Genomic DNA, 53,347 nt, shown 5'->3' with positions numbered 1-53,347 from the left:
CGCCCGAGGCATCGCTGCCGGTCAGGTGCGGATCAATCGGCGAGAACATCGCCAGCGGCCCGGCCACGATCTCGTGCGCGGCCAGCGCCATCACCGTGCCGGCGGACTGGCAGTGATACGGCACGACCAGGCGCACGCGGTCGGCGAAGCGGTGCAGCAGCAGGCCGATGCGCCGCGCAACGGCGACCTCGCCGCCACGGCAGTAGGCGATCACGTCGAGGCGCTGCACGCGGCCGAGACGGCGCAGCGCCTCGTGCAGTACCGGCAGCAGCTCGATGTCGAGATGGGTGGCGCCGAAGACCAGTGCGCGCGCGCCTTCCGTGTCTTCGAACCGCGCCAGTTGCGGGAATGCCGTCATGGTGTCAGCCCTTGCGTCGCGCGCCGTCAATCAGGCAGTCGGCCACCGCGTCCAGCATGCGCAGCTCCGGCACCAGTTGTTCGACGAACAGGAATTGCCCGGCGGGATTGTTCTCCAGGAACACATAGTCGCCAGCGGGCGTGCAGATCAGGTCGATGGCGCCGAAGCGCAGGCCGTAGGCGTGGACGAACGCGTGGCACATGCGCTCGACTTCGGCCGGCAGGCGTTCGGCGCGGTAGTCGATTTCGGCGGAGAAATCGCGATAGTCGATGCGCGTGCGCTCGTCGCCCTGGGATTCGATCCGCGCCGCGAACACGCGGTCGTCGATCACCGTGACCCGCAGCTCATGGCGTTTCGCGATGTACTGCTGGAAGAACCCGGGGATCTCGCGCACCGAATCGAGCATGTCGTCGTGCGCATCGGTGATGAGGGTGGTGGCGAGACTGGGGACGATGCGATCGGCGGGATCGACTTCGTCCGCGCCCAGGCTGGGCGAGGACAACGGCTTGAAGATGATGTCGCCACCGGCGTCCACACGGAACCGTCGCACGGCATCGGCATCGTTGGTCGCCAGCGAGGAAGGCACGCGGAACCCGAGCCGGGCCGCGCGCCGCAGCTGCTCGCCCTTCCACATCGCGGACTGCGAGGCCATCGGATGGTTCATCCAGTACGCATCCAGGCTCAACAGCGTGCCGGTGAGGATGTGATGCGTCTCTGCGGTCGCGAAGGCGCGCTCCTGGGGACCGAGTTCTTCGCCGCTGACGAAGCGGAATTCGCCCGACTTGCGTGTCCACACGGCGCCGATATTCGCCAGCGATGTTTCGCGCTGCGAAGGGAGGTGATGCAGGATGCCGCCGGTCACGCCATCGCGCTGCCGGATATCGAGCCGGTACTGCGCCGGGAACTGGTCGAGGTCGAGGCGGAAGGGGCGTGCGCCGCGTGCGTGCAGGCGCTCGACGACGAGATCGGCGTGGAGATCGCCACTGTGGGTGACGATCAGAATGTCATTGTTCATGCAGGACGGATGCGGATCTCGCCAAGGGAAGGTCCCGGCAATGGGCGCTCATGCCGGCGGACACGCCTGCGCAATCGCGGTGCGGCGCGGCGGAAACGCACAGGCCCCGCGATGCGGGGCCTGTGGTCGACATTCGTCGTCGGACGAACGGCATCGACCGGATCAGCAGTAGATGCCTGCGTCGCGCGCATACGGGAAATAGCGGTCGGCACGTGCGTCCGGGCCGCTGCAGCCGGCGACGGCCACGCCATCGCGCGCCTGCCAGACCTGCTTCCTGTCGTCTTTCTTCTGCGTCTCGTTCGCCAGCTTGAACGCGAAGGATTTGGCCTTGTCTTGCGTTTGCATCTGTCGCTCCTTGAGGATGGAAGTGACCGCGCATCGGCGCGGCGGTGTCCCCGCACGCAGTGCGGAGACGATCATGTCACTGACGATCATGTCACTGACGATCATGCCTCTGGTGATCATGCCACTGACAATCATGACGTCGACGACGAGGGCGTCGACGCGTGGATCAGCACCAGTAGCCCTTGTCGCGGCCGCGGAAGTTGCCCCAGATGTCGGTGCTGGCGCGATAGTCGCCATCGCCCGTCGGATCGGTGCAGCCAGCCACGGCGACACCGTCGCGCACCTGCCACTGCTTGTCTTCGGTTTTGGCGGCGGGCTTCTGCACCGATGCCAGCTGGAATGCGAACGACTTCTTGTTCTGCATGACGATCATTCCTTGTTCCGTGTCGAGAGGAGGATGTCGCTGTCGTGAATGCGGCGCCTGGAAATCCGTTGCTGCGATCCTTGCCGTTGCCGCCGCCGGCAATGCCGGACCGTGATAGCACGCGGCCATGGCTTGGGCAAGCAGGCCGTCGCACAGTCCGCCGAATGGTCGATGGGCATCGGCGCGCGTGCCCACCGGCAGAATCCGACAGCCATCACACATGCTGCGTCGCAGCACTTCCGCGCCGCCTTGTCATGTGCGGGTGGCGCAGGCCACACTCCCGGCCTCCATCGTCAACGCCGGATGCGATGACCCACGACGACAACCGCGAGGCGCGCGAGGCCGCGCCCGCAGGCAAGGGCAGCCTGCGCGCACTCTGGCCATTGATCGGCGCACACCCGTGGCTGTTCGCGATCTGGCTGATGTCACTCGCCGTGGCGACCGGTGCGACCCTGCTCCTGCCCACGGCGATGGCGTCATTGATCGATGGCGGTTTCGCGAAGGGCGACGCCGCACAGATCGATCGCGACTTCCTCGGCATGCTCGGCATCACCCTGCTGCTCGCGGTCGCCGGCATCGCGCGTTACATCTTCGCGTCGCTGCTCGGCGAGCGCGTGGTCGCGACCCTGCGCGAACGCCTCTACCTGCGCCTGCTCACCCTGGACGCGGCGTTCCACGACGGCAATCGCAGCGGCGAACTGATGTCGCGGCTGACCTCGGACGTGGAGTTCCTGCGCTACCTGCTCACCTTCGCGATTTCGGGCCTGCTGCTGGGCGCGACCACCGTGGTCGGCGCGATCGCGATGCTGTTCGTGACCAATCCGCGTCTGGCATCGTTCGCGCTGGTCGCGATTCCGCTGGCCGTGCTGCCCAGCGTGCTCGGCGGACGACGCCTGCGCGGCCTCGCCCGCGCGGGGCAGGATCGCATCGCCGATGCCAACGCGCTGGCCAACGAGACCCTGTCGGCGGTGCGCACGGTGCAGGCGCATGTCCGCGAGGCGCACGAGCATGGTCGCTTCGCCACGGCGCTGGAGGCGGCGATGACGGCCGCGCGGCGCAGGATCCAGGCGCAGGCGACACTCAACGGCGCGGGTGCGGTGATGGGCGGCGGCGCCGTACTCTGCCTGCTCTGGCTGGGCGCGCACGATGTCGCGGCCGGACGCATGAGTCCCGGCACGCTTGCGCAGTTCGTCATGTACGCGTTGCTGGGCGGCAATGCCGCGACCAGCCTCGCCGATGTCATGAACGACCTGCAGCGCGCGACCGGCGGCATGAGCCGCATCACCGAACTGCTGGCCCGGCAACCGGAGGTCCGCGCGCCCGCGCAGCCCGTCTCCCTGCCCCGCCCGCTCCTCGGCGAGATCGAATTCGAGGGCGTCGGCTTCCACTACCCGCAGCGACCCGATACGCCGGCGCTGTCGGATTTCCGCCTGCGCGTGCGCCCGGGCGAGACCGTGGCCCTGGTCGGCCCGTCCGGTGCCGGCAAGAGCACCGTGTTCTCGCTGCTGCTGCGCTTCCACGATCCCGACCGGGGGACGATCCGCCTCGACGGCGTGCCGCTGGCGCGACTGGATCCGGCCGAGCTGCGCACGGCCGTGGCGCTCGTGCCCCAGCAATCGACGCTGTTCTCGGTGTCGGCGCGCGAGAACATCCGCTACGGCAATCTCGACGCCGACGACGCAGCGCTCGACGACGCGGTGCGCGCGGCCCAGGCGCACGACTTCATCGCAGCCTTGCCGCAGGGGCTGGACACCGACCTCGGTGAACGCGGCACCCGCCTGTCCGGCGGGCAGCAGCAGCGCATCGCGATCGCGCGCGCCCTGCTCAAGGATGCGCCGATCCTGCTGCTCGACGAAGCGACCAGCGCGCTCGATGCGCACAGCGAGCATGCGGTGCAGCAGGCACTGGAATCGCTGATGCGCGGGCGCACCACGCTGGTGATCGCGCACCGGCTCGCCACCGTGCTCAAGGCCGACCGCATCGTGGTGATGGATCGCGGCCGGATCGTCGCGGAAGGCACCCACCAGAGCCTGATGGCGCAGGGCGGACTCTACGAGGAACTGGCGCGCCTGCAGTTCATCGATGGCGGCGAGACGATCGCCTCGACCGGGAAGCGCGCCGAAGCGATCGGATGAGGGCGGCCCGGACGCGCACATGCGCCCGGGCATTCCGCAGCGTCGATCAGGGCTGCTTCGCCTCGCGCGGCGGCGCGCTGCTCGACGGCGTGCTCCTGGACGGTGCGTTCTTCACCCAGCGATCGAACCACATCAGCATTTCGGCGGCGAAGTGTTCGTTGGTTTCCTTCGCCGTGTACCAGTGCGGCTCGAAGGGCAGCATCACCAGGCGCGCGGTGCCGCCATTGCCGCGGATCGCCTGGAAGAGCTTCGGCGACTGCACCGGCTCGGTGCCCGGATTCGCATCGTCCTCGCCGTGCACGATGAGCAGCGGCTCGTTGACCTTGTCGGCATAGAAATAGGTCGAGGCTTCCTCGTACACGCGCTTGGCGTTCCACAAAGAGCGGCGCTCGTTCTGGAAACCGAAGGGCGTGAGCGTCTTGTTGTAGCCGCCGCTGCTGGCGACACCGGCACGGAACAGGTCGGAATGCGCGAGCAGGTTCGCGGTCATCAATGCGCCATGACTGTGCCCGGTGACGCCGATGCGCTCGCGATCGACCACGCCCAGTTCGACGGCCTTGTCGACCGCCGCCTGCGCGTTGTCGACGAGCTGCTGCAGATAGGTGTCGTACGCGGTACGCGGATCGCCGACGATCGGGAACGAGGTGTTGTCGATGATCGCGTAGCCGGCGAGCAGCAGCAGGCGGTATTCGGGGAAGCGGGTGAAGGTCTGCTGCGACCCGGTGACCTGCCCGGCCTTGCTCGGGTCGGCGAAGTCGGCGGGATAGGCGTACAGAACGGCCGGGACGCGCGTGCCGGGCTGGTAGCCGAGCGGCAGGTAGAGCGTGAACGACAGGTCGACGCCGTCCTTGCGCTTGTAGGTCACGAGCTGGCGCTGGATGCCGCGCACTTCCGGCGTCGGATCGGCGTAGGCGGTGACCTGCTGCGACGTCGATACGACACCCGCTTCGCCAGCCATGAGATCGCCGACCGGCGCGCCGAGCGTGCGCAGGTGCACGTTGGGCGGATCCTTCGGCGTCTCGCGCAGGGTGAGCAGGCGCTGGCCATCGTCGGACACCGAGATCACGCGCTCGAAGGCGTCGGTATCGCTGCGGAACAGGCGTTGCGTGCTGCCGGTCTTCAGGTCATGGCGATCGAGGAACGGACGGTCGCCCTGCTTCGTCGCGCCGCTGCCGCGCAGATACACCGCATCGCCGTCGCGGCGCACGACCACGCCACCGTTCGGCAACACCTTGAACATCGGCGAGCCCGGATTGCCGTAGCGCTCGTCCATCGAGTATTCCCACACCGTCACCGGCGGCGTCGCAGGCGCGGCGAGGTCCATGCGGGCGATGCGCACCCAGCGTTTGTTCGCGTCGAACTCGGTCAGCAGCGCCTCGCTGGAGGCCTCCAGCGGCATCAGCCCGGCGAAGCGCTGCGCGGTGCGCGCGATCTCCTCCGGCTGGCCGGTGAACGGCGCGCGCAGGCGCATCAGCTTGTCGCGCTGCGGGACTTCGACCTTCCAGTCGCCCTTGTCCAGGGCCTCGGGCCAGACCAGGGTGGCGGGCTCGCTGCCGACCCAGCCATGGTCGCGCGGACCTTCCGGCACGCCGCGGACCGGCACGCGATCTGCGACCGGCAGCTTCGCGATGTTCGTCGCGCGGCCGCTGTCGATGTCCAGCACGTCCACGCTGCGCGCGAAGCGCTGGTAGGTGGTCACGTACGAATACGGGCGCTGCAGGGTCTCGACCAGCGCGTGCACGCCATCGGGCGCCATGCCCACTTCGGCGATCGGACCGGGCTTGCCCAGCGGCACGACCTTGCCGGACGGCAGGTCGACGCGGACCAGCTGTGCGGTGACGTAGTGGTCGAACAATGCCTCGTCGTAGGCGTTGCCGAGCGTGTCGCGAGCTTCGTAGGTGCTGCTTTCGCCTTTGCCGGCGATGGCCTCGCTGATCTTCGGCCCGGCCACGGCCGGCGACTGCTTCGGCGCCGGTCCGAGATTCGCGGGCAACGCCTTCACCAGCAGGCGCGCGCTGCCGCCGGCCCACTGCAGGGTGTCGCCGAGGATCGTGTTGAGGCGCACGCCGGGAATCTGCCGGACCTTGCCGGTGTCGACATCGCCGACCCAGAGCTGCACGTGGTCGTCGACGGTAGTGTCGAAGGCGAAGCGCTTGCCGTCCGGCGACCACGCCGCGCCACCGACGCAGCCCTTCGCCGGCAGAGCGATCTTGCGCGCCTTGCGGGTCTCGACATCGACGAGGCTGTAGCCGGCGACGCAGGTGCGGATGCCGTAGCCGCTGGAGACATCGTGGCGCGCATGCGTGCGCGGCTCGATGCGCACGCCACCGAGCTTGAGGTAGGGCTCGGCGACGCGCTCGATGCCCGGGTAGGGATCGGTCTCGACGCGCAGCAGCGTGCGCCCGGTCGGATCGAGCGAAGTGCCTGGCGGCGGCGGTGCGCGCATCACCTTGAGCAGCGGCTCCGGAGGCGTCAGGTAACCGCCCTCCAGCGCCATGACCTGGCCGCTCAGCAGCAGCCCCCCGCAGACCCACAGCAACGACTTGCGCATCACGCTCTCCCCGGACTGACCAGGCACCCAGCCTAGTCGCCCGCCGTGGCGCGCACGCCTGCCGAAGGTCACCAGCACACCCCCGGTTGCGGCGGACGCCGTCTCAGAACGGGGCGGCCGACACCCATGCCTGCCAGGCGCCGGTGGCCGGGTGCGCGAACCCGAGCCGGGCCGCATGCAGGCACACCCGGGCTGCGGGCACCGCGCCGTAGAACGCGTCGCCGACGATGGGATGGCCGATGCTCGCCAGATGCACGCGCAGCTGGTGGCTTCGGCCGGTGACGGGCTCCAGCGCGAGCCGGGTCGTCGACGCCACGGCATCGCGAGACAGCACCCGCCAGCGCGTCAGGGAGGGTTTGCCGATCTCCATATCCACCTTCTGCCGCGGCCGGTTCGGCCAGTCGCAGATCAGCGGCAGGTCGATCTCGCCGGCATCGTCACCGACCAGCCCTTCCACCAGCGCCTCGTAGCGCTTCTCCACGGCGCGCCGCTCGAACTGCATCGACAGCGCGCGCTGCATCGCCGCACCGCGCGCGATCGCCACCAGCCCGCTGGTGACCTGGTCGAGACGATGCACGGTCAACGCATCCGGATACTCGCTCTGGATGCGCGAGATCAGGCAGTCGCGAAGTTCCGGGAGCCGACCCGGCACCGACAGCAGACCGGCCGGCTTCTCGACGATCAGCAGGTGGTCGTCGGCGTGGTGGACGGTGATGGCGTGCATGGGTGACATCATCGCAACGGAACGCTTCGAAACGAAAACGGGAAGGCCGAAGCCTTCCCGTCGTTTGCAGCGTCCTTAGTGGGTCAGGCAGCAATCAGAGCAGATGCGCCACGCCGGCGCGCTCTTCTTCCAGCTCGGCCAGCGTCTTGTCCATCGCGGCGCGGCTGAAGTCGTCGACCGGCAGGCCTTCGATGCGGGTGTATTCGCCGTTGGCGCAGGTCACCGGCACGCCGTACATCACGCCTTCCGGGATGCCGTAGCTGCCGTCGGACGGCAAGCCCATGGTCACCCACTTGCCGTCGGTGCCCAGCGCCCAGTCGCGCATGTGGTCGATGGCGGCGTTGGCGGCCGAGGCAGCCGAGGACAGGCCGCGGGCTTCGATGATCGCGGCGCCGCGCTTGCCGACCTTCGGGATGAAGTCGTTGGCGTTCCAGTCGGCGTCGTTGATCCTGTCCTTCAGCGATTCGCCGTTGACGGTGGCGAAGCGGTAGTCGGGGTACATGGTCGGGCTGTGGTTGCCCCACACGACCAGCTTCTCGATGTCGGCGACGGCCACGCCGGCCTTGTTGGCCAGCTGCGACAGCGCGCGATTGTGGTCGAGGCGCAGCATCGCGGTGAAGTTCTTCGCCGGCAGGTCCGGCGCCGACTTCATGGCGATGTAGGCATTAGTGTTGGCCGGATTGCCGACCACCAGCACCTTCACGTTGCGGCTGGCGACGGCGTTCAGCGCCTTGCCCTGCACGGTGAAGATCTCGGCGTTCTTGAGCAGCAGGTCCTTGCGCTCCATGCCCGGGCCGCGCGGCATCGCGCCGACCAGCAGGGCGTAGTCGGCGTCCTTGAACGCGACGTTCGGATCGTCGGTGCCGACCATGCCGGCGAGCAGCGGGAACGCGCAGTCTTCCAGCTCCATCATCACGCCCTTCAGCGCGGCCTGGGCCTTCTCAAGCGGCAGTTCCAGCATCTGCAGGATGACCGGCTGGTCCTTGCCGAGCATTTCGCCGGAGGCGATGCGGAACAGGAGGGCGTAGCCGATCTGGCCGGCGGCGCCGGTGACTGCGACTCGAACGGGTGCTTTCATGGGGATGTCCTTCACGGAAAGGTCTGTCGGGTGGAGCGAGTGGTGAGGAGGGTTGCGTCGGGAGGGTGTATCGCGATCAAGCCATCAGAAGACCCGGTAACCCAGCGGCGCGAGCAGTTCGCGGGTGCGGGTCTCGTCGTAGCCGTGGACCGGCGTGCGTCCGACCACCAGCACCGGGATGCCGCGCGCGTTGAGCGCCTCCATGGCGCGCGCGCCGGCTTCGGTGTCGACGTCGATGGCGTGGTAGCGCACGCCCTTGCGGTCGAACTCGGCCTGCAGCTTGCGGCAGTAGCCGCACCAGTCGGCGCGCAGCATCGAGATGCTGCGCTGGTGCCGGGGATCGCCGGCATCGCGCGTCGCAGAGGCAGCGCGGATCGCGGCGACCTGGTCGTCGCCCAGACCCGGCACGCGCGTCCACGTCGCGGACAGCAGGTGGTGCAGTCCACCGGCGAGAGCCAGCGCGAGCAGGAGCCAGGCGAGTCGGTTCATCGGAAAGGATCCGGTCCACCGGGCGGACGGGCCGCCCGGTGGACCTTCAGGCTCATTGCAGTTCGGAGAAGAACTCGACGATGCGCTGCAGGCCCGGGGCCAGCTGCGGCGTCGGGCAGGTGTAGCTGATGCGCAGCGCGCGCGGCTCGCCGAAGGCCGAACCCGGCACGCAGGCGACGCCCTTGGCGTCGAGCAGCGCATTGCACAGGTCCATGTCGTTGGCGATCGTCTGGCCGGTCGGGCCGTGGGTCTTGCCGAAGTAGGCGCTCACGTCCGGGAAGACGTAGAACGCGCCCTGCGGCTTCGGGCAGACCACGCCGGGGATCGACGTCATCGCCGCCATCACCTGGTCGCGCTTGGCCTGAAACTCCTCGTTCTTCTGCGTCGGCACGTCCTGCGGACCGGTCAGCGCCGCGATCGCGGCGGCGGTGGTCAGCTCGGGGATGTTGGTGATGTGGTTCGAGTTCATCGTCACCACGGCGTTGGCCACGGACTCCGGGCCGACCATGAAGCCGACGCGCCAGCCGGGCATGCCGTAGGTCTTCGACAGCGAATCCAGGAAGATCACGCGGTCGCGCAGTTCCGGGCGGAAATGCACGAAGTTGTGGTAGCCCAGGCCGTCGAACACCATGCGGTTGTAGATGTCGTCGGTGATGATCCAGGTGTCCGGATACTTCGCGACCACGTCCGCCAGCGCGGCGATCTCTTCCTTCGTGTACACCATGCCCGTCGGGTTGGACGGGTTGTTGAACAGGAAGACCTTCGGCTTCTTCGCCAGCGCGGCGTCGAGCTGTTCGGGCGTGAGCTTGTAGTTCTGCTCCGGCGGGCACGGCAGCAGGTCGACCTTGGCGTCGACGATCTCGGCGATGTCGAGGTAGCTGGTCCAGTACGGGGTCGGGAAGGCGATGGTGTCGCCCTCGTCCAGCAGGACCTCGGCCAGGTTGTAGATGATGTGCTTGGCGCCGATGCCGGTGGCCACGTTGCTGCGTTTGTAGCCCGTAAGCCCGATGGCTTCGATGTGTTTCAGGAAGGCATCCAGCAGCGCGTCGGCGCCGCGGTTGCTGCCGTACTGGCCCGAGTCCTTGCTCAGGGCCTCGCGGACCGCGTCGTAGACGTGGCCGCCGGGCAGGAAATTCGGGACGCCGATCGAGAAACTGATGATGTCGCGCCCTTCGGCCTTGAGACGCTTGGCCTTTTCGGCGACAACCATGATGGCACTGGGCTTGGCGCGACCAACGCGCCGGGCAAGCTGCAGCATCGCGGAACCTGTCGTTGTGGAATGGGGTGTGGGGACCTGCGGGGGGCAGGAGATGGATGCCCGCGGCACGAACCTGTAAAACAACCCCGTCAGGCTGTCGATCACAGGTCGGGAGGGAGCACGAAATGCTAACACAGGGCATCGTCCGAGCCGCCGCCGGAACGCTGTTTTCCCGGGCTTCGCGGCATTCCAGCTCGTTATGGCCGCGCGCGCTGACGCTGGCTTTCGCCTGCCTGCTGCTGAGCGCCTGCGCCTCCACACAGGTCCGTACGGCCAGGGACGACAGCGGCCAGCCGGTCGGCCTGGCCGGCAGCGTGGTCCTGGTCGAACCGGACATCGAGCTGTACGAGGTGCTGGCCGGCGGCGCGCAGGAGCCACGCAAGGCCTGGACCGACAGCGCCCGCCAGCTCTACCCGCAGATGGCCCGCGAGATCCTCGCCAGCCGGGGCCTCACCGTGGCCCCGGAGTTCGCCCTGCCCCCGGCGGACAGCAACGACGACCGCCTGCGCCAGCTCTACCTGCTGAACCAGGCGGTCTCGATCAGCATCCTGCAGTATTCGCGCGCCGGCACCAGCCCGAACGCCGGCCTGCGCAACAAGCGCGGCCGCTTCGACTGGACGCTCGGCCCGGGCGTCTCCGCCCTGCGCGAGGCCACCGGCGCCGACTACGCGCTGTTCACCTACATCCGCGACAGCTACACCAGCGGCGGGCGCGCGGCGATGCGAGTGATCGGCTTCCTGCTGCTGGGCGGCGACATCGGCGGCGGCTACCAGGTCGGCCTGGCCTCGCTGGTGGACCTGCGCACCGGCCAGGTGGTCTGGCACAACCTGCTCTTCGACCAGGCCGGCGACCTGCGGGACCCGGCCGGCGCGCGCGAAACCGCCGACGACCTGCTGCGCGGCCTCAACGCGCAGCGCGGAGCGCGGCCATGAGGCGCCGGTCTGCCGCAAAAGGGCTTTGGCCTTTCGCAGGAGGGCCTTCAGGCCCGAGCGCTTGCTTCGAACCCGACGAAATCGCCCTCGTGCAAAAAAGCTCGGGCCTGGTTTTCAACAGCCGAATGGCTGGTCAGGCCCTCCTACAAGAGCCGTCGCGCCTGCAGGCTGCGTTGCGAACCGCAGCGATCGCCGCGCTCTGCATCGCCCTCGCCGGCTGCGCGACCAGCCAGCCACTGCGCGAGCACCGCCCGGGCGACGCCCCGGTCGCCGGGACCGACGAGGACGAACTCTGGTACGCGATGCAGCGCGCCGAAACCGAACTGCAGCGTTCGCCGCAGCGCGTGCGCGACCCCGCGCTCAACGCCTACGTGCGCGAGCTGACCTGCAAGGTCGCGGCCGAGCATTGCAGCGACCTGCGCGTCTACATCATGGATGTCCCCGAATTCAACGCGTCGATGGCGCCGAACGGGATGATGCTGGTCTGGACCGGCGCCCTGCTCCGCGCCCGCGACGAGGCCGAGCTGGGCTTCGTGCTCGGCCACGAGGCCGGCCATTTCCGCGCCCAGCATTCGCTGCGCCAGTGGCGGCGGCTCAAGGACACCAGCGCCGTGCTCAGCGCCTTCCAGCTGGTCGCCTATGGCGCGGGCGTGCCCGACGCGGCGCTGCTCGGGGCGCTCGGCGCGTATGCCGGCATCTTCAAGTTCAGCCGCGACCAGGAGCGCGAGGCCGACACGCTGGGCTTCGAGGCCGCCGTCGCACGCGGCTACGACCCGGAGGCGGGCGCCGACCTGTGGGCGCGGCTCAAGCGCGAGGAAGAGACGCGGAAATACGAACGGCGCGGCGTGGTCTTCGCCACCCATCCGGCCACCGAGGAGCGCCTCGCGGACATCCGCAGCGCCGCCGCAGCCCTGCCCTCGCCACCGCGCGAACGCAACCGCGACGCCTACCGCGCCGCGATGCGGCCCTTCCTCGAAGGCTGGCTGGCCGAGGAAGTCTCGCGCCGCCGCTACGCCAGCTCGCTGCTGGTGATCGGCGACCTGCTCGCCGATGCGCCGCAGGAAGACCATGCGCTGCTGACCTTCTACCTCGGCGAGGCCCATCGCCGTCGCAACGCCGCCAGCGATCGCGCGAAGGCCGCCGAACTGTACGCGCGCGCAGTGGCCCTGCCTGGCGCACCGGTCGCGGCCTGGCGCGAGCACGGCTTCGCCCTGCGCGACGCCGGGCGCAAGGCCGAGGCCAATGCGGCGCTGCGCCGCTATCTCAACACCGCCACGCAGGCCGAGGACCGCGCCTTCGTGCAACGCGAACTCGATCGACTGGGAGGCACGCCATGATCGTCCGTCGTCTGCGCACGCTTGCGCTCATCGCCCTGATGCTGACGCTCGCCGCCTGCGCAGGCGGCGGTGGCCGCTTGGTCAAGCCCGGCCCGAACCCGGCCGGCGGCAAGCTCATGATCGACAGCGAAATGGAATGGACGCGGATGAGCGCGTCGCGCTACCAGCTCTGGACCATGGACGGCGAACTGCTCAACCGCCTCTATCTCATTCCGCGCGTCCGCGAACGCGAATTCATCTTCCTCGGCCAGCGCCAGACCAGGCGTCGACCCGACGGCGCCTTCTACCAGCGCGGCCTGCGCGCCGACGAACTGCGCGATCTCATCCTCGACGGCCTGCGCGCATCGGGCACCGCCGATGTCGAAGCCACGAACCTGCGCCCCGCCCGCTTCGGCAACCGCGACGGCCTGCGCTTCGAATTCTCGCTCGCCAATCCGGAAGGTCTGCGTTACCGGGGCATGGCCGCCGCGTTCGAGCACGAGAAAGGCCTCGCTCTCGCGATCTTCCTCGCGCCGGCAGAGCACTACTACCCGCGCGACGCGGAGAAGGTGTCGAAGATGCTGGACACGCTGCGCATGCGCTGAGCCACGAGGCATCGACGGACAATCGTCAATCCACCATCTGCTGGCCCGGATAGTTGTCGTCGAGATAGCGCGACCAGGTGTCGATGCCCTTCGCGACGCAGGCCTTGTCGGTGCAGGTGTCGAGATCGCGGATCGCGGCCTGGTAGGTCCGGTGGCTGTCCGGGTATTCGCCGCCGATCGCCATGAACTGTTCCATCAGCTCGAAATGCCGGTGGCGCAGAGCGGTGTCCTCGCAGAGGATGCGATGGCGCAGGCTGGCGTTCTCGCCGCAGGCGATGTTCTCGACGCGATGCACGCCACGACGCCCGCGCGCGCGGACGGACTGGATCACATCGTTGCTGTAGGCCTCCGGATCGGTCGGCAGGGCGCCGCCGGTCAGCGTCCAGCGCACGCCATCGTCCCAGGCCAGCAGGACATCGCGCTTCACGGAATCGACCGAGGCGCTCACGTCCAGCGGCGTCATCGTCAGCGCCACGGTCCCGTCCGGAAGGGTTTCGACCAGGGAAAGCGCACCGGTCGCGGGATCGAAGGACGCGATGCGCACGTCCAGTTCGCGGATGCCGCCTTCGAAGATCGCCAGCGCGTCGCCTTCGCGGCGGATGAACACCGAGATGCTTTCGTCCGCATCCGTCGGCACGGCCTTCGTGACCATCCAGTCGCCGGCGAAGCGGTCCAGCGCCTGCTCGCGCGTCAGCGGGACCGGCGCGGGCGCAGGCATGGACGCGGGCGCGGGATCGACGGCCTTCGCCGCTGGCAGCAGCGCACCGGTCGTGCGATCGGCAGGCGGTGCATCCCCGGCGCACGCGGTCACGAGCGCGACGCACAGCGCCAGCGTGCAGACCGGAGGCAAGACGGCGCGGCGTCGCGAGGATCGAACGCCGTCAGTCTCCGCCACCACCGTCCCCGCCTCCGTCACAACTGCTGTCTCCACTATCTCCACTGTCGCCACCGTCGTCTCCCGGATCGCAACGATCGTCGCTGCGATCATCGCCGTACCCGCGGTCGCCGCTACCGGACGACCAAGAGGACGCGCCGACATCGCCGATCACACCTTCGTCATTCGAGGCGCCTCTGCGGACATGCTGCGCGGCGAAGACCAGCACGCCGAAGACAGCGAGGAGCAATGCAGGCACCAGATATCCCTGCAACAGCAGAGCGCCCGCCAGCAACAGGATCACGACGGCAAACACGCGGCCCGGGTTCATGCTGTGTCCTTGGAAGTTGTGCGCTCGAAACGAAAAACGCGGCCAATGGCCGCGTTTTCTTCAGGGTTGCCGCAGATCGATCACGCCGCGAGGATCTTGTTCCACTCGGCGACGCGGTCGGCCTTGGCGTCGAGCGCGGCCTGGGCATCGCCTTCGATCTTGATGCTCTTGATCGTGTCGCCCTGGCGGATGCTGTCGACCACGTCCAGGCCTTCGAGCACCTTGCCGAAGACGGTGTGCTTGCCGTCCAGCCAGCCGCAGGGGACGTGGGTGATGAAGAACTGGCTGCCGTTGGTGTTCGGGCCGGCGTTGGCCATGGACAGCACGCCGCGCTCGTGGCGCACGCCGTTGTTGGCTTCGTCCTCGAAACGGTAGCCCGGGCCGCCGGTGCCGCGACCCTGCGGGCAGCCGCCCTGGACCATGAAGTCGGCGATCACGCGGTGGAAGATCAGGCCATCGTAGAAGCCGCGCTGGACCAGGTTGACGAAGTTGGCGACGGTCAGCGGCGCCTTGTCGGCGTGCAGCTCGATGCGGATCGGGCCGCGGTCGGTGTCGAAATGGGCGATGAGGCTCATGCTCGGGCTCCGGGAGGGGGCGAATGGGGGCCACACCCTACCATGCGCCCCGGCGGATTGCCCCCGACGCGGCCAGCGGCCGCGCCGGGCGACGGGTCACAGGCGCTCGTCGGCCACCTCGCCCGCGCGGTAGGTCACGTAGACGAAGACCGGAATGCCGGCATCGGCCAGGTGCTCGTGCACCAGCGGACGCACATCGTCCCACGCCAGTCCGCCCACGCCGGTCGCCAGGCGGGGCAACGCCAGGCTGGTGATGCCCTGCTCGGCGATCTCGGCACGCAGGGCCTTCAGGGCATGGCGCACGTGCTGCAGGCTGGCCTTGCCGGGTTTGCCGCCGTGATGGCCTTCGGCGCCATCCTGGGTGAACAGATTCACGATCCGGCGGCCGTCGGCGCCGGCCCAGGTCCACAGGCCGCCAGGTTTCGGATGGGTGGACTGGCAGTAATGCCGGAAATCCTTGTAGAGGGCCGGGGCATGCTCGCGCAGCGAGAGCGCCAGGCCGGTATGGAAATCGTCGTTCGGCGCGACACCGTGGGCGATTGCCTGGGCGCGGGTCTTGAGGATGTCGCCGGTCACTTCGTGGATCATGCATGCCTCCGTCGGGGCGTTCTGGAATGGCGCCAGCCTCCCACGGGCGACACCCGACCGCCTTGTCCCGCGACAGGCGCCGGAATCGGCTTTTCCGCTAGAATCGAAGGATATCTGCGCGCTCAGGGCCTGCGCCGGCGGCGGTGATGGTCCAGCACCGAGCCCATCAGCAGCGCCCAGCAGACCGCGAACAGGCCGCCGCCGACCACCAGCACCGCCAGCCGGGCGGATTCGGGCAGGCTCCGGGCCAGCGGTCCCTCCGGGTCGAAGCGCATCCACAGCCCCAGGCCCAGCAGAACCATGGCGATGACGTCCAGGCCGATCAGCCAGACGGGCGGTTTCCAGGGAGCGTTCGCGGGCGGGGTCGGGGTCATCGGGAGTCCTCGGGACAGGGTCGTGAATGTCGGAAATGGGGCGACTGCGGGTATCCGACAGGCGTATGGAGCCATTGCTCCGCCCCGACGGCTATACTAGTGGGCTTCCTTCACGAAAATCTCAGCGCCCGACCACCCCGGGTGCCCATCGCCATGTCCGCATCCAATTCCGTCGAACGCCTCCGCAACATCGCCATCGTCGCCCACGTCGACCATGGCAAGACCACCCTCGTCGACCAGCTGCTCAAGCAGTCCGGCACCCTGAACGAGCGCGCCGTGGTCCCCGACCGCGTGATGGACAGCAACGATCTGGAAAAGGAACGCGGCATCACGATCCTCTCCAAGAACACCGCGATCCGCTGGACCAACCCGAAGACGGGCGAGGACTGGCGCATCAACATCGTCGACACCCCCGGCCACGCCGACTTCGGCGGCGAAGTCGAGCGCGTGCTGTCGATGGTCGATTCGGTGCTGATCCTGGTCGACGCGATGGACGGCCCGATGCCGCAGACGCGCTTCGTGACCCAGAAGGCGTTCGCGATGGGCTTCAAGCCGATCGTCGTCATCAACAAGGTCGACCGCCCGGGCGCGCGCCCGAGCTGGGTGCTGGACCAGACCTTCGACCTGTTCGACCGCCTCGGCGCCAACGACGACCAGCTCGACTTCACCACCGTCTACGCCTCCGGCCTGCAGGGCTTCGCCGGCATGACCGAAGACGTGCGCGACGGCGACATGACCCCGCTGTTCGAAGCCATCTGCGAGCACGTGCCGGCACCGCCGGTCGATCCGGACGGCCCGTTCCAGATGCGCGTCACCTCGCTGGACTACAACAACTACGTCGGCATCATCGGCGTCGGCCGCATCCAGCGCGGCAAGGTCAAGACCAACCAGCAGGTGGTCGTGATCGACCGTGAAGGCAAGACCCGCAACGGCAAGGTGCTGCAGGTGCTCGGCTTCATGGGCCTTGAGCGCATCGAAGTGCCCGAGGCGCAGGCCGGCGACATCATCGCGTTCAGCGGCATCGAAGGCATCGGCATCTCCGACACCCTGTGCGCGCCCGACGCGGTCGAGCAGCTGCCGGTGCTCGCCGTCGACGAACCCACCATCTCGATGACCTTCCAGGTGAACGATTCGCCGTTCGCCGGCGTGAAGGACCGTTCGGGCGGCAAGTTCCTGACCTCGCGCCAGCTGCGCGATCGCCTGACCCGCGAGACGCAGCACAACGTCGCGCTGAAGGTCGAGGACACGCAGGACGCCGACAAGTTCAAGGTCAGCGGCCGCGGCGAGCTGCACCTGTCGATCCTGATCGAAACCATGCGCCGCGAAGGCTACGAGCTGGCCGTGTCGCGTCCGGAAGTGATCATCAAGGAAATCGACGGCATCATGCAGGAGCCGATCGAATCGCTGGTCGTCGACATGGAAGAGCAGTTCCAGGGCGGCGTGATGGGTCGTCTCGGCGAGCGCAAGGCGCTGCTGCAGAACATGGAACCCGACGGCAAGGGACGCGTGCGCCTCGACTACCTGATTCCGGCGCGCGGCCTGATCGGCTTCCAGACCGAATTCCGCACGCTCACCGCCGGCACCGGCCTGCTGTTCCACGTGTTCGACCACTACGGTCCGAAGACCGAAGGTGCGATCGGCCAGCGCCAGAACGGCGTGCTGATCTCCAACGGCACCGGCCCGTCGCCGGCCTACGCGCAGATCGCGATGCAGGAGCGCGGCCGCCTGTTCATCGAGCCGGGCGAGGAAATCTACGAAGGCCAGATCGTCGGCATCAACAGCAAGGACAACGACCTCACGGTCAACGCCCTGCGCGGCAAGCAGCTGACCAACTTCCGCGCGTCCGGCAAGGACGACGACGAAGGCCTGATCCCGCCGATCAAGTTCTCGCTTGAGCAGGCGCTGGAATTCATCGACGACGACGAACTGGTCGAAGTCACGCCCAAGCAGATCCGCCTGCGCAAGAAGTTCCGTCTCGAAACCGACCGCAAGCGCGCCTCGCGCTCGGCGTAAGCACAAGGGCGCGTCGCGATGGCACCCGACGCGCAGGATGCGCCCGTCCCGCAGGTCCGCACGGGCCTGCGGGCGGCACGTGCCATCGCGCTGTTCGAACTGGCCAAGGGCGCGTTCGCGCTGACGGCCGCCAGCGGCCTGGAGATCCTCGGGCCAGCGCCGATCCGGCGCTTCGTGCACTGGCTGATCGAAGTCTTCCGCTTCGACGCCCACCACAGCGCGCTGGCCAGCTTCACCCGCCGCATCGATCCCGAATCCGTCCATCTGGCCGCCGCCGTGGCCGCCGCCTACGGCCTGCTGCATCTCGTCGAAGCCTGGGGCCTGTGGCGCAGCCGGCGCTGGGCCTCGTGGCTCGGCTGCATCGGCGCCGCGATCTACCTGCCCTTCGAAGGCTTCGCCCTGGTCCGCGACCCGGGCTGGGTGCCGCTGGTGGTGGTGGCGATCAACCTGAGCATCGTCGGGATCCTCGCCCGCGACCTGATAGTCCGCCATCGCGCGGAACTCGAGTCCACGGCACGCTGAGAGCCAAACGCCGCGCTTGTGCCCCGGACGCGCGCGGGCAATGCTGGGCGCCCGCCCTATCCCGAACGCATCGCATGTTCCGGCGCTCCCCGCTCCTGCTGGCCTGCCTTCTTGTCCTCACCGGCTGCACAGGCAGCGACGCGCCGACAGCGCAGGGCAAACCGTCTTCGACGACGCCCCTGCCCGCCTTCGCCTTCGAGGAATCCAGCGTCGAAGACCTGCAGACACGGATGCGCGACGGCCGGCTCGACAGCGCAACGCTGACCCGCGCCTACCTCGATCGCATCGCCGCGATCGACGATGCCGGGCCGACGCTGGGCGCGGTGATCGAACTCAATCCCGAGGCGATGCGCGAAGCACAGGCGCGCGACGCGGAGCGCAAGGCCGGCAAGCTGCGCGGACCGCTGCACGGCATCCCGGTGCTGGTGAAGGACAACATCGATGCGACGCCGATGATCAACTCGGCCGGCTCGCTGGCGCTGGCGATGCATCGCCCGAAAGCCGACGCCTTCCTCGTCGCGAAACTGCGCGCGGCCGGCGCGGTGATCCTGGGCAAGACCAATCTCAGCGAGTGGGCGAACTTCCGCTCGACGCGCTCGACCTCGGGTTGGAGTTCGCGCGGCGGGCAGACGAAGAATCCGTACGTGCTCGACCGCTCGCCCTGCGGCTCCAGTTCCGGCAGCGGCAGCGCGATCGCCGCGAATCTCGCCACCGTCGCCATCGGCACCGAGACCGACGGCAGCATCCTCTGCCCGTCGGCGGTGAACGGCCTGGTCGGCCTGAAACCGACCGTCGGACTGGTCAGCCGCAGCGGGATCATCCCGATCTCGGCCTCGCAGGACACCGCCGGGCCGATGGCCCGCAGCGTCGCCGATGCGGCGCACCTGCTCGATGCGATCGCCGGCAGCGATCCGGCCGATGCCGCGACGGAAACGGCACGCATCGCACCGTATGCCGCCGCGCTGAAGCCCGGTGCATTGAAGGGCGCGCGCATCGGCGTGCTGCGCGCGGCCACCGGCTACCAACCGGGCGTCGACGCCGCGTTCGAGCGCGCGCTGCAGGCCCTGCGCGACGCCGGTGCGGACGTGCAGGATGCGAGCATCGCGAAGGCCGGAAGCTGGGGCGATGCGGAATTCGAGGTGCTGCTGCACGAGTTCAAGGACGGCCTGAACCGCTATCTCGCCGACAGCGGCGCGCCGGCGGCCTCGCTCGCCGCGCTGATCGAATACAACAAGACCCACGCGGACAAGGTGATGCCGTGGTTCGCGCAGGAGCTGTTCGTGATGGCCGAGGCGAAGGGTCAGCTGAGCGACAAGGCCTATCTCGACGCCCGTGCGAAGGCGCGTCGGCTCGCCGCGACCGAAGGCATCGAAGCGACGCTGGCGGACGGCGGCTTCGACGCCCTCGTCGCGCCGACCACGTCGCCGGCCTGGCCGATCGATCCGGTCAACGGCGACCACTTCACCGGTGCCGGCTACGGCGTCGCTGCGGTCGCCGGCACGCCCAGCCTCACCGTGCCGATGGGCGATGTCGCAGGCCTGCCGGTCGGCATCGCCTTCCTCGGCGGCGCGTGGAGCGAAGCGCGGCTGATCGCGCTGGCCTACGACTACGAACGCGCGACGCGGCATCGCAAACCGCCGGGCTTCCGCGCATCGCTGTCGTTGAAATAAGCCGCCGCCCATGTCTATCGAACTCGACGCCACGTTGTGGCTGCTCACTGCGCTCGCCGGTTTTGCGGCCGGGCTGATCGACAGCATCGTCGGCGGCGGCGGGCTGGTCCTCACGCCGGCGATGCTCAACCTGCACCCGCAGCTGCACATCCTGCAGGCGATCGGCACGCAGCGCACCAGCTCGATCATGGGCACCAGCGTCGCGGCCTGGAACTACCTGCGCAGGATCAAGGTCGAGCGCCGCATCCTCGTGCCGGCCTGCATCGCCGCGCTGTCGGCATCGGCGGTCGGCGTGCAGCTGGCCAAGCGCATCGACGGCGAGGTGCTGAAGTGGACGGTGCTGGCGATCTGCGTCGTGCTCGCGATCTACACCGTGTTCCGCAAGGATCTCGGCCTGCGCGAGGACCGTCGTTTCCATCCCAAGCACGAGACGATGGCGGCCGTGGCGATCGGCGCCGCCACCGGCTTCTACAACGGCCTGATCGGCCCGGGCACCGGCACGCTCATGGTCTTCGCCTTCGTCAGCTTCCTCGGCCTGGATTTCCTGAAGTCCTCGGCGGTATCGAAGACGACGAATGTCGCGGCCGACCTCAGCTCCTGGACCGTGCTCGCCCTGGGCGGCTTCGTGCTGTGGACGCTGGCAATCCCGCTGATCATCGGCAACATGATCGGCAGCTACATCGGCAGCCACATGGCGATCAAGCGCGGCCAGGGTTTCGTGCGCGCGGTGTTTCTGGTGATCGTGCTGGCGCTGATCGCGCGCCAGGCCTGGCAGCTGGCGACGCAGCCCTGAGCGCCTGACGTCCCGCCCTTGTGGAACAGCGGTCTAGCCAGCCGACGGTGGCTCGACGTCCCGCGCCTGCACCAGCGACAGCAGGTCGCCGATGCGGCAGTGCGCCTCCAGCGGATGGCGCAGCGGCACTTCCGCATCGATCCGGTAGCGGTTGCGGCGACCGTCGCGCTCACGGGTCAGCACGCCTGCCTGTTCCAGCTCGGACACGATCCGCAGCACTGCGCGCTCGGTGATGCCGACCTGCTGGGCGATGTCGCGCACGGTCGGGTCGCCCTGGCCCGCGAGGCAGACCAGCACATGCGTGTGATTGCTGAGGAAGGTCCACCCCCCCGGCGCGGTTTCTTTCCCAGACATGCCAGATTCTCCACTTGACATCGGCATTCTAGCGACAAAGAATACATGACACTAATTTCATGTATTTCGAGTCATGAAAATGAATGCCCAGATCAAACCCGAAGCATCGCAAACCGCCTACCAGCCCGCCGTGCTGCCCGCCCGCACCATCCCGGTCGCCCCCGGCGACGGCATCGGCCCGGAGATCATGGACGCCACGCTCGCCATCCTGAAGGCGGCGGACCCGGCGCTGGCCTTCCACCCGGTGACCGTCGGCCTGAAGGCCTACGAGGCCGGGCTGATGGCCGGGATCGGCGAGGACACCTGGCAGGCGATCGACGCGCACAAGGTCATCCTCAAGGGCCCGATCACCACCCCGCAGGGCGGCGGCTACAAGTCGGTGAACGTGACCCTGCGCAAGACCCTCGGCCTGTACGCGAACCTGCGCCCCTGCGTCTCCTACCACCCCTGGGTGACCGCGCTGCATCCGAAGATGGACGTGGTGATCGTGCGCGAGAACGAGGAGGACACCTACGCCGGCATCGAGCACCGGCAGACCGATGAAGTCGTGCAGTGCCTGAAGCTGATCACGCGGCCCGGCTGCGAGCGCATCGTGCGCTACGCCTTCGAGTACGCCCGCGCGCACGGGCGGAAGAAGGTGACGTGCATGAGCAAGGACAACATCATGAAACTCACCGACGGCCTGTTCCATCGGGTCTTCGACGAGATCGCGGCGGAATATCCCGACATCGCCGCGAACCACATGATCATCGACATCGGCACCGCGCGCATGGCCAGCCGGCCGACCGATTTCGACGTGGTGGTCACGCCCAACCTCTACGGCGACATCCTGTCCGACGTGGCCGCCGAAGTGGCCGGCTCGATCGGCTTGGCCGGTTCGTCCAACATCGGCCGCGATGTCGCGATGTTCGAGGCCGTGCACGGCTCGGCGCCGGACATCGCCGGCCAGGACATCGCGAACCCCTCGGGCCTGCTGCTGTCGGCGGTGATGATGCTGGTCCACCTCGGCCGCGCGAAACCGGCCACCGACATCCACAACGCCTGGCTGTGTGCGCTGGAGGACGGCATCCACACCGGCGACATCTTCCGCGACGGCACCAGCCGCCAGCGCGTCGGCACCCGTGGCTTCGCCGAGGCGGTGATCGCGCGCCTGGGCCAGCGCCCGAGCCGCATGCCGGCGGTCGACTATCCCGAGCAGGCGCCGACCGCCCTGCCCGCCGAACGCAGCGACGCGCCGGTGCGCACCCGCGCACGCAAGACCCTGGTCGGCGTCGACGTCTTCCTGCACTGGGACGCCGAAGGCCGCGACCCGAACGCGCTCGGCGCGGCGCTCGAAGGCCTCGCCGGGCCGGACTTCCGCCTCGCGCTGATCACCAACCGCGGCGTGAAGGTCTACCCCGAAGGCAATCCGCAGACCCTGCGCACCGACCACTGGCGCTGCCGCTTCCCGGCGGTCGGCGAGACGGTCGATGGCCGGGCCATCGCGCACCTGCTGCTGCGCATCGCCGAAGCGGGCTTCGACGCGATCAAGACCGAACACCTGCATGCCTTCGACGGCGTGCGCGGCTATTCCCAGGCCCAGGGCGAGTGAGCACAGCGATGACCGACGCAGGACATCCCTACGCCGGCACGGCCATCGCACTGGCGACCCTGCATGGCAAGGCCGAGGCCCTGGCCCCGGCCTTCGCCGCCATCGGCGCGCGCGTGATCACGGCCGAGGGCGTGGACACCGACGCCCTCGGTACCTTCAGCGGCGAGATCGAGCGTCGATTGCCGGCGCTCGAGGCGGCGATCGCCAAGGCCCGCCTGGGCATGGCCGCGACCGGGCTGCCACTGGGGCTGGCGACCGAGGGCAGTTTCGGCCCGCACCCGGTGGTCGGCTTCCTGCCCCTGCATCGCGAGATCGCCGTGCTGGTGGACGACACACGCGGGCTGGTGATCGCGGAATGGCTGGACAGCCACCAGGCGCGCTACGGCGGTTGCCTGCTGAAGGCCGGAGACACGCTGGATGAGGCGGAGCTGCGCCGTTTCGGCTTCCCGGAGCATGCGCTGATCGTGCGCAGCGAGCCGTTCGTGCCCGGCAGCACGATCCACAAGGGGCTCCGCGACGGCGCAGCCCTGGACGCAGCGATCGACGCATGCCGGCGCGCCTCGCCCGATGGTCAGGCCTGGGTCGAGAGCGACCTGCGCGCGCACATGAATCCCACGCGCATGCAGCGGATCGCGCTGCTGGCCGAACGCCTGGTGGCCCGCGCCGGCACCTGCTGCCCGCAGTGCCGATCCCCGGGCTTCGGCCAGACCGGCGCCCAGCCCGGGCTGCCCTGCGGCGACTGCGGCGCGCCCACGGCGGCGACGCTGTCGGAGGTCGCGTCCTGCAGCGCCTGCGGATTCCGCGACGTGCGCGGCCGCAGCGACGGCCTCACCGAGGCCGACCCGGCGCAGTGCGATCTGTGCAATCCATGAGCATCGGCGCGCGGGCCCTGCACGATCCGGATCGGGAGGGACCGCCCCCACCATGACCTGTGGCGCTTGCCGCCAGCGTGGCATCCGCGATCATGGCGACCCGTGCCATCGGTCATGGTCACATGCAGGCCGACCGCCTCGTCCTGACGGCATGAAGACCGGCACCGCGCCGGTCGCCGCCCCACCAGGACCGTCCCCAGGAGTGCCTCTGCAATGAAACGTCCCGTCCTTGCCCTGCTCGCGATCGCGCTGTCCACCAGCGGCGTCGCCGGCGCGGACACCGCGCCCCGTGTCGACGCCAAACCCAGGGAAACCTTCGCCGTCGTCTGGGACCGCCTGCAGAACAGCGGCTTCAAGGGCGAGCACGAAGGCCTGGACTGGGCCGCGCTGAAGGCCGAGCACCAGCCCGAGATCGAGGCGGCTGCCGACATCCGGCAGCTGCGCAAGGAGATCAACGAGCTGCTCGAAGATCTCAAGGCCTCGCATTTCTCGCTGATCCCGTCCGAAGCCATGCCCGAATCGGGCAAGGCCCAGGCCCCCGGCCTCGCGGACACCGGCCTGCGCTTCGCCCTCGTCGGCAAGCAGATGCTCGTCGAACGCGTGCTGCCCGGTTCCACCGCCGAAAAGGCCGGCATCCGCGCGGGCTGGTCGGTCGACGCCGTCGATGGCACCGACGTCGCCGGCGCGCTCAAGGCGATGGTCGAACTCGACGCCAACGCACGCAGGCAGGGCGAAGCCATCCTGCTCTCCCGCGCCAACAAACAGGTGATGGGCATCGCAGCGGACAGCCGCGTCGCCCTACGCCTGCGCGACGGCGCAGGCAAGCCGCGCACGCTGGAGGTGGGGGCGACAGCGGATCCGACCCTGCAGAGCATCGCCCTGCCCGGCCTCCCGCCGATGCCGCTGCGCATCAGCCATCGCCGCATCGACCGCGCCGGCACCGGCTGCACGCTGCACTTCGAGTTCAACCAGTGGGCCATGCCGGTCTACGAGAAGCTCTCCGACGCCCTGCGCGACAATCCCGCCTGCGACGGCGTGGTCCTAGACCTGCGCGGCAACAGCGGCGGCCTGATCCCCAGCCTCACCGCCGTCAGCGGCCTGTTCTTCGAGAAGCCGACCTCGCTCGGCACCATGACCCTCGGCGACGGCCAGACGCTGCAGCTGATGGCCCTGCCGCGCCAGGTCAGCGACGACGGCCGCGAGATCCGCCGCCACACCGGCAAGCTGGCGATCCTGACCGACCGCAGCTCGATCAGCTGCTCCGACATCTTTCCCGCCAGCCTGCAGGCCGTCGGCCGCGCCCGCATCTTCGGCAGCACCAGCGCCGGCATGGCCCTGCCCGCCGCCGCCGTGCCGCTGCCCTCCGGCGACCGCCTGATGTACCCCACCGCCGATTTCGTCGACCCGCTCAAGCGCCGCATCGAGGGCGTCGGCGTGATCCCCGATCAGCCGATCAGCCCGAGCGCAGCCAGTCTGGCCAAGGGCGGCGATCCCGTGCTCGACGCCGCCATCGACTGGCTGGGCACCGCCGGCTGACCCGCCTTTCGCGCACAATCGACAACACGTCCCGCATCCACCCGATCCCCCAACGACGTCTCAGGACTCCGACATGACCCGACACCTCGCTCTCACCGCCCTCGCCCTCGCCCTGCCGTTCACAGCCTCCGCCGCCGACCTGCCCAAGCCGCAGGCCCTGTTCGATGCCCACATCAAGGCCATCGGTGGCCGCAAGGCGGTCGAAAAGGAAAGCGACGGCACCCTCACCGGTTCGATGGAAGTCGTCGAGAACGGCATGAAGGCCGACATGCGCATGGCCAGCCTCGGCAAGAACCGCGCCCTGACCATGACGATCCCCAACGTCGGCGAGTTCCGCAGCGGCCGCAACGGCGACATCGTCTGGTCGATGGACCCGATGAGCGGCCCGCGCATCCTCGAAGGCAAGGAGCGCCAGGACCAGATCGAGCCGTTCGAGCCCAAGTACGTGATGCGCGACGCCAGCCTGATCGAATCGGCCACCACCACCGGCCTGTCCGACTCCGAGGGCCGCCCCTGCCAACGCGTCGAGATCACCTGGAAGAGCGGCAAGAAGACCGTCGACTGCTACGGCGTCGAGGACAAGCTGCTGCTGTCCACCGAATCGACCGCCAGCACGCCGATGGGCGAGCTGAAGCAGACCTCGCACTTCCACGAGTACAAGCTGTTCGGCGCCGTGAAGGCCGCCACCCTGACCCGCGCCAAGGTCGGCGGCATGACCCAGGTCTTCCGCCTGTCGGCCTACGACGCCACCCCGCCGTCGGCCGACGCCGTGGCCCTGCCGGCCGCGATCCAGACCCTGGTGAACAAGGCGGCAGCGCCCCAGGCCGCCGCGCCGAAGCCCGGCGACGCCAAGCCCGCCACCAGCCAGGCCAGCGAGTCGAAGTGATCCGCCCAGTGCTGCCCTGACCGATCGCTCGGCAGGGCAGCGCAAAAAAAGAAACCCGCGTTTCCGCGGGTTTCTTTTTGCCTGTCGAAGCGCGCTCCGGTCAGAACTCGGCCGGCGCGTTGATCTGCGCCTGCTTCCGCACGATCAGCATCGCGATCTCCAGCGCCTGCTCGTAGTTCAGGCGCGGATCGACGGTGGTGCGGTACGCACGTTCCAGATCCTTGTCGGTCAGCTCGCGGGCGCCACCGGTGCACTCGGTCACGTCCTCGCCGGTCAGCTCCAGATGCACGCCGCCCAAGCGGGTGCCGGCTGCGGCATGCAGCTCGAACGCCTGTTCCAGCTCGCTGCGGATGTTCTCGAAGCGGCGGGTCTTGTAGCCATTGCTGGTCGCCTCGGTGTTGCCGTGCATCGGATCGCAGATCCACAGCACGCGACGACCTTCGCGCTTCACCGCCTCCAGCAGCGGCGGCAGCTTGTCGGCGATCGAAGTCGCGCTCATCCGGTGGATCAGGCACATGCGACCCGCCTCTTCGTGCGGATTGAGCGCATCGATCAGGCGCAGCAGCTGGTCTGGCGTCACCGACGGGCCGATCTTGACCGCGATCGGATTGCGGATGCCGCGGAAGTACTCCACGTGCGCGCCGTCGACCGCCGCCGTGCGCATGCCGATCCACGGGAAATGCGTGCCGAGGTTGAACCAGCCCGACTGGCGCGGCACCTGGCGGGTCACGCCTTCCTCGTACGGCAGCAGCAGGGCTTCGTGCGAAGTGTAGAACTCGACGCTGCGCAGGTTGTGGATCGGCTCGCCCGACAGGGTTTCCATGAAGCGGACCGCATCGCCGATGCCCGAGACCATCTTCTGGTACTCGGCCGCCAGCGGCGAATGACCGACCCAGTTGAGGTTCCAGTATTCCGGGTGGTGCAGGTCGGCGAAGCCGTCGTCGATGAGCGCGCGGATGAAGTTCATCGTCATCGCCGAGCGCGCATGGCCCTTGATCATCCGGCGGGGGTCCGGGATGCGGGCCTCGGCGGTGAAGGCCGGGCCGTTGACCAGATCACCGCGGTAGCTCGGCAGGGTCACGCCGTCCTTCGTCTCGGTGTCGGCCGAACGCGGCTTGGCGTACTGGCCGGCGAAGCGGCCCACGCGCACCACCGGCAGGCGCAGGCCGTGCACCAGCACCAGGCTCATCTGCAGCAGCACCTTCAGGCGATTGGAGATCACCTCGGGCGTGCAGTCGTCGAAGATCTCAGCGCAGTCGCCGCCTTGGAGCAGGAAGCGCTTGCCTTCCTGCGCCTCGGCCAGCTGGTGGCGGAGGTTCATCACCTCGCGAGAGGTCACCAGCGGCGGCAGCGCATGCAGTTCGTTCAGGACGCCATCGAGCTCTTCCGCGTTTCCATACGTCGGCTGCTGCATCGCCTGATAACCGCGCCAGCTGGCGGGTGCCCACCCTTCCGGTGGAGAAACGACGGCTTGCAGATGATCGGAGCGGGACATGGCGTGTTTCCTGAACGAAGTCATGGTCGTGTCATCGTGGTGTCGAGGGGGACGGCTTGAAGGCGGCGTAAAGGGCGAACAGGGTGAGCAGGATGAACCAGACGAGGCTCCACGCCGGCATCGAGAGCCCCAGGAAGGTCCAGTCGACCTTCGCACACTCGCCGGAACCGTTGAGCACCGTGCTGAAGACCTGCAGGTAGGAATTGTTTTCCAGCAACCAGCTCAGCGTGGGCCCGCAGGCCGGAACCTGGTCGGGCGGCAACGTGGTCAGCCAGACATGCTTGCCGGCGATATAGATGCCGACTGCGCCAGCAAGCAGCGCGAGCATCCCGAAGCTGCCGCGACCGAACCGACCCTTCGGCGCGAACGCCGCACCGAACAGGAAGACCACGCCCAACGCAGCGAAGGCAACGCGCTGGAAGATGCAAAGCGGACATGGCACCAGTCCCCAGACTTCCTGGGAGAACAGGGCGAAACCGATCAGCGCCGCGCATGCCAGAAAACCCAGCAGGAACTGGAGGCGGAAGGACCAGCGGAGAGGATTGGCTTGCATGGGCATGGAATGGGCGATGGACGGGATGACGGACTGACCGGCGCGCGCGCTGCGAAGTTCCGGCGGCCTTGCAGAGTCGCGCCCTGACGCCGCTCCGTCAACCATGTTGCGATGCCACAATAACAAAAACCCCGGCTTTCGCCGGGGTCATGCTTAGAACGTTTGCGCATCTGCCTCTGCGCTGGCCAGGCGATCGCCCGGCCGGCACCGGAGCGATCAGGCGGCGGCTTCGGGACGGTCGACCAGCTCGACGTAGGCCATCGGCGCATTGTCGCCATCACGGAAACCGCACTTCAGGATGCGCAGGTAACCGCCCGGACGCTCGCGATAACGCGGGCCGAGGGTGGTGAACAGCGTGCCGACGGCTTCCTTGTCGCGCAGGCGCGAGAAGGCAAGACGGCGGTTGGCAACGCCATCGATCTTCGACAGCGTGATCAGCGGCTCGGCGACGCGGCGGAGTTCCTTCGCCTTCGGCAGCGTGGTGCGGATCAGGCCGTGCTTGATCAGCGAGGCCGCCATGTTGCGGAACATCGCTTCGCGATGGGCGCTGGTGCGGCTGAATTTGCGTCCGGACTTCTGGTGGCGCATGGTCGTGTTTCCTGGGTTATCCCCGACAGCCTGTGCCGGGATCGATGTTCAAAGTGGGAACGAAACTCAGCCCAGCATGCCGTGGGTGGCGATGCCGGCCGGCGGCCAGTTTTCGAGCTTCATGCCGAGCGAAAGGCCGCGCTGGGCGAGCACTTCCTTGATCTCGGTGAGCGACTTCTTGCCGAGGTTCGGGGTCTTGAGCAGCTCGACCTCGGTCTTCTGGATCAGATCGCCGACGTAGTAGATGCTCTCAGCCTTGAGACAGTTGGCCGAACGCACGGTCAGCTCCAGATCGTCGATCGGGCGGAGCAGGATCGGATCCACACCGGTGGTCGCCGGCTTGGATGCGCCGCGATCGCGGTGGGTGAAGTCGCCGAAGACCGACAGCTGGTCGGTGAGGATGTCGGCGGCGGTGCGCACGGCTTCCTCGGCGTCGATGGTGCCGTTGGTCTCGATGTCGAGCACGAGCTTGTCGAGGTCGGTGCGCTGTTCGACGCGGGCCGCTTCGACTTCATAGGCCACGCGGCGGACCGGCGAGAACGAGGCGTCAAGCATCAGGCGGCCGATGGCGCGGGTTTCCTCATCCGGACGACGACGCGCGGCGGCCGGCTGGTAGCCGAAGCCACGCTCGATCTTGACGCGCATGTTCAGCGCGGCATCCTTGGTGAGATGCGCGATCACGTGCTCCGGATTCAGGATCTCGACGTTGTGGTCGGTCCGGATGTCGCCGGCGATGACCACGCCCGGACCCTGCTTGCTCAGGCTCAGGGTCGAAGACTCGCCCGTGCCCATGCGGATCGCGACGTCCTTGAGGTTCAACAGCACTTCCAGCACGTCTTCCTGCAGGCCTTCGACCGTGGTGTACTCGTGGAGCACGCCGTCGATCTCGACCTCGGTGATCGCGTAACCGGGGATCGACGACAGCAGCACGCGACGCAGTGCATTGCCGAGGGTGTGGCCGTAACCACGCTCCAGCGGCTCGATCACCACCTTGGCGCGATTGCCGGCAAGGCGCTCGATCTGCGGAGCGCGCGGACGCAGGACCTGATTGGCGGATACCGTCATCTTGTGGTGTCTCCTGGAGCCGGGGCCTCGCGGCCGCGGCGGTGTTTCTGGGGGCCTCCCCGGGCAAGGGAGGCGACCGGGGCGACGGGCGCCGCGGCCGTGGGGGTCTGGAGCCGCGCCCCCGCACGTGGCGGAGGCGCTTCACCGTCGCTTACTTCGAGTACAACTCGACGATCAGCGCTTCGTTGATGTCGGCCGGCAGGTCGCTGCGATCCGGAACGGCCTTGAACACGCCGCTGAACTTCTTGCTGTCGACTTCGATCCAGCCCGGCGCCAGGTCCATCGTCGAGGAGACGTTGAGGGCTTCCTGGACGCGGAGCTGCTTCTGCGCCTTCTCGGACAGGGTGATCGCGTCGCCGGCCTTGACCTGATACGACGGCAGGTTCACCGACTTGCCGTTGACCAGGACGCCGCGGTGCGAGACCAGCTGGCGGGCGGCCGGACGGGTGACGGCGAAGCCCATGCGGTAGACGACGTTGTCCAGACGGGTTTCCAGCATCTGCAGAAGGTTCTCGCCGGTGTTGCCCTTCTTGGTCGAGGCCTTCTTGTAGTAGTTGCGGAACTGACGTTCCAGCAGACCGTAGATACGCTTGACCTTCTGCTTCTCACGCAGCTGGGTGGCGTAGTCGGACAGCTTGCCCTTGCGGGCCGCGCCGTGCTGGCCGGGCTTCTGCTCGAGCTTGCACTTCGAGTCGAGCGCGCGCGCCGGCGACTTCAGACTGAGGTCTGCGCCTTCGCGACGGGCGAGTTTGCAGGTGGGACCGATATAACGAGCCATGGTGTTCTCTGCTCCTCAGGCCGCGTCAGACGCGACGCTTCTTCGGCGGACGGCACCCGTTGTGCGGGATCGGCGTCACGTCGATGATGTTGGTGATCTTGTAGCCGACGCTGTTGAGCGAGCGGACGGCCGATTCGCGACCCGGGCCCGGGCCCTTGATGCGCACTTCGAGCGCCTTCAGGCCGTAGTCGAGGGCGGCCTTGCCGGCCTTCTCGGCGGCGACCTGCGCGGCGAACGGGGTGGACTTGCGCGAACCGCGGAAACCCGCGCCGCCCGAAGTCGCCCACGACAGCGCATTGCCCTGGCGGTCGGTGATGGTCACGATGGTGTTGTTGAACGAAGCGTGGACGTGCGCGATGCCGTCGGTGACGACGCGCTTGATCTTCTTCTTCGTCTTGGTAGCTGCCGGCTTGGCCATGGTCTATGCCCCTTACTTCTTGATGGCCTTGCGCGGACCCTTGCGGGTACGGGCATTGGTCCGGGTGCGCTGGCCGCGGAGCGGCAGGCCACGACGATGACGCAGGCCGCGGTAGCAGCCGAGGTCCATCAGACGCTTGATCGCGATGCCGACCTCACGGCGGAGGTCGCCTTCGACCGTGTACTTGCCGACTTCGGCGCGGAGGCGCTCGACTTCGACTTCGGACAGGTCGCGGATCTTGGTGTTCGAAGCCACGCCGGCGGCGTCGCAGACGAGTTTCGAACGGGTACGGCCGATGCCGTAGATGCTTTGCAGCCCGACCCAGACGTGCTTCTGGGCAGGCAGGTTGACACCTGCAATACGCGCCATGCGCGGATCTCCAACTGGTTTGACGGCCGGGTCACCCCGGCTCATGGGGCACTTGGTCTAAGTGAACTCGAAATTCTAGCAAGGTCTCGTTCAACAAGGAAGGGGTTCGGCCGTAGCCAAACGCCGCCGGCCCCCTTTCGGGCGCCAGCGGACCTTCCTGGCATGGGGAGAGTGCCCATGCTCCGGCGATGGACCCGGGTTGGCATGACCAACGCATCGCGACGATGCCTTTGAGCATACCGACCGACACTCCTCAGGTGTCGGCACCACCCTGACCCACCCGGACGCGAGACCGCCGCCCGGGTCGCCCCTGCCCCGGTTTCCGACCGAGGCTCGAACACCGACCCGAGGCGGGCTGGCGTTCGTTGCGCGGACCGGCGTAAAGCGCCGGGCCCACGCGGCGGAATGGCTTGGCCACTCCGCCCGCTAAGTTTACCGCGTCAGACCGCGATTGCCGCCCTTGAGATTGGCCTTCTTGAGCAGGCTCTCGTACTGGTGCGACATCAAATGCGCCTGGATCTGGGCGATGAAGTCCATCACTACGACCACCACGATCAGCAGCGATGTGCCGCCGAAATAGAACGAGGTGCCCAGCTCGGTCTGCATGATCGTCGGCAGGAGGCAGACGATGACCAGATACAGGGCGCCGGCGCCGGTCAGGCGGGTCAGCACGCCGTCGATGTAGTCGGCGGTGGCCTTGCCCGGGCGTATGCCGGGAATCAGCGCGCCGGACTTCTTCAGGTTCTCGGCAGTTTCCTGCGAGTTGAAGACCAGTGCGGTGTAGAAGAAGGCGAAGCCGATGATCAGCGCCGCGAACAGGATCATGTACAGCGGCTCGCCCGGCGACAGCGCCTGCGCGACCTTCTGCAGGGTGCTGACGTTGCCGGTCTGGCTGAACCAGGTGGAGGCTGTGGCCGGGAACATGATGATCGACGACGCGAAGATCGCCGGGATCACGCCCGCCATGTTGAGCTTCAGCGGCAGGAAGGAACTCTGGTTCATGTACGCATTGCGGCCGCCCTGGCGTCGCGCGTAATTGACCGTGATCCGGCGCTGACCACGCTCGACGAACACCACGAAGTAGGTGAAGACAAGCACGATGGCGAGGATCAGGATGACCGTGATCCACTGCATGTCACCGCTGCTCGCCTGCTGCAGCGTGTTCAACACCGCGCCCGGCAGGCCTGCGACGATGCCGGCGAAAATGATCAGCGAGACACCGTTGCCGATGCCGCGCTCGGTGATCTGCTCACCCAGCCACATCAGGAACATGGTGCCAGCGGTCAGCGAGACCACCGCCGTCAGGATGAAGCCCATGCCGGGGGCATAGACCACCGGGATCGAGCTGTTCGCGCCCTGCGCCTGCAGCGCGGTCGCGATGCCGGCCGCCTGGAACACCGCCAGCGGGATCGCGCCGATGCGCGACCACTGGGTGATCCTGCGGCGACCGGACTCGCCTTCCTTCTGGATCGCCTTGAGGCTGGGCACGATCTGTACCAGCAACTGGACGATGATCGACGCGGAGATGTACGGGACGACGTTGAGCGCGAACAGGCTGAAGCGCTCCAGGGCGCCACCGGAGAACATGTTGAACATGTCCACAATGGTGCCTTCCTGGGTCTTCATCAGTTCCAGCATCGCCTCGGGGTTGACGCCCGGCACCGGTATGTAACACCCGATGCGGTAGACGATCAGCGCCCCGAGCACGAACAACAGCCGCTGGCGCAGCTCGGTGAATTTGCCGAGACCGCCGAGACCACCCATTGCGTTCGCGCTTGCCGCCATGCCCGGATTACTCCTGCCTTATGCTTCGATGCTGCCGCCGGCCGCTTCGATCGCGGCCTTGGCGCCGGCGGTCGTCGCGATGCCCTTGATCACGAGCTTCTTGGTCAGCTCGCCCTTCTTCACGATCTTGACCTTCTTCGCGGTGCTCGGCACCAGCTTGGCGGCGCGCAGCGCAGCCAGGTCGATCGTGCCGTCCAGCTTGTCCAGCTGGTACAGCAACACTTCGGCGGTGTCCTTGGCGATCGGCGAACGGAAGCCGATCTTCGGCAGACGACGCTGCATGGGCATCTGGCCGCCTTCGAAACCGGCCTTGATCTTGCCCTTGCCGGCGCGCGCGAACGAACCCTTGTGGCCGCGACCCGCGGTCTTGCCGAGGCCGGAACCGATACCGCGACCGACACGGGTGCGCTCCTTGCGGGCGCCGTCAGCGGGCTTGAGAGTATTGAGACGCATATGATTACTCCTCCACGCGGACGAGGTAGTGCAGCTGCGTGATCAGGCCACGCACCTGCGGACTGTCCTTCAACTCGCGGACATCATTGAGTTTGTTCAGGCCCAGCGCCTTCACCGACAGGCGATGACGCGCCTGGGTGCCGCGCAGACCCTTGACCAGGCGGACCTTGACGGTGCCGTTATTGGAATCAGCCATTGAGGATGTCCTCCGTCTTCTTGCCGCGCTTGGCCGCGATGCGGGCCGGCGACTGCATGGACTCGAGGCCCTTGAGCGTGGCGCGCACCAGGTTGATCGGGTTGCGCGAACCGGTGGCCTTGGCCAGCACGTTCTTCACGCCGACCGCTTCGAGCACGGCGCGCATCGCGCCGCCGGCGATCACGCCGGTACCTTCCGACGCCGGCTGCATGAACACGTGGGCAGCGCCGTGGCCCGACTTGACGGCGTGCCACAGAGTGCCGTTGTTCAGGTCGACGTTGCTCATGTTCTTGCGGGCGTATTCCATCGACTTCTGGATCGCGACCGGCACTTCGCGCGCCTTGCCGTAGCCGAAGCCGACCTTGCCGGAGCCGTCGCCCACCACCGTCAGCGCGGTGAAGGTGAACTGACGACCACCCTTGACGGTCTTGCTGACGCGGTTGACCGCGATCAGCTTCTCGATCATGCCGTCATCGACCTCTTCGCGGTTGCGATCACGATCGCGGCCGCGCGATTCACGTTGTTCTGCCATTTCGATATCTCGGTTGTTTGAGGGATTTGCGGCGTGGCCGCTTATCGTTGTGGTGTGTTTCGGGTGTTCCGCAGGTACCGGAATCGATACATGCGTCCGGCGCAGACCGCGCCGGCGGCAGAGGAGACTCGATGTGGACCGCGGCGGCCCGCTTCAAGTTCCCGGCAGTCGTCCGTGCGCCATGGGGCGCTGCGGACGAGGAACGGGACGGCCCGGGCATACACCCGGGCCGTCGTGACTCAGAACTGCAGGCCACCCTCGCGGGCGGCTTCGGCCAGGGCCTTGATGCGGCCGTGGTAGCGGTAGCCCGAGCGGTCGAACGCGACCTTCTCGACGCCTGCAGCCTTGGCCAGCTCGGCAATGGCACGACCCACCTTCGCGGCGGCGTCGCTGTTCTTCTTGCTCTTCAGGCCCTCACCCACGGCAGCCTGCATGGTGTTGGCCGCAGCCAGCACCTTGGAGCCGTCGGCGGTGAACACCTGGGCGTAGAGATGCTGACCGGTGCGCAGCACGGTCAGGCGCGGCACGCCGAGTTCGCGGATATGCGCGCGCGTGGACTTGGCGCGGCGCAGGCGGGCGGTGTTCTTGATGCTGCTCATGATCTTGATCCTCAAGAAGCGGATAGGCGCGATTAGGCCTTCTTGGCTTCTTTGCGAATGATGGTTTCGTCGGAGTACTTCACGCCCTTGCCCTTGTAGGGTTCCGGCGGACGGAAGCCACGGATCTTGGCGGCGACTTCACCGACGCGCTGCTTGTCGGCGCCCGAGATCAGGATCTCGGTCTGCGTCGGCGTGGCGATGGTGATGCCTTCCGGTGCCGGGAACACGACCGGATGCGAGAAGCCCAGGGACAGGCTGAGGTCCTTGCCCTGCATGGCGGCACGGTAGCCGACGCCGACGAGCTCGAGCTTGCGCTCGAAGCCCTGGCTGACGCCGTGGACCATGTTCGACAGGATGGCACGCAGGGTTCCGGTCAGCGGAACCAGCGAATCGTCGTTGGCCGAGAGCAGCGCATTGCCGTCTTCGATCTTCACTTCGATGCCGGCCGGCTTGGCGATCGACAGGGTGCCCTTCGGGCCCTTGACGCTCACGTTGTCGGACTGGATGTTGAATTCGACACCCTTCGGGAGGGCGATCGGCTTTTTGGCGACGCGAGACATGGGATCGTTCTCCTTACGCCACGAAGCACAGGACTTCACCGCCGACGCCCTGCTGGCGCGCCTGCGCATCGGTCATGATGCCCTTGGAGGTGGAAATGATGGCGACGCCGAGACCGCCGAGAACCTTCGGCAGTTCGTCCTTGCCACGGTACTGGCGCAGGCCCGAACGCGACACGCGATGCAGGCGCTCGATGACCGGCTTGCCTTCGAAGTACTTCAGGACGATCTCGAGCTCGGCCTTGGCGCCGTTCTCGGTCACGCGGATGTCGCCGATGTAGCCTTCGTCCTTGAGGACGTTGGCGATCGCGACCTTGATCTTGGACGACGGCATTTTCACCGTCTGCTTGCCGACTGCGGCCGCATTCTTGATGCGGACCAGCATGTCGGCGATGGGATCAGTCATGCTCATTGCAGAGTCACCTTGATGAGTAGCACCGATATCCGCTTTCGCGAAATCTGTCTTGGGTTGTGAACCGGACGGGAGTCCGGGTGACGCCCGGCGAACCGGGCCTGCCGTCGGAGACGGCTGCAGGCCGGACAAGTCCGGCCTGCAGGGTGCCGCGTGTAGCAGCCGCCTAGTCTATCAGTCCCTAAGGACCGATTACCAGCTGGCCTTGCGCAGGCCCGGCACGTCGCCACGCATGGTGGCTTCGCGGAGCTTGTTGCGGCCGAGGCCGAACTTGCGGTAGACGCCGCGCGGACGACCGGTGAGGGCGCAGCGCAGGGTCTGGCGGGACGGCGAAGAATCGCGCGGCAGCTTCTGCAGCTTGGCCGCAGCCGCCATCTTCTCGTCGAAGTCGCCGTCCTGGCTGTTGATGATCTTCTTCAACGCTTCGCGCTTGGCGGCGTACTTCTTCGCCAGCTTGGCCCGCTTGACTTCGCGGTTCACCATCGAGGTCTTTGCCATGGAATGCGTGTCCTGATTAGTTGCGGAACGGGAAGCGGAACGCTTCCAGCAAGGCCTTCGCTTCGGCGTCGGTCTTGGCGGTGGTGGTGATGGCAATATCCATGCCGCGGATCGCGTCGACGGCGTCGAAGTCGATTTCCGGGAAGATGATCTGTTCCTTCAGGCCCATGTTGTAGTTGCCGCGGCCGTCGAACGAGCGACCCGACACGCCGCGGAAGTCGCGGACGCGGGGCAGCGAGATGTTCACCAGGCGATCGAGGAACTCGAACATCTTGGCGCGACGCAGGGTCACCTTGCAGCCGATCGGCCAGCCATCGCGGATCTTGAACGAAGCCACCGAGACGCGGGCCTTTGTCACCACCGGCTTCTGGCCAGTGATCTTGGCCAGGTCGGCGACGGCGTTCTCCAGCACCTTCTTGTTCGCAGCGGCTTCGCCCACGCCCATGTTGAGCGTGATCTTCTGCAGCTTCGGCACTTCCATCGGATTGGTGTAGCCGAACTGCTTCATCAGCTTCGGCACCACTTCATCCTTGTAGAACTGTTCCAGACGAGTCGTCATTTTTGCATTCCTCAGGCGTCGACCGCCTCACCGCTGGAGCGGAACACACGCAGTTTGCGTCCATCCTCCAGCTTCTTGATTCCGATGCGCTCGCCCTTGCCCGAGGCAGGGTTGAACAGCATGACGTTGGAGATGTGGATCGAGGCTTCGCGCTCGATCACGCCACCGGGCTGGCCCGCCTGCGGGTTCGGCTTGGTGTGGCGCTTGACGATGTTGATGTTGGAGACGAACACGCGGTCGCCTGCAACGTTCACGACGTCGCCCTGCTTGCCCTTGTCCTTGCCGGCGATGACGAGAACGCGGTCGCCTTTCTTGATGCGATTCATGTCTTTTCCTCCGCTCAGAGCACTTCGGGCGCGAGCGAGACGATCTTCATGAACTTCTCGGAGCGCAGTTCGCGCGTCACCGGTCCGAAGATGCGGGTGCCGATCGGCTCATGCTTGTTGTTGAGGAGCACGGCGGCGTTGGCGTCGAAACGGATCAGCGAACCGTCGGCACGGCGCACGCCCTTGCGGGTGCGGACCACGACGGCGTTGTAGACCTCGCCCTTCTTCACCTTGCCGCGCGGAATGGCGTCCTTGATGGACACCTTGATGATGTCGCCAATGTGCGCGTAGCGGCGCTTGGAGCCGCCGAGCACCTTGATGCACATCACTTCCTTCGCACCGGAATTGTCGGCCACTTCGAGGTGGCTCTGCATCTGGATCATGATTCAGCCTCCTCGTTATTCGGCCGCGCGTTCGACGATTTCGACGACGCGCCAGTTCTTGGTCTTGGACAGCGGGGCGCACTCGGCCACGCGCACGACATCGCCTTCGTTGCAGCTGTTGTCGGCGTCATGGGCGTGCAGCTTGGTGGAGCGGCGGATGTACTTGCCGTACAGCTCGTGCTTGACCAGGCGCTCGACCAGCACGGTGACGGTCTTGTCCATCTTGTTGCTGACGACGCGGCCCTGGACCGTGCGCTGCTTCTTTTCGGAATTGTTCATTGTCGTCAGTCCTTACTTCTGCTGACCGAGCAACATGTTGACGCGGGCGATTTCACGGCGCACGCGACGGATGTCGTGGGTCTTGGCGAGCTGGCCGGTAGCCTTCTGCATGCGGAGCGAGAACTGCTCCTTCTGCAGGTCGGTCAGATGGGCCTTCAGCTCGTCGGCCGACTTGGCTTTGAGTTGCTTGAGTTCCATCAGCGCACCGTCCGGGTCACGAAAGTGGTGGTGACCGAGAGCTTGGCGGCGGCCAGACGGAACGCCTCGCGCGCGGTCGCCTCGTCGACGCCCTCGATTTCATAGATCATGCGGCCGGGCTGGATCTGCGCGACCCAGTACTCGACGTTGCCCTTACCGGAGCCCATTCGGACTTCGATCGGCTTCTGCGTGATCGGCTTGTCGGGGAACACGCGGATCCACATCTTGCCGCCACGCTTCACGTAGCGGCTGATCGTGCGGCGCGCGGCCTCGATCTGACGCGCGGTCAGACGGCCCGTCATGGTGGCCTTGAGGCCGTATTCGCCGAAGCTGACCTGGTTGGCGTTCCAGCTCAGACCTTCATTGCGGCCCTTGAAGACCTTGCGATATTTGGTTCGCTTGGGTTGCAACATGATTAGTCCCTCGCTTCACGGTCACGGCGCGGGCCGCGCGGGCGATCGGCACGATCGTTACGGTCGCCACGCTCACCGCGTTCGCGCGGCGTGTCGTCCTGCTTTTCCTGGCCCACCTGGGAGAAATCGAAGATCTCGCCCTTGTAGATCCAGGTCTTGATGCCGATCACGCCGTAGGTGGTGTGGGCTTCGGCGAAGCCGTAGTCGACGTCGGCGCGGAGGGTATGCAGCGGCACGCGGCCTTCGCGGTACCACTCCGAGCGGGCGATTTCGGCGCCGTTGAGGCGGCCGGCGACGTTGACCTTGATGCCGAGCGCACCGAGACGCATCGCATTGCCCACGGCGCGCTTCATCGCGCGACGGAACATGATGCGGCGCTCCAGCTGCTGGGCGATCGATTCGGCCACGAGCTGGGCGTCGAGTTCCGGCTTGCGGACTTCGGTGACGTTGATGTGGGCGGGGACGCCCATCACGTCACTGATTTCCTTGCGCAGCTTCTCGATGTCCTCGCCGCGCTTGCCGATCACCACGCCCGGACGGGCGGTGTGCACGGTGACGCGCGCGGTCTTCGCAGGACGCTCGATCAGGATCTTGCTGATCCCGGCGGCGGCCAGCTTCTTGCGCAGCATCTCGCGGACCTTCAGGTCGGCGGCCAGGTACTCGGCGTATTCCTTCTTGCCGGCGTACCACTTGGAGTTCCAGTCCTTGGCGATGCCGAGGCGGATACCGGTCGGATGAACTTTGTGACCCATACTTATTTGCCCTCGCCCACGACCACGGTGATGTGGCTGGTGCGCTTCAGAATGCGGGTACCGCGGCCTTTGGCGCGGGCCATGAAACGCTTCAGGGACGGGCCTTCGTCGACCGTGATGGTCTTGACCTTGAGCAGGTCGATGTCGGCGCCCTGGTTGTTCTCGGCGTTGGCGATGGCGGACTCCACGACCTTGCGGATCATGGCGGCGGCCTTCTTGTCCGAGAAACGGAGCAGATTCACGGCACGCTCGGCGGAGAGACCGCGCACCTGGTCGGCGACCAGGCGGGCCTTCTGCGGGGAGATGCGCGCGGTGCGCAGGATAGCTTTGGCTTCCATGGTCATCTCCTTACTTGCCCTTCTTGTCGCCGCCGTGACCCTTGAAGGTCCGGGTCAGAGCGAACTCGCCGAGCTTGTGGCCGACCATGTTCTCGTTGACGAGCACCGGGATGTGGTTCTTCCCGTTGTGCACGGCGATCGTGAACCCGATCATTTCCGGCAGGATGGTGGAACGACGCGACCAGGTCTTGATCGGCTTCTTGTTGTTGCCCGCAGTCTCCACCTTCTTGATGAGGTGGTGGTCGACGAACGGACCCTTCTTGAGTGAACGTGCCATGGTCGATTAGCTCCTGCGGTCACGCACGATGAACTTCTGCGTGCGCTTGTTCTTGCGGGTCTTGTAACCCTTGGTGGGGACGCCCCACGGGGTGACCGGGTGCGGGTTGCCCTGACCGGCCTTCGCTTCACCACCACCGTGCGGATGGTCGACCGGGTTCATGGCAGCGCCGCGGACGGTCGGCTTGACGCCGCGCCAGCGAGCAGCACCGGCCTTGCCGAGCTTCTCGAGGTTGTGTTCGGTGTTGCCGACTTCGCCGATGGTGGCGCGGCACTCGGCCGGCACCTTGCGCATTTCGCCCGAACGCAGGCGGAGCATCGCGTAGATGCCTTCGCGGGCGACGAGCTGCACGCCGGCGCCGGCGGCGCGGGCGAGCTGGGCGCCCTTGCCCGGCTTCATCTCGATGCAATGCACCGTCGAACCGACCGGGATGTTGCGCAGCGGCAGGGTGTTGCCCGCCTTGATCGGCGCATCGTTGCCCGAGATCACCTGGTCGCCGGCCTTCAGGCCCTTCGGCGCGATGATGTAGCGACGCTCGCCGTCGACATAGCACAGCAGCGCGATGTGCGCGGTGCGATTCGGATCGTATTCGATCCGCTCGACCTTCGCCGGAATGCCTTCCTTGTCGCGCTTGAAGTCGATGATGCGGTAGTGCTGCTTGTGGCCACCGCCGATGTGGCGGGTGGTGATGCGGCCGTGATGGTTACGGCCGCCGGTCTTGCCCTGCTTCTCGACCAGCGCGGCATGCGGGGCGCCCTTGTGCAGGCCCGGCGTGACCACGCGGACCGCGCTGCGGCGGCCTGCGGAAGTGGGTTTGAAAGTCATCAATGGCATCGGTGATTCCTCAGACCTTGACCGCGGTGACGTCGATCGTCTGGCCTTCGGCCAGGGTCACGTACGCCTTGCGCGAGTCGCCGCGGCGACCATTGCGGTAACGGAACGCCTTGTTCTTGCCCTTCACGTTCACGACGTTGACCGACTTGACCTGCACATCGAACAGCTTCTCGATGGCGACCTTGATGTCGGCCTTCGTCGCATCGGTGGCGACTTCGAAGGCGTACTGATTGTGTTCCTGGCCGCGCACGGTCTTTTCGGACACGCGGGGTGCACGGATCACGTTATAGAGCTTGGCGTCGTTCATGCCAGCCACTCCTCGATCTTCTTGACCGCATCGGCGGTCATCAGGACGCTGTCGGCGCCGACCAGGGCCACCGGATCCAGGCCCTGCACGTCACGGACCTGCACGTACGGCAGGTTGCGCGAGGACAGGAACAGGTTCTCGGAGGCGTCTTCGGTGACGATCAGCGGGCGCTGGCCGAGCTCGAAGCCCTTGAGCTTCTCGACGAGGCCGCTGGTCTTCGGGGCATCTATGTCGAAGGCTTCGACGATCTTGATGCGGCCCTGGCGGTTCAGTTCGGACAGGATCGCGGCGATCGCGGCGCGGTACATCTTGCGGTTGACCTTCTGCGCGAAGCTGCGCGGCTTCGCCGCGAAGGCGCGACCGCCGCCGACGAAGATCGGGGCCGTCAGGGCGCCGTGACGCGCGCCGCCGCCCTTCTGCTTCTTCGACTTCTTGGTGGTGCCGTTGACTTCGGCGCGGGTCTTCTGCGCCTTGGTGCCGGCACGACCGGCGTTGCGGTAGGCAACAACCACCTGGTGCACCAGGTTTTCATTGTATTCGCGGCCGAAGATCGCGTCGGAGACGGTGATCTTGTTGCTGCTGTTGGTGATGGCGAGTTCCATTGTCGTCTCCCTTACTTCGTGGTCGGACGGACAATGACGTCGCCGCCCGGCGCGCCGGGGACCGCGCCCTTGATCGCGATCAGGCCGCGCTCGGCGTCGACCTTGACCACTTCCAGGCGCTGCGTCGTCTGCGTCTCGGCACCCATGTGGCCGGACATCTTCTTGCCCGGGAACACGCGACCCGGCGTCTGGCGCTGGCCGATCGAACCCGGCGAGCGGTGCGACAGCGAGTTACCGTGCGTCGCGTCGCCCATGGTGAAGTTCCAGCGCTTGATCGTGCCCTGGAAGCCCTTGCCCTTGGTGACGCCCTGGACGTCGACGATCTGGCCGACTTCGAAGATGTCGGCCTTGATCTCGCCGCCCACCTGGAAGTCGCCGATCTTGTCGGCTTCGACGCGCAGCTCCCACAGGCCACGGCCGGCTTCGACCTTCGCCTTGGCGAGGTGACCGGCTTCCGGCTTGTTGATCAGCGCAGCGCGCTTGACGCCAGCGGTGACCTGCACGGCGCTGTAGCCGTCGGTGTCCGGGGTCTTGACCTGGACGATGCGGTTCGGGGTGGCTTCGATCAGGGTCACCGGGATCGACTTGCCGTCCTCGGTGAACATGCGGCTCATGCCGGCCTTGCGGCCGACGATGCCCAACGAATATTTCTTCGCGGTCATGGTCCGGGCCTCAGGTCAGCTTGATCTGGACGTCGACGCCGGCAGCCAGTTCGAGCTTCATCAGCGCGTCCACGGTCTTGTCGTTGGGGTCGACGATGTCGAGCACGCGCTTGTGCGTGCGGGTCTCGTACTGGTCGCGCGCGTCCTTGTCGACGTGCGGCGACACCAGGACGGTGTAGCGTTCGATTTTGGTCGGCAGCGGGATCGGGCCGCGCACTTGGGCGCCCGTCCGCTTAGCCGTCTCGACGATCTCGCTGGCCGAACGGTCGATCAGACGATGATCGAACGCTTTCAGCCGGATCCGGATTTTCTGATCCGCCATGACGGAAATTCCTCGTAGAAAGAGCGACAGGCCCGGCGGCTAGGTGCGCCGAACCCCCTTTTGTACCGCTGGATACCGCAACTCATTGAAGCGATTGACCTTCCGGAAAGAGTCAAGCCCCGGGAGGACGCCGAAACACTACGCTCGGCAAGCAGAACATCAATATTGGAGCGGCAAAAACAAAGGCAGGCCGGTTGCCCGGCCCGCCAGAATGAAATCCGAAGACGCGACAACCTGCCCCGCCACTGTTGCCCCGAACAATTTCGGGACGGGCGGAGCGATGCCATCGCGACGATTCCATGTCCGGCGAAGACGAGCCGCATCCCGCGCCTCATTTCGCTTTTTCGCGCAGAACCTGAACAGGCTGTGCGCGAAAGGTCGTGCATTGTAGGGGACGTCGGATGGTCTTGCAAGCAAGGCCACCCGCCCTCCTTTCTCTTCCACCCCGCCAGCCGATAGGCGGCGGGGCTTGGAGGCCTGCCCCGGAAATGCCGGAGCAGGAACCGCGCTTCAAGCAGGATCCCGACCTGCGCCGGGACGATCGATCACCTGCGGCAATCGATCACTTGATGATCTTGGCAACGACGCCGGCGCCGACCGTACGGCCGCCTTCGCGGATCGCGAAGCGCAGGCCTTCGTCCATCGCCACCGGGTTGATCAGCTGCACCGTCATCTTCACGTTGTCGCCCGGCATCACCATCTCCGTGCCTTCCGGCAGCTGGCAGGCGCCCGTAATGTCCGTCGTGCGGAAGTAGAACTGCGGACGATAGCCCTTGAAGAACGGGGTGTGACGGCCGCCTTCGTCCTTCGACAGCACGTACACTTCGGCTTCGAAGTCCGTGTGCGGCGCGATCGAACCCGGCTTGCACAGCACCTGGCCGCGCTCCACGTCGTCACGCTTCGTGCCGCGCAGCAGCAGACCGGCGTTGTCGCCTGCCTGACCCTGATCCAGCAGCTTGCGGAACATTTCAACGCCCGTGACCGTCGTCTTCTGCGTCGGACGGATGCCGACGATTTCGATTTCGTCACCGACCTTGATGATGCCGCGCTCGATACGGCCGGTCACGACGGTGCCGCGACCCGAGATCGAGAACACGTCTTCCACCGGCATCAGGAAGGTCTTGTCGATGTCGCGCTGCGGCTCCGGAATCCAGGTGTCCAGCGCCTCAACCAGCTTGATGATCGCCGGCACACCGATCTCGCTCTGGTCGCCTTCCAGCGCCAGACGGGCCGAGCCGTGGATGATCGGGGTGTCGTCGCCCGGGAAGTCGTACTTGCTCAGCAGCTCGCGCACTTCCATCTCGACCAGTTCGAGCAGCTCGGCGTCGTCCACCATGTCGGCCTTGTTCAGGAACACGACGATGTACGGCACGCCGACCTGACGCGACAGCAGGATGTGCTCGCGGGTCTGCGGCATCGGGCCGTCAGCGGCCGAGCACACCAGGATCGCGCCGTCCATCTGGGCGGCACCGGTGATCATGTTCTTCACGTAGTCGGCGTGACCCGGGCAGTCCACGTGCGCGTAGTGGCGCGTCGGGCTTTCGTATTCCACGTGCGCCGTCGAAATCGTGATGCCGCGGGCCTTCTCTTCCGGCGCCGCGTCGATCGCGTCGTACGCCTTGAACTCGCCGCCGAAACGCTCCGCGCCGATCTTCGTCAGCGCCGCCGTCAGCGTCGTCTTGCCGTGGTCAACGTGACCGATCGTGCCCACGTTCACGTGCGGCTTGGTGCGCTCGAACTTACCCTTTGCCATGGTGATGTCTCTCTAGAAATGACTGGATTGTTGATTCGGGATTCCTGATCCGGAAGGCCGGAACCGCGCGCATGGCGGGCCCCGGCTTCCGTGTCACGAACCTCAGCTCTTCTTGATGACCGCTTCGGCGATGTTGGTCGGCGCTTCGGCGTAGTGGTCGAATTCCATCGTGAACGTCGCGCGACCCTGGGTCAGCGAGCGGATGGTGGTCGCGTAGCCGAACATTTCGCCCAGCGGCACCATCGCATTGATGGTCTTGCCCGACGGCGTGTCGTCCTGGCCCTGGAGCAGGCCGCGACGACGGCTCAGGTCGCCCATCACGTCACCGACATACTCTTCCGGCGTCACGACTTCGACCTTCATCATCGGCTCCAGCAGGACCGGATCGGCCTTGCGGAAGCCTTCCTTGAAGGCCATCGACGCGGCGAGCTTGAACGCCATTTCCGACGAGTCGACGTCGTGGTACGAACCGAAGACCAGCTTGACCTTCACGTTCACCACCGGGAAGCCGGCGAGCGGGCCGCTGGTGATGGTTTCGCGCAGGCCCTTTTCGACGGCCGGAATGAATTCCTTCGGGATCACGCCGCCGGTGATGTCGTTGATGAACAGGAAATCGTTCTTGACGTCGGAATCGGCGCGGTCCGCTTCGGTCATCGGCGACAGTTCGATCACGACGTGACCGTACTGACCCTTACCACCCGACTGCTTGGCGTGCTTGTAGTCCGACTTCACGTCCGACTTGCGGATGGTTTCGCGGTAGGCCACCTGCGGCTTGCCGACGTTCGCTTCCACGTTGAACTCGCGGCGCATGCGGTCGACGATGATGTCGAGGTGCAGCTCGCCCATGCCGGCGATGATGGTCTGGCCCGATTCCTCGTCGGTACGGACGCGGAACGAGGGATCTTCCTGCGCCAGGCGACCCAGGGCGATACCCATCTTTTCCTGGTCCGACTTGGTCTTCGGCTCGACGGCCATCGAGATCACCGGCTCCGGGAACGTCATGCGCTCGAGCGTGATGATCGCGTCCTGCGCGCACAGCGTGTCACCGGTCGTGACGTCCTTCAGGCCGACCGCAGCGGCGATGTCGCCGGCACGGACTTCCTTGATTTCCTCACGATTGTTCGCGTGCATCTGCAGGATGCGGCCGATGCGCTCCTTCTTCGACTTGACCGGGTTGTACACCTGGTCGCCCGAGTTCAGGGTGCCCGAATAGACGCGGAAGAACGTGAGCGAACCCACGAACGGGTCGGTCATGATCTTGAACGCCAGCGCCGAGAACGGCGCGGTGTCTTCGGCGGTACGGCTGGACTCCTTGTCGTCCTCGTCGATGCCCTTGACCGGCGGACGATCGATCGGCGACGGCAGCAGCTGCACGACCGCGTCGAGCATCGCCTGGACACCCTTGTTCTTGAACGCGGTGCCGCAGAAGACGGGAACGATTTCGACCTTCAGCGTGCGGGCGCGGATGCCGGCGATGATTTCCTCTTCGGTCAGCTCGCCCTCATTGAGGTACTTGTCCATCATCTCTTCGCTGGCTTCGGCGGCAGCCTCGACCATGAACGCGCGCGCTTCGGCGGCCTTGTCGGCCAGGTGCGCGGGGATGTCGCCGTAGACGAAGGTTGCGCCCTTGTCTTCCATGTTCCAGATGATGGACTTCATCTTGAGCAGGTCGACGACGCCTTCGAAGCCTTCCTCGGCGCCGATCGGCACCTGCATCGGCACGGCGTAGGCACCGAGACGGCTCTTCAGCTGTTCCACGACCTTGTCGAAGTTGGCGCCAGTGCGGTCCATCTTGTTGACGAAGGCCATGCGCGGCACGGCGTACTTGTTGGCCTGGCGCCACACGGTTTCGGACTGCGGCTGGACGCCGCCGACCGCGCAGAGCACGAACACGGCGCCGTCGAGCACGCGCAGCGAGCGTTCGACTTCGATGGTGAAGTCCACGTGCCCGGGGGTGTCGATGATGTTGAAGCGATGCTCCGGCATCGACTTGTCCATGCCCTTCCAGAACGCCGTGGTGGCGGCGGAAGTGATGGTGATGCCGCGCTCCTGCTCCTGCTCCATCCAGTCCATCGTCGCGGCACCTTCGTGCACTTCGCCGATCTTGTGGTTGACGCCGGTGTAGAACAGGATGCGTTCGGTCGTCGTCGTCTTGCCGGCATCGATGTGCGCCATGATGCCGAAGTTGCGGTAACGCTCGATGGGAGTGGTACGGGCCACGGTGATTCTCTCGTCTGGGTGCCCGGAATCCGGATGGGACGAATGCCCGGGCCTGAATGGCCGGATGCCGCCTTGCGGCGGCCTCCGGGGTCTTGATGTCGATGCGGCGGGAAGGCCGCCGCATCCGCTTCGGCGTTCCCGGAAGGGAACGCTAGCGCCGCCGGATTACCAGCGGTAGTGCGCGAAGGCCTTGTTGGCCTCGGCCATGCGGTGGGTTTCTTCGCGCTTCTTGATCGCGCCGCCGCGGTTTTCCGAGGCGTCGATCAGCTCGGCGGCCAGCTTGCGCGGCATCGAGTTCTCGCCGCGCTTGCGGGCCGAGTCGATCAGCCAGCGCATCGCCAGGGCCATGCGGCGCGAGGCGCGCACTTCGACCGGCACCTGGTAGGTGGCGCCGCCGACGCGGCGCGACTTCACTTCGACGGCCGGGGCGACGTTGCCGAGCGCCTTTTCGACCAGTTCCAGCGAATTGCCGTTCTTCTCGTTGATCACGTCCATCGCGCCGTAGACGATCTTTTCGGCGATGGACTTCTTGCCGCTCTGCATGACCATGTTGATGAAGCGGGCGATGGTTTCGCTCCCGTGCTTCGGGTCGGGCAGGACGGAACGCTGCGGAGTATTGCCTTTGCGGGACATGTTGATTACCGGTGTGTAGGGCGGGCCCCGGGCCCGCCGTTATTTCGGAGTGGTGGGCCAGGGACCCACCCCACGCAATGCTGACGGGTGTCGATTACTTCTTCGGACGCTTGGCGCCGTACTTCGAACGACCCTGGCGACGCTTGGCGACACCGGCGGCGTCGAGCGAGCCGCGCACGGTGTGGTAACGCACGCCCGGGAGGTCCTTCACACGACCGCCGCGGATCAGGACCACCGAGTGCTCCTGCAGGTTGTGGCCTTCGCCGCCGATGTACGAAATGACTTCGTAGCCGTTGGTCAGGCGGACCTTGGCGACCTTGCGAAGGGCCGAGTTCGGCTTCTTCGGGGTCGTGGTGTACACGCGGGTGCACACGCCGCGACGCTGCGGGCAATTGGCGAGCGCCGGCGAGGTGCTCTTGTAGACTTCGGGGCTGCGCGGCTTGCGCACGAGCTGGTTGATCGTTGCCATCAGTAGGTTGTCTGCTGGTTGGTTCGAAGGGCCGCACCGCCCGCAAGGACGACGCGACGACAAAAAACGCCGGCAGACCGGGAAGCCCCGATCTGCCGACACGCATTCTTTGCCCGCCCCGGCTTGGTGAGCCGTCGCGGTCCCGGGAAATCACCTGCGAACAGGCGGCTTCTCCGGACTTTCCCGTCCTCCTGGACCGAATACGAGGCACATCCTGTAGCCTCATTTCGTGATCTGGGCAGCCGAGGCCGCCAAAAGAGGCGCGAAGCTTACTCCACTCCGCGCGTCTTTGCCAGTCGGGCGGCCTGGACCGAAGCCCCGGCCGACGACCGGCGGTCCGGCCTTACTCGGCCGAGTCGCCTTCGATCATGTCCGGGACCGGGTTGACCGGGGCCTGGACGGGAGCCTCGATCGCCACCGGGGCTTCGGCCACGACGGCAGGCGCCGACAGGGCTTCCATCTCGGAGTCGGTCAGGCCCGAGGCGCGCTTGCGGCGCTGGCTGTGGTAGGCCAGGCCGGTACCCGCCGGGATCAGGCGACCCACGATCACGTTCTCCTTCAGGCCGCGCAGGGTGTCGCGGGTACCGCGCACCGCTGCCTCGGTAAGGACGCGAGTGGTTTCCTGGAACGACGCCGCCGAGATGAACGATTCTGTGGCGAGCGAGGCCTTGGTGATGCCGAGCAGCACCGGGTCGCCCTTCGCCACGATCTCGTTCTTGCCGGCCAGACGGACGTTTTCCTCGATGAAGCGCTGGCGTTCGACCTGCTCGCCGTTGAGGAACTTGCTGTCGCCCTGGTCGGTGATCTCGATCTTGCGCAGCATCTGGCGAACGATCACCTCGATGTGCTTGTCGTTGATCTTCACGCCCTGCAGACGGTAGACGTCCTGGATTTCCTTGGTCAGGTACGAGGCCAGCGGCTCGACGCCGAGCAGGCGCAGGATGTCCTGCGGGCTGGGCTCGCCGTCGACGATGGTTTCGCCCTTCTGCACGTGCTCACCTTCGAACACGATGATCTGGCGGTACTTCGGGATCAGCTCTTCGTGCTCCGAACCATCGGTGTCCTTGATGATCAGGCGCTGCTTGCCCTTGGTGTCCTTGCCGAAGCTGATGATGCCCGAACGCTCGGCCAGGATCGCGGGATCCTTCGGCTTGCGCGCTTCGAACAGGTCGGCCACGCGCGGCAGACCACCGGTGATGTCGCGGGTCTTCGAGGCGGCCTGCGGGATCTTGGCGACCACGTCGCCCACGCCCACCGGCGCGCCGTCCTGCAGGTTGACGATCGAGCGCGGCGGCAGCATGTACTGCGCCGGCAGGTCGGTCCCGGGGATGGTGAGGTCCTTGCCGTTCGCGTCGACGATGCGCACCAGCGGACGCAGGTCCTTGGCCTGGGTGCCGCGACGCTTGGGATCGGTGATCTCGCGCGAGGCCAGGCCGGTCAGTTCGTCGGTCTTCTCGACGACCGTCACGCCATCGACGAAGTCGATGAAGCGGATGAAGCCGGCGACTTCCGACATGATCGGATGGCTGTGCGGATCCCAGTTGGCGACGGTCTGGCCGGCCTTCACTTCACCACCGTCCTTGACCTGGATGGTGGCGCCGTAGGGGACCTTGTAACGCTCGCGCTCGCGGCCGTGGGCGTCGAGCACCGAGATGGCGCCCGAGCGCGACACCGCGACCAGATGGCCTGCGGCGTGGCTGACGTGCTTGAGGTTGTTGAACTTGACCGAGCCATTCGTCTTCACGGTCACGTTGTCGATCGACGCCGCACCGGAGAACGTACCGCCGATGTGGAAGGTACGCATGGTCAGCTGGGTGCCGGGCTCGCCGATCGACTGCGCGGCGATGACGCCGACCGCTTCGCCGATGTTGACGGTGTGACCACGGGCCAGGTCGCGGCCGTAGCACAGCGAGCAGACGCCGAACGACGAGGCGCAGGTGATGGTCGAGCGGACCTTGATGGTCTGCACGCCGGCGTCTTCGAGCTTCTGCACCCAGGCTTCGTCGAGCAGGGTGTTGCGGGTGACGAACGGATCCTCGTCGTTGCCCGGCAGGAACACGTCTTCGGCCACGATGCGGCCGAGCACGCGCTCGCGCAGCGGTTCGACCACGTCGCCGCCTTCGACGATCGGGGTCATGATCAGGCCTTCGTGCGTGCCGCAGTCGACTTCGGTGATCACCACGTCCTGGGCCACGTCGACGAGTCGGCGGGTCAGGTAACCGGAGTTCGCGGTCTTCAGCGCGGTATCCGCGAGGCCCTTACGGGCGCCGTGGGTCGAGATGAAGTACTGGAGAACGTTCAGGCCTTCGCGGAAGTTCGCGGTGATCGGCGTTTCGATGATCGAGCCGTCCGGCTTGGCCATCAGGCCACGCATACCGGCGAGCTGGCGGATCTGGGCCTGCGAACCACGCGCACCCGAGTCGGCCATGATGTAGATCGAGTTCATCGACTTCTGGTCGATGGTCTCGCCCTTCGCGTTCTGCACCTTCTCGGTACCGATGGTGTCCATCATCGCCTTCGCGACGCGTTCGTTGGTGCGCGACCAGATGTCGACCACCTTGTTGTAGCGCTCGCCGGCGGTCACGAGACCCGACTGGTACTGCTGCTGGATTTCCAGCACTTCGGCCTCGGCTTCGCCCAGGATGGTCTTCTTGGCCGCCGGGATGGTCATGTCGTCGATGCCGACCGACACGCCGGAACGGGTCGCATAGGCGAAGCCGGTGTACATCAGCTTGTCGGCGAACACGACCGTGTCCTTCAGGCCCAGCTGGCGGTAGCTGCTGTTGATCAGCCGGCTGATGTTCTTCTTGGTCAGCTCGGTGTTGACCAGCGCGAACGGCAGGCCGACCGGCAGGATCTCCTGAAGCAGGGCGCGGCCGACGGTGGTGTCGACGATCGCGGTCTTCTGCTCGCGCAGGCGCTTGCCGGTATCCGGGTCTTCGCTGATCACGGTCTCGGTGATGCGGACCTTGACCTTCGCGTGCAGCTCGACGACGCGGTTGTCGTAGGCGCGCTTGACTTCGGCGATGTTCGCGAACGCCATGCCCTCGCCCGCCTTGTTCTCCAGGGCGCGGGTCATGTAGTACAGGCCGAGCACGACGTCCTGCGACGGCACGATGATCGGCTCGCCGTTCGCCGGCGAGAGGATGTTGTTCGACGACATCATCAGCGCGCGCGCTTCGAGCTGGGCTTCCAGCGACAGCGGCACGTGGACGGCCATCTGGTCACCGTCGAAGTCGGCGTTGAACGCGGTGCAGACCAGCGGGTGCAGCTGGATCGCCTTGCCTTCGATCAGCACCGGCTCGAACGCCTGGATGCCGAGTCGGTGCAGGGTCGGGGCGCGGTTCAGCAGCACCGGATGCTCGCGGATCACCTCTTCGAGGATGTCCCACACGATCGGCTCTTCGCGCTCGACCAGCTTCTTCGCCGCCTTGATGGTGGTGGCGAGGCCGCGACGCTGCAGCTTGGCGAAGATGAAGGGCTTGAACAGTTCCAGCGCCATCTTCTTAGGCAGGCCGCACTCGTGCAGGCGCAGGGTCGGACCGACCACGATGACCGAACGGCCCGAGTAGTCGACGCGCTTGCCGAGCAGGTTCTGGCGGAAGCGGCCCTGCTTGCCCTTGATCATGTCGGCCAGCGACTTGAGCGGGCGCTTGTTGGTGCCGGTGATGGCGCGGCCGCGACGGCCGTTGTCCATCAGCGCGTCGACCGATTCCTGCAGCATGCGCTTCTCGTTGCGCACGATGATGTCGGGCGCGTTGAGCTCGAGCAGGCGCTTGAGGCGGTTGTTGCGGTTGATGACGCGGCGGTACAGGTCATTCAGGTCGGAGGTCGCGAAGCGGCCACCGTCCAGCGGGACCAGCGGACGCAGGTCCGGCGGCAGCACCGGCAGCACGGTCATGACCATCCACTCCGGACGGTTGCCGGATTCGAGGAAGGCTTCGACCAGCTTGATGCGCTTGGTGAGGCGCTTGAGCTTGGTTTCCGAACCGGTGCTGGCGATTTCCTCGCGCAGGGTCACCATTTCCGACTGCAGATCGATCGTGCGCAGCAGGTCGTAAACGGCTTCGGCGCCCATCGCGGCCTCGAAGTCGTCGCCGTGCTCCTGGCGCGCCTGCATGAACTGCTCTTCGGTCAGCAGCATGCCGCGCTCGAGCGGGGTCAGGCCCGGCTCGGTCACCACAAACGCCTCGAAATACAGGATGCGCTCGATGTCGCGCAGGGTCATGTCCAGCATCAGGCCGATGCGCGACGGCAGCGACTTGAGGAACCAGATGTGGGCGACAGGCGAGGCCAGGTCGATGTGGCCCATGCGCTCGCGGCGGACGCGGGCCAGGGTCACTTCGGTGCCGCACTTCTCGCAGACCACGCCGCGGTGCTTCATGCGCTTGTACTTGCCGCACAGGCACTCGTAGTCCTTGATCGGGCCGAAGATGGCGGCGCAGAACAGGCCGTCGCGTTCCGGCTTGAAGGTACGGTAGTTGATGGTCTCCGGCTTCTTCACTTCGCCGAAGGACCAGCTGCGGATCATGTCCGGCGACGCGAGCGCGATCTTGATCGCGTCGAAGTCGAGGGTCTGGCGCTGCTGGTTGAAGAGGTTGAGCAAATCTTTCATGTGATTTCTCCGGGAATCTGGAAGAGGTGACTGAGCGTTGGGGGCGGATTCCGGTGAAGCGGCGGGCGACGATCCTCGGGATCAGTTCGCCCGCGCCACGCCGGTTTCCCGGACTCAGTGCTCTTCCAGCTCCATGTTGATGGCCAGCGAGCGGATTTCCTTCACCAACACGTTGAAGGATTCCGGCATGCCCGCAACCATTTCGTATTCGCCGTCGACGATGTTCTTGTACATCTGGTTGCGGCCCTGCACGTCGTCGGACTTCACCGTCAGCATTTCCTGCAGGGTGTAGGCCGCGCCGTAGGCTTCCAGCGCCCAGACTTCCATTTCACCGAAGCGCTGGCCGCCGAACTGCGCCTTGCCGCCCAGCGGCTGCTGGGTGACGAGCGAGTACGGGCCGGTCGAACGGGCGTGCATCTTGTCGTCGACCAGGTGGTTCAGCTTCAGCATGTGCATGTAGCCGACCGTGGTCCTGCGATCGAACGCTTCGCCGGTGCGGCCGTCGAACAGCTGCGTCTGGCCGCTCTGCGGGAGGTCGGCGAGTTCGAGCATGCGCTTGATCTCTTCTTCCGCCGCGCCGTCGAATACCGGGGTCGCCATCGGCACGCCATCGCACAGGTTGTGCGCCAGGCGCAGCAGTTCGGCATCGCTGAACTGCGCGAGGTCGACGCGCTGGCCGTGGGCCACGGTGTCGTGGTTGTAGATGTCGTCGAGGAACTTGCGCAGGTCGGCGAGCTTGGCCTGTGCGTCCAGCATGCGCTGGATCTTCTGGCCCAGGCCCTTCGCGGCCCAGCCCAGGTGCACTTCCAGGATCTGGCCGATGTTCATTCGCGACGGCACGCCCAGCGGGTTCAGCACGATGTCCACGGTCTCGCCCGAGGCCATGTACGGCATGTCCTCGACCGGCACGATGTTCGACACCACGCCCTTGTTGCCGTGGCGGCCGGCCATCTTGTCG

62 protein-coding genes (2 of these 62 only partly in view) are annotated in these 53,347 nt (G+C 66.7%); 12 read left to right on the top strand and 50 right to left on the bottom strand.

Going from position 1 to position 53,347, the window contains the following annotated elements:
* The 4 genes from ACFQ0E_RS08165 to ACFQ0E_RS08150 form a co-directional block, all read right to left on the bottom strand.
* Positions 1-358, bottom strand: partial view of an SDH family Clp fold serine proteinase gene (locus tag ACFQ0E_RS08165; RefSeq protein ID WP_386823162.1) — the 5' end (the start) only. It extends 506 nt beyond the left edge of the window; the window shows 358 of its 864 coding nt (coding positions 1-358); the start codon lies at positions 356-358; its stop codon lies off the left edge, out of view.
* A gap of 4 nt (positions 359-362) precedes the next feature.
* A complete protein-coding gene (locus tag ACFQ0E_RS08160; RefSeq protein ID WP_386823161.1) occupies positions 363-1,373 on the bottom strand; it encodes an ATP-grasp domain-containing protein in 1,011 nt (336 codons plus the stop codon).
* 162 nt (positions 1,374-1,535) lie between these two features.
* On the bottom strand, positions 1,536-1,718 hold the full coding sequence (locus ACFQ0E_RS08155; RefSeq protein ID WP_386823160.1) for a hypothetical protein: 183 nt from the start codon (positions 1,716-1,718) through the stop codon (positions 1,536-1,538).
* Between the two features lie 166 nt (positions 1,719-1,884).
* Positions 1,885-2,277, bottom strand: a complete 393-nt coding sequence (locus ACFQ0E_RS08150; protein ID WP_386823159.1) for a hypothetical protein — start codon at positions 2,275-2,277, stop codon at positions 1,885-1,887.
* A 113-nt stretch (positions 2,278-2,390) separates the two neighbouring features.
* Here ACFQ0E_RS08150 and ACFQ0E_RS08145 point away from each other — a divergent pair, with 113 nt between their 5' ends.
* The gene (locus tag ACFQ0E_RS08145) at positions 2,391-4,217 is read left to right on the top strand and encodes an ABC transporter transmembrane domain-containing protein (RefSeq protein ID WP_386823158.1); all 1,827 of its coding nucleotides are present in this window, start codon (positions 2,391-2,393) and stop codon (positions 4,215-4,217) included.
* Positions 4,218-4,263: 46 nt separating this feature from the next.
* Here the strand turns inward: ACFQ0E_RS08145 and ACFQ0E_RS08140 are convergent, their stop codons facing one another.
* The 5 genes from ACFQ0E_RS08140 to ACFQ0E_RS08120 all read right to left on the bottom strand — a co-directional run bounded on the left by ACFQ0E_RS08140 (position 4,264) and on the right by ACFQ0E_RS08120 (position 10,317).
* Positions 4,264-6,714: a S9 family peptidase gene (locus ACFQ0E_RS08140; RefSeq protein ID WP_386824085.1), complete on the bottom strand. Its 2,451-nt coding sequence runs from the start codon at positions 6,712-6,714 to the stop codon at positions 4,264-4,266.
* Between the two features lie 157 nt (positions 6,715-6,871).
* Positions 6,872-7,492, bottom strand: coding sequence for an RluA family pseudouridine synthase (locus ACFQ0E_RS08135; protein WP_386823157.1), 621 nt, complete (start codon positions 7,490-7,492; stop codon positions 6,872-6,874).
* A 94-nt stretch (positions 7,493-7,586) separates the two neighbouring features.
* On the bottom strand, positions 7,587-8,570 hold the full coding sequence (locus ACFQ0E_RS08130; RefSeq protein WP_386823156.1) for a malate dehydrogenase: 984 nt from the start codon (positions 8,568-8,570) through the stop codon (positions 7,587-7,589).
* 84 nt (positions 8,571-8,654) lie between these two features.
* Positions 8,655-9,059, bottom strand: a complete 405-nt coding sequence (locus tag ACFQ0E_RS08125) for a glutaredoxin family protein (RefSeq protein ID WP_386823155.1) — start codon at positions 9,057-9,059, stop codon at positions 8,655-8,657.
* Between the two features lie 52 nt (positions 9,060-9,111).
* The gene (locus tag ACFQ0E_RS08120) at positions 9,112-10,317 is read right to left on the bottom strand and encodes an aminotransferase class I/II-fold pyridoxal phosphate-dependent enzyme (RefSeq protein WP_386823154.1); all 1,206 of its coding nucleotides are present in this window, start codon (positions 10,315-10,317) and stop codon (positions 9,112-9,114) included.
* 125 nt (positions 10,318-10,442) lie between these two features.
* Between ACFQ0E_RS08120 and ACFQ0E_RS08115 the strand changes: the two genes are divergently transcribed.
* The 3 genes from ACFQ0E_RS08115 (at position 10,443) to ACFQ0E_RS08105 (ending at position 13,170) form a co-directional block, all read left to right on the top strand.
* A complete protein-coding gene (locus tag ACFQ0E_RS08115) occupies positions 10,443-11,249 on the top strand; it encodes a hypothetical protein (protein WP_386823153.1) in 807 nt (268 codons plus the stop codon).
* A 125-nt stretch (positions 11,250-11,374) separates the two neighbouring features.
* Positions 11,375-12,586, top strand: a complete 1,212-nt coding sequence (locus ACFQ0E_RS08110) for a M48 family metalloprotease (protein WP_386823152.1) — start codon at positions 11,375-11,377, stop codon at positions 12,584-12,586.
* On the top strand, positions 12,583-13,170 hold the full coding sequence (locus tag ACFQ0E_RS08105) for a hypothetical protein (RefSeq protein WP_386823151.1): 588 nt from the start codon (positions 12,583-12,585) through the stop codon (positions 13,168-13,170). The genes ACFQ0E_RS08110 and ACFQ0E_RS08105 overlap by 4 nt, the downstream gene beginning before the upstream one ends.
* A gap of 25 nt (positions 13,171-13,195) precedes the next feature.
* Here the strand turns inward: ACFQ0E_RS08105 and ACFQ0E_RS08100 are convergent, their stop codons facing one another.
* The 5 genes from ACFQ0E_RS08100 to ACFQ0E_RS08080 form a co-directional block, all read right to left on the bottom strand.
* Entirely contained in the window at positions 13,196-14,020 is an 825-nt protein-coding gene (locus ACFQ0E_RS08100; RefSeq protein WP_386823150.1) for a hypothetical protein, read from the bottom strand.
* 31 nt (positions 14,021-14,051) lie between these two features.
* Positions 14,052-14,375 carry a hypothetical protein gene (locus ACFQ0E_RS08095; RefSeq protein WP_386823149.1) on the bottom strand — a complete coding sequence of 108 codons (324 nt, stop codon included), beginning with the start codon at positions 14,373-14,375 and terminating at the stop codon, positions 14,052-14,054.
* Between the two features lie 80 nt (positions 14,376-14,455).
* Entirely contained in the window at positions 14,456-14,950 is a 495-nt protein-coding gene (locus ACFQ0E_RS08090) for a peptidylprolyl isomerase (RefSeq protein WP_386823148.1), read from the bottom strand.
* Between the two features lie 96 nt (positions 14,951-15,046).
* Positions 15,047-15,538 (bottom strand): macro domain-containing protein, encoded by a 492-nt coding sequence (locus ACFQ0E_RS08085; protein WP_386823147.1) that lies wholly within the window; start codon positions 15,536-15,538, stop codon positions 15,047-15,049.
* A 122-nt stretch (positions 15,539-15,660) separates the two neighbouring features.
* Positions 15,661-15,912, bottom strand: coding sequence for a hypothetical protein (locus tag ACFQ0E_RS08080; protein WP_386823146.1), 252 nt, complete (start codon positions 15,910-15,912; stop codon positions 15,661-15,663).
* A 153-nt stretch (positions 15,913-16,065) separates the two neighbouring features.
* On the opposite strand from ACFQ0E_RS08080, the gene typA reads away from it, so the two are divergent.
* The 4 genes from typA to ACFQ0E_RS08060 all read left to right on the top strand — a co-directional run bounded on the left by typA (position 16,066) and on the right by ACFQ0E_RS08060 (position 20,910).
* A complete protein-coding gene (typA, locus tag ACFQ0E_RS08075) occupies positions 16,066-17,925 on the top strand; it encodes a translational GTPase TypA (RefSeq protein WP_386823145.1) in 1,860 nt (619 codons plus the stop codon).
* An 18-nt stretch (positions 17,926-17,943) separates the two neighbouring features.
* Positions 17,944-18,447 (top strand): DUF2127 domain-containing protein, encoded by a 504-nt coding sequence (locus ACFQ0E_RS08070; RefSeq protein WP_386823144.1) that lies wholly within the window; start codon positions 17,944-17,946, stop codon positions 18,445-18,447.
* 74 nt (positions 18,448-18,521) lie between these two features.
* Positions 18,522-20,117, top strand: a complete 1,596-nt coding sequence (locus ACFQ0E_RS08065) for an amidase (protein WP_386823143.1) — start codon at positions 18,522-18,524, stop codon at positions 20,115-20,117.
* A gap of 10 nt (positions 20,118-20,127) precedes the next feature.
* A complete protein-coding gene (locus tag ACFQ0E_RS08060) occupies positions 20,128-20,910 on the top strand; it encodes a sulfite exporter TauE/SafE family protein (protein ID WP_386823142.1) in 783 nt (260 codons plus the stop codon).
* 33 nt (positions 20,911-20,943) lie between these two features.
* Here ACFQ0E_RS08060 and ACFQ0E_RS08055 read toward each other — a convergent pair whose 3' ends face one another.
* The gene (locus tag ACFQ0E_RS08055; protein ID WP_386823141.1) at positions 20,944-21,264 is read right to left on the bottom strand and encodes a helix-turn-helix transcriptional regulator; all 321 of its coding nucleotides are present in this window, start codon (positions 21,262-21,264) and stop codon (positions 20,944-20,946) included.
* Between the two features lie 73 nt (positions 21,265-21,337).
* On the opposite strand from ACFQ0E_RS08055, the gene ACFQ0E_RS08050 reads away from it, so the two are divergent.
* The 4 genes from ACFQ0E_RS08050 to ACFQ0E_RS08035 all read left to right on the top strand — a co-directional run bounded on the left by ACFQ0E_RS08050 (position 21,338) and on the right by ACFQ0E_RS08035 (position 26,149).
* Positions 21,338-22,855 carry an NADP-dependent isocitrate dehydrogenase gene (locus tag ACFQ0E_RS08050; RefSeq protein ID WP_386823140.1) on the top strand — a complete coding sequence of 506 codons (1,518 nt, stop codon included), beginning with the start codon at positions 21,338-21,340 and terminating at the stop codon, positions 22,853-22,855.
* Positions 22,856-22,863: 8 nt separating this feature from the next.
* The gene (locus ACFQ0E_RS08045; protein WP_386823139.1) at positions 22,864-23,727 is read left to right on the top strand and encodes a DUF6671 family protein; all 864 of its coding nucleotides are present in this window, start codon (positions 22,864-22,866) and stop codon (positions 23,725-23,727) included.
* A 213-nt stretch (positions 23,728-23,940) separates the two neighbouring features.
* Positions 23,941-25,263: a S41 family peptidase gene (locus ACFQ0E_RS08040; RefSeq protein WP_386823138.1), complete on the top strand. Its 1,323-nt coding sequence runs from the start codon at positions 23,941-23,943 to the stop codon at positions 25,261-25,263.
* A gap of 73 nt (positions 25,264-25,336) precedes the next feature.
* The gene (locus tag ACFQ0E_RS08035; RefSeq protein WP_386823137.1) at positions 25,337-26,149 is read left to right on the top strand and encodes a hypothetical protein; all 813 of its coding nucleotides are present in this window, start codon (positions 25,337-25,339) and stop codon (positions 26,147-26,149) included.
* A 100-nt stretch (positions 26,150-26,249) separates the two neighbouring features.
* Here the strand turns inward: ACFQ0E_RS08035 and ACFQ0E_RS08030 are convergent, their stop codons facing one another.
* From ACFQ0E_RS08030 to rpoB, 35 genes are all read right to left on the bottom strand, one after another.
* A complete protein-coding gene (locus ACFQ0E_RS08030; protein ID WP_386823136.1) occupies positions 26,250-27,644 on the bottom strand; it encodes a class II 3-deoxy-7-phosphoheptulonate synthase in 1,395 nt (464 codons plus the stop codon).
* A gap of 31 nt (positions 27,645-27,675) precedes the next feature.
* Positions 27,676-28,197: a disulfide bond formation protein B gene (locus ACFQ0E_RS08025; RefSeq protein ID WP_386823135.1), complete on the bottom strand. Its 522-nt coding sequence runs from the start codon at positions 28,195-28,197 to the stop codon at positions 27,676-27,678.
* 216 nt (positions 28,198-28,413) lie between these two features.
* Positions 28,414-28,785, bottom strand: coding sequence for a 50S ribosomal protein L17 (gene rplQ, locus ACFQ0E_RS08020; RefSeq protein ID WP_386823134.1), 372 nt, complete (start codon positions 28,783-28,785; stop codon positions 28,414-28,416).
* 66 nt (positions 28,786-28,851) lie between these two features.
* Complete coding sequence (locus ACFQ0E_RS08015; protein WP_386823133.1) at positions 28,852-29,850, bottom strand: DNA-directed RNA polymerase subunit alpha; 999 nt, start codon at positions 29,848-29,850, stop codon at positions 28,852-28,854.
* A gap of 151 nt (positions 29,851-30,001) precedes the next feature.
* Positions 30,002-30,628, bottom strand: a complete 627-nt coding sequence (gene rpsD / locus ACFQ0E_RS08010) for a 30S ribosomal protein S4 (protein ID WP_137851379.1) — start codon at positions 30,626-30,628, stop codon at positions 30,002-30,004.
* A gap of 25 nt (positions 30,629-30,653) precedes the next feature.
* A complete protein-coding gene (rpsK, locus tag ACFQ0E_RS08005; protein WP_137851378.1) occupies positions 30,654-31,046 on the bottom strand; it encodes a 30S ribosomal protein S11 in 393 nt (130 codons plus the stop codon).
* Positions 31,047-31,058: 12 nt separating this feature from the next.
* Entirely contained in the window at positions 31,059-31,415 is a 357-nt protein-coding gene (gene rpsM, locus ACFQ0E_RS08000) for a 30S ribosomal protein S13 (protein WP_386823132.1), read from the bottom strand.
* A gap of 432 nt (positions 31,416-31,847) precedes the next feature.
* Entirely contained in the window at positions 31,848-33,179 is a 1,332-nt protein-coding gene (gene secY, locus ACFQ0E_RS07995; protein ID WP_386824084.1) for a preprotein translocase subunit SecY, read from the bottom strand.
* Positions 33,180-33,218: 39 nt separating this feature from the next.
* Complete coding sequence (gene rplO / locus ACFQ0E_RS07990; RefSeq protein WP_137851376.1) at positions 33,219-33,653, bottom strand: 50S ribosomal protein L15; 435 nt, start codon at positions 33,651-33,653, stop codon at positions 33,219-33,221.
* A gap of 4 nt (positions 33,654-33,657) precedes the next feature.
* Positions 33,658-33,849 carry a 50S ribosomal protein L30 gene (gene rpmD / locus ACFQ0E_RS07985; RefSeq protein ID WP_386823131.1) on the bottom strand — a complete coding sequence of 64 codons (192 nt, stop codon included), beginning with the start codon at positions 33,847-33,849 and terminating at the stop codon, positions 33,658-33,660.
* Positions 33,842-34,381 carry a 30S ribosomal protein S5 gene (gene rpsE, locus ACFQ0E_RS07980; RefSeq protein WP_137851374.1) on the bottom strand — a complete coding sequence of 180 codons (540 nt, stop codon included), beginning with the start codon at positions 34,379-34,381 and terminating at the stop codon, positions 33,842-33,844. The genes rpmD and rpsE overlap by 8 nt, the downstream gene beginning before the upstream one ends.
* A 239-nt stretch (positions 34,382-34,620) precedes the next feature.
* Positions 34,621-34,980: a 50S ribosomal protein L18 gene (gene rplR, locus ACFQ0E_RS07975; RefSeq protein WP_137851373.1), complete on the bottom strand. Its 360-nt coding sequence runs from the start codon at positions 34,978-34,980 to the stop codon at positions 34,621-34,623.
* 32 nt (positions 34,981-35,012) lie between these two features.
* Entirely contained in the window at positions 35,013-35,540 is a 528-nt protein-coding gene (gene rplF, locus ACFQ0E_RS07970) for a 50S ribosomal protein L6 (protein WP_386823130.1), read from the bottom strand.
* 13 nt (positions 35,541-35,553) lie between these two features.
* Complete coding sequence (gene rpsH / locus ACFQ0E_RS07965) at positions 35,554-35,949, bottom strand: 30S ribosomal protein S8 (RefSeq protein WP_386823129.1); 396 nt, start codon at positions 35,947-35,949, stop codon at positions 35,554-35,556.
* A 192-nt stretch (positions 35,950-36,141) separates the two neighbouring features.
* A complete protein-coding gene (gene rpsN / locus ACFQ0E_RS07960) occupies positions 36,142-36,447 on the bottom strand; it encodes a 30S ribosomal protein S14 (RefSeq protein WP_137851370.1) in 306 nt (101 codons plus the stop codon).
* A gap of 16 nt (positions 36,448-36,463) precedes the next feature.
* A complete protein-coding gene (rplE, locus tag ACFQ0E_RS07955; RefSeq protein WP_386823128.1) occupies positions 36,464-37,006 on the bottom strand; it encodes a 50S ribosomal protein L5 in 543 nt (180 codons plus the stop codon).
* Positions 37,007-37,017: 11 nt separating this feature from the next.
* Positions 37,018-37,332 carry a 50S ribosomal protein L24 gene (gene rplX, locus ACFQ0E_RS07950; RefSeq protein WP_386823127.1) on the bottom strand — a complete coding sequence of 105 codons (315 nt, stop codon included), beginning with the start codon at positions 37,330-37,332 and terminating at the stop codon, positions 37,018-37,020.
* Positions 37,333-37,346: 14 nt separating this feature from the next.
* Positions 37,347-37,715 carry a 50S ribosomal protein L14 gene (gene rplN / locus ACFQ0E_RS07945; RefSeq protein ID WP_137851367.1) on the bottom strand — a complete coding sequence of 123 codons (369 nt, stop codon included), beginning with the start codon at positions 37,713-37,715 and terminating at the stop codon, positions 37,347-37,349.
* Between the two features lie 15 nt (positions 37,716-37,730).
* The gene (gene rpsQ, locus ACFQ0E_RS07940) at positions 37,731-37,994 is read right to left on the bottom strand and encodes a 30S ribosomal protein S17 (RefSeq protein ID WP_137851366.1); all 264 of its coding nucleotides are present in this window, start codon (positions 37,992-37,994) and stop codon (positions 37,731-37,733) included.
* 12 nt (positions 37,995-38,006) lie between these two features.
* Entirely contained in the window at positions 38,007-38,192 is a 186-nt protein-coding gene (gene rpmC / locus ACFQ0E_RS07935; protein WP_137851365.1) for a 50S ribosomal protein L29, read from the bottom strand.
* A complete protein-coding gene (rplP, locus tag ACFQ0E_RS07930; RefSeq protein WP_386823126.1) occupies positions 38,192-38,605 on the bottom strand; it encodes a 50S ribosomal protein L16 in 414 nt (137 codons plus the stop codon). The genes rpmC and rplP overlap by 1 nt, the downstream gene beginning before the upstream one ends.
* Positions 38,606-38,607: 2 nt before the next feature.
* The gene (gene rpsC, locus ACFQ0E_RS07925; RefSeq protein ID WP_137851363.1) at positions 38,608-39,357 is read right to left on the bottom strand and encodes a 30S ribosomal protein S3; all 750 of its coding nucleotides are present in this window, start codon (positions 39,355-39,357) and stop codon (positions 38,608-38,610) included.
* Between the two features lie 2 nt (positions 39,358-39,359).
* A complete protein-coding gene (gene rplV, locus ACFQ0E_RS07920) occupies positions 39,360-39,695 on the bottom strand; it encodes a 50S ribosomal protein L22 (RefSeq protein ID WP_137851362.1) in 336 nt (111 codons plus the stop codon).
* Between the two features lie 10 nt (positions 39,696-39,705).
* Positions 39,706-39,972 (bottom strand): 30S ribosomal protein S19, encoded by a 267-nt coding sequence (rpsS, locus tag ACFQ0E_RS07915; RefSeq protein WP_137851361.1) that lies wholly within the window; start codon positions 39,970-39,972, stop codon positions 39,706-39,708.
* Between the two features lie 6 nt (positions 39,973-39,978).
* Positions 39,979-40,806 carry a 50S ribosomal protein L2 gene (rplB, locus tag ACFQ0E_RS07910; RefSeq protein WP_137851360.1) on the bottom strand — a complete coding sequence of 276 codons (828 nt, stop codon included), beginning with the start codon at positions 40,804-40,806 and terminating at the stop codon, positions 39,979-39,981.
* 10 nt (positions 40,807-40,816) lie between these two features.
* Positions 40,817-41,113, bottom strand: a complete 297-nt coding sequence (rplW, locus tag ACFQ0E_RS07905; protein WP_386823125.1) for a 50S ribosomal protein L23 — start codon at positions 41,111-41,113, stop codon at positions 40,817-40,819.
* Positions 41,110-41,715: a 50S ribosomal protein L4 gene (gene rplD, locus ACFQ0E_RS07900; RefSeq protein WP_386823124.1), complete on the bottom strand. Its 606-nt coding sequence runs from the start codon at positions 41,713-41,715 to the stop codon at positions 41,110-41,112. The genes rplW and rplD overlap by 4 nt, the downstream gene beginning before the upstream one ends.
* An 11-nt stretch (positions 41,716-41,726) precedes the next feature.
* Positions 41,727-42,377 (bottom strand): 50S ribosomal protein L3, encoded by a 651-nt coding sequence (gene rplC, locus ACFQ0E_RS07895; protein WP_137851357.1) that lies wholly within the window; start codon positions 42,375-42,377, stop codon positions 41,727-41,729.
* 10 nt (positions 42,378-42,387) lie between these two features.
* Positions 42,388-42,699 carry a 30S ribosomal protein S10 gene (gene rpsJ, locus ACFQ0E_RS07890; protein ID WP_005408208.1) on the bottom strand — a complete coding sequence of 104 codons (312 nt, stop codon included), beginning with the start codon at positions 42,697-42,699 and terminating at the stop codon, positions 42,388-42,390.
* Between the two features lie 562 nt (positions 42,700-43,261).
* Positions 43,262-44,452: an elongation factor Tu gene (tuf, locus tag ACFQ0E_RS07885; protein ID WP_386823116.1), complete on the bottom strand. Its 1,191-nt coding sequence runs from the start codon at positions 44,450-44,452 to the stop codon at positions 43,262-43,264.
* 102 nt (positions 44,453-44,554) lie between these two features.
* On the bottom strand, positions 44,555-46,672 hold the full coding sequence (fusA, locus tag ACFQ0E_RS07880) for an elongation factor G (protein WP_386823123.1): 2,118 nt from the start codon (positions 46,670-46,672) through the stop codon (positions 44,555-44,557).
* A 165-nt stretch (positions 46,673-46,837) separates the two neighbouring features.
* Positions 46,838-47,305, bottom strand: coding sequence for a 30S ribosomal protein S7 (gene rpsG, locus ACFQ0E_RS07875; protein WP_137851355.1), 468 nt, complete (start codon positions 47,303-47,305; stop codon positions 46,838-46,840).
* A 94-nt stretch (positions 47,306-47,399) separates the two neighbouring features.
* The gene (gene rpsL, locus ACFQ0E_RS07870; protein ID WP_386823122.1) at positions 47,400-47,774 is read right to left on the bottom strand and encodes a 30S ribosomal protein S12; all 375 of its coding nucleotides are present in this window, start codon (positions 47,772-47,774) and stop codon (positions 47,400-47,402) included.
* Between the two features lie 343 nt (positions 47,775-48,117).
* Positions 48,118-52,389, bottom strand: coding sequence for a DNA-directed RNA polymerase subunit beta' (rpoC, locus tag ACFQ0E_RS07865; RefSeq protein ID WP_386823121.1), 4,272 nt, complete (start codon positions 52,387-52,389; stop codon positions 48,118-48,120).
* Between the two features lie 114 nt (positions 52,390-52,503).
* Positions 52,504-53,347, bottom strand: the final stretch of a protein-coding gene (rpoB, locus tag ACFQ0E_RS07860) for a DNA-directed RNA polymerase subunit beta (RefSeq protein ID WP_386823120.1). It continues 3,326 nt past the right edge of the window; the window shows 844 of its 4,170 coding nt (coding positions 3,327-4,170); its start codon lies off the right edge, out of view; its stop codon occupies positions 52,504-52,506.

It is taken from the genome of Lysobacter brunescens (genome assembly GCF_042677005.1).
GTDB classification, from domain to species: Bacteria; Pseudomonadota; Gammaproteobacteria; order Xanthomonadales; family Xanthomonadaceae; genus Lysobacter_I; species Lysobacter_I brunescens.
This window is presented reverse-complemented; position numbering and strand designations above follow the sequence as displayed.

What these genes read in the sequence shown, in the direction of transcription:
- ACFQ0E_RS08160 (WP_386823161.1), bottom strand. Translation starts at nt 1,373, where the DNA reads ATGAACAATGACATTCTGATCGTCACCCACAGTGGCGATCTCCACGCC.
- ACFQ0E_RS08155 (WP_386823160.1), bottom strand. Translation starts at nt 1,718, where the DNA reads ATGCAAACGCAAGACAAGGCCAAATCCTTCGCGTTCAAGCTGGCGAAC.
- ACFQ0E_RS08145 (WP_386823158.1), top strand. Translation starts at nt 2,391, where the DNA reads ATGACCCACGACGACAACCGCGAGGCGCGCGAGGCCGCGCCCGCAGGC.
- ACFQ0E_RS08140 (WP_386824085.1), bottom strand. Translation starts at nt 6,714, where the DNA reads ATGGCGCTGGAGGGCGGTTACCTGACGCCTCCGGAGCCGCTGCTCAAG.
- ACFQ0E_RS08135 (WP_386823157.1), bottom strand. Translation starts at nt 7,492, where the DNA reads ATGCACGCCATCACCGTCCACCACGCCGACGACCACCTGCTGATCGTC.
- ACFQ0E_RS08130 (WP_386823156.1), bottom strand. Translation starts at nt 8,570, where the DNA reads ATGAAAGCACCCGTTCGAGTCGCAGTCACCGGCGCCGCCGGCCAGATC.
- ACFQ0E_RS08125 (WP_386823155.1), bottom strand. Translation starts at nt 9,059, where the DNA reads ATGAACCGACTCGCCTGGCTCCTGCTCGCGCTGGCTCTCGCCGGTGGA.
- ACFQ0E_RS08120 (WP_386823154.1), bottom strand. Translation starts at nt 10,317, where the DNA reads ATGCTGCAGCTTGCCCGGCGCGTTGGTCGCGCCAAGCCCAGTGCCATC.
- ACFQ0E_RS08115 (WP_386823153.1), top strand. Translation starts at nt 10,443, where the DNA reads ATGCTAACACAGGGCATCGTCCGAGCCGCCGCCGGAACGCTGTTTTCC.
- ACFQ0E_RS08110 (WP_386823152.1), top strand. Translation starts at nt 11,375, where the DNA reads ATGGCTGGTCAGGCCCTCCTACAAGAGCCGTCGCGCCTGCAGGCTGCG.
- ACFQ0E_RS08105 (WP_386823151.1), top strand. Translation starts at nt 12,583, where the DNA reads ATGATCGTCCGTCGTCTGCGCACGCTTGCGCTCATCGCCCTGATGCTG.
- ACFQ0E_RS08095 (WP_386823149.1), bottom strand. Translation starts at nt 14,375, where the DNA reads ATGAACCCGGGCCGCGTGTTTGCCGTCGTGATCCTGTTGCTGGCGGGC.
- ACFQ0E_RS08090 (WP_386823148.1), bottom strand. Translation starts at nt 14,950, where the DNA reads ATGAGCCTCATCGCCCATTTCGACACCGACCGCGGCCCGATCCGCATC.
- ACFQ0E_RS08085 (WP_386823147.1), bottom strand. Translation starts at nt 15,538, where the DNA reads ATGATCCACGAAGTGACCGGCGACATCCTCAAGACCCGCGCCCAGGCA.
- ACFQ0E_RS08080 (WP_386823146.1), bottom strand. Translation starts at nt 15,912, where the DNA reads ATGACCCCGACCCCGCCCGCGAACGCTCCCTGGAAACCGCCCGTCTGG.
- typA (WP_386823145.1), top strand. Translation starts at nt 16,066, where the DNA reads ATGTCCGCATCCAATTCCGTCGAACGCCTCCGCAACATCGCCATCGTC.
- ACFQ0E_RS08070 (WP_386823144.1), top strand. Translation starts at nt 17,944, where the DNA reads ATGGCACCCGACGCGCAGGATGCGCCCGTCCCGCAGGTCCGCACGGGC.
- ACFQ0E_RS08065 (WP_386823143.1), top strand. Translation starts at nt 18,522, where the DNA reads ATGTTCCGGCGCTCCCCGCTCCTGCTGGCCTGCCTTCTTGTCCTCACC.
- ACFQ0E_RS08060 (WP_386823142.1), top strand. Translation starts at nt 20,128, where the DNA reads ATGTCTATCGAACTCGACGCCACGTTGTGGCTGCTCACTGCGCTCGCC.
- ACFQ0E_RS08055 (WP_386823141.1), bottom strand. Translation starts at nt 21,264, where the DNA reads ATGTCTGGGAAAGAAACCGCGCCGGGGGGGTGGACCTTCCTCAGCAAT.
- ACFQ0E_RS08050 (WP_386823140.1), top strand. Translation starts at nt 21,338, where the DNA reads ATGAAAATGAATGCCCAGATCAAACCCGAAGCATCGCAAACCGCCTAC.
- ACFQ0E_RS08045 (WP_386823139.1), top strand. Translation starts at nt 22,864, where the DNA reads ATGACCGACGCAGGACATCCCTACGCCGGCACGGCCATCGCACTGGCG.
- ACFQ0E_RS08040 (WP_386823138.1), top strand. Translation starts at nt 23,941, where the DNA reads ATGAAACGTCCCGTCCTTGCCCTGCTCGCGATCGCGCTGTCCACCAGC.
- ACFQ0E_RS08035 (WP_386823137.1), top strand. Translation starts at nt 25,337, where the DNA reads ATGACCCGACACCTCGCTCTCACCGCCCTCGCCCTCGCCCTGCCGTTC.
- ACFQ0E_RS08030 (WP_386823136.1), bottom strand. Translation starts at nt 27,644, where the DNA reads ATGTCCCGCTCCGATCATCTGCAAGCCGTCGTTTCTCCACCGGAAGGG.
- ACFQ0E_RS08025 (WP_386823135.1), bottom strand. Translation starts at nt 28,197, where the DNA reads ATGCAAGCCAATCCTCTCCGCTGGTCCTTCCGCCTCCAGTTCCTGCTG.
- rplQ (WP_386823134.1), bottom strand. Translation starts at nt 28,785, where the DNA reads ATGCGCCACCAGAAGTCCGGACGCAAATTCAGCCGCACCAGCGCCCAT.
- ACFQ0E_RS08015 (WP_386823133.1), bottom strand. Translation starts at nt 29,850, where the DNA reads ATGACGGTATCCGCCAATCAGGTCCTGCGTCCGCGCGCTCCGCAGATC.
- rpsD (WP_137851379.1), bottom strand. Translation starts at nt 30,628, where the DNA reads ATGGCTCGTTATATCGGTCCCACCTGCAAACTCGCCCGTCGCGAAGGC.
- rpsK (WP_137851378.1), bottom strand. Translation starts at nt 31,046, where the DNA reads ATGGCCAAGCCGGCAGCTACCAAGACGAAGAAGAAGATCAAGCGCGTC.
- rpsM (WP_386823132.1), bottom strand. Translation starts at nt 31,415, where the DNA reads ATGGCGCGTATTGCAGGTGTCAACCTGCCTGCCCAGAAGCACGTCTGG.
- secY (WP_386824084.1), bottom strand. Translation starts at nt 33,179, where the DNA reads ATGGGTGGTCTCGGCGGTCTCGGCAAATTCACCGAGCTGCGCCAGCGG.
- rplO (WP_137851376.1), bottom strand. Translation starts at nt 33,653, where the DNA reads ATGCGTCTCAATACTCTCAAGCCCGCTGACGGCGCCCGCAAGGAGCGC.
- rpmD (WP_386823131.1), bottom strand. Translation starts at nt 33,849, where the DNA reads ATGGCTGATTCCAATAACGGCACCGTCAAGGTCCGCCTGGTCAAGGGT.
- rpsE (WP_137851374.1), bottom strand. Translation starts at nt 34,381, where the DNA reads ATGGCAGAACAACGTGAATCGCGCGGCCGCGATCGTGATCGCAACCGC.
- rplR (WP_137851373.1), bottom strand. Translation starts at nt 34,980, where the DNA reads ATGAGCAGCATCAAGAACACCGCCCGCCTGCGCCGCGCCAAGTCCACG.
- rplF (WP_386823130.1), bottom strand. Translation starts at nt 35,540, where the DNA reads ATGTCTCGCGTCGCCAAAAAGCCGATCGCCCTCCCGAAGGGTGTCGAA.
- rpsH (WP_386823129.1), bottom strand. Translation starts at nt 35,949, where the DNA reads ATGAGCATGACTGATCCCATCGCCGACATGCTGGTCCGCATCAAGAAT.
- rpsN (WP_137851370.1), bottom strand. Translation starts at nt 36,447, where the DNA reads ATGGCAAAGACCTCGATGGTGAACCGCGAAGTCAAGCGGGCCAAGCTG.
- rplE (WP_386823128.1), bottom strand. Translation starts at nt 37,006, where the DNA reads ATGACGACTCGTCTGGAACAGTTCTACAAGGATGAAGTGGTGCCGAAG.
- rplX (WP_386823127.1), bottom strand. Translation starts at nt 37,332, where the DNA reads ATGAATCGCATCAAGAAAGGCGACCGCGTTCTCGTCATCGCCGGCAAG.
- rplN (WP_137851367.1), bottom strand. Translation starts at nt 37,715, where the DNA reads ATGATCCAGATGCAGAGCCACCTCGAAGTGGCCGACAATTCCGGTGCG.
- rpsQ (WP_137851366.1), bottom strand. Translation starts at nt 37,994, where the DNA reads ATGAACAATTCCGAAAAGAAGCAGCGCACGGTCCAGGGCCGCGTCGTC.
- rpmC (WP_137851365.1), bottom strand. Translation starts at nt 38,192, where the DNA reads ATGGAACTCAAGCAACTCAAAGCCAAGTCGGCCGACGAGCTGAAGGCC.
- rplP (WP_386823126.1), bottom strand. Translation starts at nt 38,605, where the DNA reads ATGTTGCAACCCAAGCGAACCAAATATCGCAAGGTCTTCAAGGGCCGC.
- rpsC (WP_137851363.1), bottom strand. Translation starts at nt 39,357, where the DNA reads ATGGGTCACAAAGTTCATCCGACCGGTATCCGCCTCGGCATCGCCAAG.
- rplV (WP_137851362.1), bottom strand. Translation starts at nt 39,695, where the DNA reads ATGGAAGCCAAAGCTATCCTGCGCACCGCGCGCATCTCCCCGCAGAAG.
- rpsS (WP_137851361.1), bottom strand. Translation starts at nt 39,972, where the DNA reads ATGGCACGTTCACTCAAGAAGGGTCCGTTCGTCGACCACCACCTCATC.
- rplB (WP_137851360.1), bottom strand. Translation starts at nt 40,806, where the DNA reads ATGCCATTGATGACTTTCAAACCCACTTCCGCAGGCCGCCGCAGCGCG.
- rplW (WP_386823125.1), bottom strand. Translation starts at nt 41,113, where the DNA reads ATGAACGACGCCAAGCTCTATAACGTGATCCGTGCACCCCGCGTGTCC.
- rplD (WP_386823124.1), bottom strand. Translation starts at nt 41,715, where the DNA reads ATGGAACTCGCCATCACCAACAGCAGCAACAAGATCACCGTCTCCGAC.
- rplC (WP_137851357.1), bottom strand. Translation starts at nt 42,377, where the DNA reads ATGACCGCGAAGAAATATTCGTTGGGCATCGTCGGCCGCAAGGCCGGC.
- rpsJ (WP_005408208.1), bottom strand. Translation starts at nt 42,699, where the DNA reads ATGGCGGATCAGAAAATCCGGATCCGGCTGAAAGCGTTCGATCATCGT.
- tuf (WP_386823116.1), bottom strand. Translation starts at nt 44,452, where the DNA reads ATGGCAAAGGGTAAGTTCGAGCGCACCAAGCCGCACGTGAACGTGGGC.
- rpsG (WP_137851355.1), bottom strand. Translation starts at nt 47,305, where the DNA reads ATGTCCCGCAAAGGCAATACTCCGCAGCGTTCCGTCCTGCCCGACCCG.
- rpsL (WP_386823122.1), bottom strand. Translation starts at nt 47,774, where the DNA reads ATGGCAACGATCAACCAGCTCGTGCGCAAGCCGCGCAGCCCCGAAGTC.
- rpoC (WP_386823121.1), bottom strand. Translation starts at nt 52,389, where the DNA reads ATGAAAGATTTGCTCAACCTCTTCAACCAGCAGCGCCAGACCCTCGAC.